General features: G+C 68.8%; 55 protein-coding genes and 1 tRNA gene (1 of these 56 only partly in view). 21 read left to right on the plus strand and 35 right to left on the minus strand.

Translation table 11 applies throughout. From position 1 onward, the window contains the following. Positions 1–28 precede the first annotated feature (28 nt). The 9 genes from ACFV15_RS21015 to ACFV15_RS21055 are packed head-to-tail and all read right to left on the minus strand — an operon-like array spanning position 29 to position 9,475. On the minus strand, positions 29–1,411 hold the full coding sequence (locus ACFV15_RS21015) for an MATE family efflux transporter (protein ID WP_378352174.1): 1,383 nt from the start codon (positions 1,409–1,411) through the stop codon (positions 29–31). Continuing rightward, positions 1,408–2,460, minus strand: a complete 1,053-nt coding sequence (locus tag ACFV15_RS21020; RefSeq protein WP_378352175.1) for a PLP-dependent cysteine synthase family protein — start codon at positions 2,458–2,460, stop codon at positions 1,408–1,410. The genes ACFV15_RS21015 and ACFV15_RS21020 overlap by 4 nt, the downstream gene beginning before the upstream one ends. After that, the gene (locus ACFV15_RS21025; RefSeq protein ID WP_378352176.1) at positions 2,457–3,776 is read right to left on the minus strand and encodes an alanine racemase; all 1,320 of its coding nucleotides are present in this window, start codon (positions 3,774–3,776) and stop codon (positions 2,457–2,459) included. The genes ACFV15_RS21020 and ACFV15_RS21025 overlap by 4 nt, the downstream gene beginning before the upstream one ends. Next, positions 3,773–4,753 carry an ornithine cyclodeaminase gene (locus ACFV15_RS21030; protein WP_378352177.1) on the minus strand — a complete coding sequence of 327 codons (981 nt, stop codon included), beginning with the start codon at positions 4,751–4,753 and terminating at the stop codon, positions 3,773–3,775. Before ACFV15_RS21030 ends, ACFV15_RS21025 begins: the two co-directional genes overlap by 4 nt. Then, entirely contained in the window at positions 4,750–5,322 is a 573-nt protein-coding gene (locus tag ACFV15_RS21035; RefSeq protein ID WP_378352178.1) for an ABC transporter ATP-binding protein, read from the minus strand. The genes ACFV15_RS21030 and ACFV15_RS21035 overlap by 4 nt, the downstream gene beginning before the upstream one ends. Positions 5,323–5,324: 2 nt before the next feature. Further along, positions 5,325–6,089, minus strand: a complete 765-nt coding sequence (locus ACFV15_RS21040; RefSeq protein WP_378352179.1) for an ATP-binding cassette domain-containing protein — start codon at positions 6,087–6,089, stop codon at positions 5,325–5,327. After that, entirely contained in the window at positions 6,086–6,898 is an 813-nt protein-coding gene (locus ACFV15_RS21045) for an ABC transporter permease (protein ID WP_378352180.1), read from the minus strand. Before ACFV15_RS21045 ends, ACFV15_RS21040 begins: the two co-directional genes overlap by 4 nt. After that, positions 6,891–7,871, minus strand: coding sequence for an ABC transporter permease (locus ACFV15_RS21050; RefSeq protein WP_378352181.1), 981 nt, complete (start codon positions 7,869–7,871; stop codon positions 6,891–6,893). The genes ACFV15_RS21045 and ACFV15_RS21050 overlap by 8 nt, the downstream gene beginning before the upstream one ends. Further along, a complete protein-coding gene (locus tag ACFV15_RS21055) occupies positions 7,868–9,475 on the minus strand; it encodes an ABC transporter substrate-binding protein (protein ID WP_378352182.1) in 1,608 nt (535 codons plus the stop codon). Before ACFV15_RS21055 ends, ACFV15_RS21050 begins: the two co-directional genes overlap by 4 nt. A 133-nt stretch (positions 9,476–9,608) precedes the next feature. On the opposite strand from ACFV15_RS21055, the gene ACFV15_RS21060 reads away from it, so the two are divergent. Both ACFV15_RS21060 and ACFV15_RS21065 read left to right on the plus strand, forming a co-directional pair. Further along, on the plus strand, positions 9,609–10,286 hold the full coding sequence (locus tag ACFV15_RS21060; RefSeq protein ID WP_378352183.1) for a class I SAM-dependent methyltransferase: 678 nt from the start codon (positions 9,609–9,611) through the stop codon (positions 10,284–10,286). Next, on the plus strand, positions 10,279–12,486 hold the full coding sequence (locus ACFV15_RS21065; RefSeq protein ID WP_378352184.1) for an NB-ARC domain-containing protein: 2,208 nt from the start codon (positions 10,279–10,281) through the stop codon (positions 12,484–12,486). Before ACFV15_RS21060 ends, ACFV15_RS21065 begins: the two co-directional genes overlap by 8 nt. 22 nt (positions 12,487–12,508) lie before the next feature. Here ACFV15_RS21065 and ACFV15_RS21070 read toward each other — a convergent pair whose 3' ends face one another. Continuing rightward, positions 12,509–13,402: a TIGR03619 family F420-dependent LLM class oxidoreductase gene (locus tag ACFV15_RS21070; protein WP_378352185.1), complete on the minus strand. Its 894-nt coding sequence runs from the start codon at positions 13,400–13,402 to the stop codon at positions 12,509–12,511. 131 nt (positions 13,403–13,533) lie between these two features. Between ACFV15_RS21070 and ACFV15_RS21075 the strand changes: the two genes are divergently transcribed. The 4 genes from ACFV15_RS21075 (at position 13,534) to ACFV15_RS21090 (ending at position 17,037) form a co-directional block, all read left to right on the plus strand. After that, complete coding sequence (locus ACFV15_RS21075) at positions 13,534–13,872, plus strand: TfoX/Sxy family protein (protein ID WP_378352186.1); 339 nt, start codon at positions 13,534–13,536, stop codon at positions 13,870–13,872. A gap of 94 nt (positions 13,873–13,966) precedes the next feature. Beyond that, a complete protein-coding gene (gene sigJ / locus ACFV15_RS21080) occupies positions 13,967–14,911 on the plus strand; it encodes an RNA polymerase sigma factor SigJ (RefSeq protein WP_378352187.1) in 945 nt (314 codons plus the stop codon). An 81-nt stretch (positions 14,912–14,992) separates the two neighbouring features. Then, positions 14,993–16,168 carry an NAD(P)/FAD-dependent oxidoreductase gene (locus ACFV15_RS21085; protein WP_378352188.1) on the plus strand — a complete coding sequence of 392 codons (1,176 nt, stop codon included), beginning with the start codon at positions 14,993–14,995 and terminating at the stop codon, positions 16,166–16,168. Positions 16,169–16,194: 26 nt separating this feature from the next. Further along, entirely contained in the window at positions 16,195–17,037 is an 843-nt protein-coding gene (locus ACFV15_RS21090; protein ID WP_378352189.1) for an NAD(P)H-binding protein, read from the plus strand. Between the two features lie 444 nt (positions 17,038–17,481). On the opposite strand, the gene ACFV15_RS21095 is transcribed toward ACFV15_RS21090, so the two are convergent. The 3 genes from ACFV15_RS21095 to ACFV15_RS21105 all read right to left on the minus strand — a co-directional run bounded on the left by ACFV15_RS21095 (position 17,482) and on the right by ACFV15_RS21105 (position 19,124). Then, positions 17,482–17,554, minus strand: a tRNA-Glu gene (locus ACFV15_RS21095). Positions 17,555–17,583: 29 nt separating this feature from the next. Further along, the gene (locus ACFV15_RS21100) at positions 17,584–18,285 is read right to left on the minus strand and encodes an alpha/beta fold hydrolase (protein WP_378352190.1); all 702 of its coding nucleotides are present in this window, start codon (positions 18,283–18,285) and stop codon (positions 17,584–17,586) included. 5 nt (positions 18,286–18,290) lie between these two features. Further along, on the minus strand, positions 18,291–19,124 hold the full coding sequence (locus ACFV15_RS21105) for a class II aldolase/adducin family protein (RefSeq protein WP_378352191.1): 834 nt from the start codon (positions 19,122–19,124) through the stop codon (positions 18,291–18,293). A 98-nt stretch (positions 19,125–19,222) separates the two neighbouring features. On the opposite strand from ACFV15_RS21105, the gene ACFV15_RS21110 reads away from it, so the two are divergent. Further along, positions 19,223–19,807 carry a TetR/AcrR family transcriptional regulator gene (locus ACFV15_RS21110; protein WP_378352192.1) on the plus strand — a complete coding sequence of 195 codons (585 nt, stop codon included), beginning with the start codon at positions 19,223–19,225 and terminating at the stop codon, positions 19,805–19,807. On the opposite strand, the gene ACFV15_RS21115 is transcribed toward ACFV15_RS21110, so the two are convergent. From ACFV15_RS21115 to ACFV15_RS21125, 3 genes are all read right to left on the minus strand, one after another. Further along, positions 19,801–20,691, minus strand: coding sequence for an RNA polymerase sigma-70 factor (locus ACFV15_RS21115; RefSeq protein ID WP_378352193.1), 891 nt, complete (start codon positions 20,689–20,691; stop codon positions 19,801–19,803). The genes ACFV15_RS21110 and ACFV15_RS21115 overlap by 7 nt on opposite strands. Beyond that, positions 20,688–21,860 (minus strand): NAD(P)/FAD-dependent oxidoreductase, encoded by a 1,173-nt coding sequence (locus ACFV15_RS21120; protein ID WP_378352194.1) that lies wholly within the window; start codon positions 21,858–21,860, stop codon positions 20,688–20,690. The genes ACFV15_RS21115 and ACFV15_RS21120 overlap by 4 nt, the downstream gene beginning before the upstream one ends. Positions 21,861–21,966: 106 nt before the next feature. Then, the gene (locus ACFV15_RS21125; protein WP_378352195.1) at positions 21,967–23,118 is read right to left on the minus strand and encodes a serine hydrolase domain-containing protein; all 1,152 of its coding nucleotides are present in this window, start codon (positions 23,116–23,118) and stop codon (positions 21,967–21,969) included. 170 nt (positions 23,119–23,288) lie between these two features. On the opposite strand from ACFV15_RS21125, the gene ACFV15_RS21130 reads away from it, so the two are divergent. Next, positions 23,289–25,556, plus strand: coding sequence for an ATP-binding protein (locus ACFV15_RS21130; RefSeq protein ID WP_378352196.1), 2,268 nt, complete (start codon positions 23,289–23,291; stop codon positions 25,554–25,556). 528 nt (positions 25,557–26,084) lie between these two features. On the opposite strand, the gene ACFV15_RS21135 is transcribed toward ACFV15_RS21130, so the two are convergent. The 3 genes from ACFV15_RS21135 to ACFV15_RS21145 all read right to left on the minus strand — a co-directional run bounded on the left by ACFV15_RS21135 (position 26,085) and on the right by ACFV15_RS21145 (position 29,169). Further along, positions 26,085–27,140 carry a tetratricopeptide repeat protein gene (locus tag ACFV15_RS21135; RefSeq protein WP_378352197.1) on the minus strand — a complete coding sequence of 352 codons (1,056 nt, stop codon included), beginning with the start codon at positions 27,138–27,140 and terminating at the stop codon, positions 26,085–26,087. Continuing rightward, positions 27,128–28,243 (minus strand): NB-ARC domain-containing protein, encoded by a 1,116-nt coding sequence (locus ACFV15_RS21140; protein ID WP_378352198.1) that lies wholly within the window; start codon positions 28,241–28,243, stop codon positions 27,128–27,130. Before ACFV15_RS21140 ends, ACFV15_RS21135 begins: the two co-directional genes overlap by 13 nt. Before the next feature lie 77 nt (positions 28,244–28,320). Further along, on the minus strand, positions 28,321–29,169 hold the full coding sequence (locus ACFV15_RS21145) for a hypothetical protein (protein WP_378352199.1): 849 nt from the start codon (positions 29,167–29,169) through the stop codon (positions 28,321–28,323). A gap of 276 nt (positions 29,170–29,445) precedes the next feature. On the opposite strand from ACFV15_RS21145, the gene ACFV15_RS21150 reads away from it, so the two are divergent. The 5 genes from ACFV15_RS21150 (at position 29,446) to istB (ending at position 34,471) form a co-directional block, all read left to right on the plus strand. Then, positions 29,446–29,589, plus strand: a complete 144-nt coding sequence (locus ACFV15_RS21150; protein WP_378352200.1) for a hypothetical protein — start codon at positions 29,446–29,448, stop codon at positions 29,587–29,589. Positions 29,590–29,752: 163 nt separating this feature from the next. Continuing rightward, positions 29,753–31,483: a hypothetical protein gene (locus ACFV15_RS21155; protein ID WP_378352201.1), complete on the plus strand. Its 1,731-nt coding sequence runs from the start codon at positions 29,753–29,755 to the stop codon at positions 31,481–31,483. Positions 31,484–31,704: 221 nt separating this feature from the next. Further along, complete coding sequence (locus ACFV15_RS21160) at positions 31,705–32,202, plus strand: hypothetical protein (protein WP_378352202.1); 498 nt, start codon at positions 31,705–31,707, stop codon at positions 32,200–32,202. A gap of 185 nt (positions 32,203–32,387) precedes the next feature. Next, positions 32,388–33,647 carry an IS21 family transposase gene (gene istA, locus ACFV15_RS21165; protein ID WP_378352203.1) on the plus strand — a complete coding sequence of 420 codons (1,260 nt, stop codon included), beginning with the start codon at positions 32,388–32,390 and terminating at the stop codon, positions 33,645–33,647. Beyond that, entirely contained in the window at positions 33,644–34,471 is an 828-nt protein-coding gene (istB, locus tag ACFV15_RS21170) for an IS21-like element helper ATPase IstB (RefSeq protein ID WP_378352204.1), read from the plus strand. Before istA ends, istB begins: the two co-directional genes overlap by 4 nt. A gap of 17 nt (positions 34,472–34,488) precedes the next feature. Here istB and ACFV15_RS21175 read toward each other — a convergent pair whose 3' ends face one another. From ACFV15_RS21175 to ACFV15_RS21245, 15 genes are all read right to left on the minus strand, one after another. Continuing rightward, a complete protein-coding gene (locus tag ACFV15_RS21175; RefSeq protein WP_378352205.1) occupies positions 34,489–35,133 on the minus strand; it encodes a DUF305 domain-containing protein in 645 nt (214 codons plus the stop codon). A 67-nt stretch (positions 35,134–35,200) separates the two neighbouring features. After that, positions 35,201–35,668: a hypothetical protein gene (locus tag ACFV15_RS21180; RefSeq protein WP_378352206.1), complete on the minus strand. Its 468-nt coding sequence runs from the start codon at positions 35,666–35,668 to the stop codon at positions 35,201–35,203. A 128-nt stretch (positions 35,669–35,796) separates the two neighbouring features. Beyond that, positions 35,797–36,891, minus strand: coding sequence for a saccharopine dehydrogenase NADP-binding domain-containing protein (locus ACFV15_RS21185; RefSeq protein WP_378352207.1), 1,095 nt, complete (start codon positions 36,889–36,891; stop codon positions 35,797–35,799). Then, positions 36,888–37,124 (minus strand): hypothetical protein, encoded by a 237-nt coding sequence (locus ACFV15_RS21190; protein WP_378352208.1) that lies wholly within the window; start codon positions 37,122–37,124, stop codon positions 36,888–36,890. Before ACFV15_RS21190 ends, ACFV15_RS21185 begins: the two co-directional genes overlap by 4 nt. Before the next feature lie 7 nt (positions 37,125–37,131). Then, positions 37,132–38,226 (minus strand): cytochrome bc complex cytochrome b subunit, encoded by a 1,095-nt coding sequence (locus ACFV15_RS21195; RefSeq protein WP_378352209.1) that lies wholly within the window; start codon positions 38,224–38,226, stop codon positions 37,132–37,134. Next, entirely contained in the window at positions 38,223–38,771 is a 549-nt protein-coding gene (locus ACFV15_RS21200; protein ID WP_378352210.1) for a hypothetical protein, read from the minus strand. The genes ACFV15_RS21195 and ACFV15_RS21200 overlap by 4 nt, the downstream gene beginning before the upstream one ends. Next, the gene (locus ACFV15_RS21205) at positions 38,768–40,246 is read right to left on the minus strand and encodes an ABC transporter permease (protein ID WP_378352211.1); all 1,479 of its coding nucleotides are present in this window, start codon (positions 40,244–40,246) and stop codon (positions 38,768–38,770) included. Before ACFV15_RS21205 ends, ACFV15_RS21200 begins: the two co-directional genes overlap by 4 nt. Then, complete coding sequence (locus ACFV15_RS21210; protein ID WP_378352212.1) at positions 40,243–40,947, minus strand: ABC transporter ATP-binding protein; 705 nt, start codon at positions 40,945–40,947, stop codon at positions 40,243–40,245. The genes ACFV15_RS21205 and ACFV15_RS21210 overlap by 4 nt, the downstream gene beginning before the upstream one ends. Before the next feature lie 15 nt (positions 40,948–40,962). Next, a complete protein-coding gene (locus ACFV15_RS21215; RefSeq protein WP_378352213.1) occupies positions 40,963–41,364 on the minus strand; it encodes a metal-sensitive transcriptional regulator in 402 nt (133 codons plus the stop codon). Beyond that, positions 41,361–41,792, minus strand: coding sequence for a hypothetical protein (locus ACFV15_RS21220; RefSeq protein WP_378352214.1), 432 nt, complete (start codon positions 41,790–41,792; stop codon positions 41,361–41,363). Before ACFV15_RS21220 ends, ACFV15_RS21215 begins: the two co-directional genes overlap by 4 nt. A gap of 8 nt (positions 41,793–41,800) precedes the next feature. Then, positions 41,801–42,244, minus strand: a complete 444-nt coding sequence (locus ACFV15_RS21225; protein ID WP_378352215.1) for a hypothetical protein — start codon at positions 42,242–42,244, stop codon at positions 41,801–41,803. Then, a complete protein-coding gene (locus ACFV15_RS21230) occupies positions 42,241–42,903 on the minus strand; it encodes a methyltransferase family protein (RefSeq protein ID WP_378352216.1) in 663 nt (220 codons plus the stop codon). Before ACFV15_RS21230 ends, ACFV15_RS21225 begins: the two co-directional genes overlap by 4 nt. Before the next feature lie 36 nt (positions 42,904–42,939). After that, on the minus strand, positions 42,940–43,215 hold the full coding sequence (locus ACFV15_RS21235) for an SHOCT domain-containing protein (protein ID WP_378352238.1): 276 nt from the start codon (positions 43,213–43,215) through the stop codon (positions 42,940–42,942). A gap of 5 nt (positions 43,216–43,220) precedes the next feature. Next, positions 43,221–43,469 (minus strand): hypothetical protein, encoded by a 249-nt coding sequence (locus ACFV15_RS21240; protein WP_378352217.1) that lies wholly within the window; start codon positions 43,467–43,469, stop codon positions 43,221–43,223. Continuing rightward, positions 43,466–43,741: a DUF2892 domain-containing protein gene (locus ACFV15_RS21245; RefSeq protein WP_378352218.1), complete on the minus strand. Its 276-nt coding sequence runs from the start codon at positions 43,739–43,741 to the stop codon at positions 43,466–43,468. The genes ACFV15_RS21240 and ACFV15_RS21245 overlap by 4 nt, the downstream gene beginning before the upstream one ends. A 174-nt stretch (positions 43,742–43,915) precedes the next feature. Between ACFV15_RS21245 and ACFV15_RS21250 the strand changes: the two genes are divergently transcribed. The 8 genes from ACFV15_RS21250 to ACFV15_RS21285 all read left to right on the plus strand — a co-directional run bounded on the left by ACFV15_RS21250 (position 43,916) and on the right by ACFV15_RS21285 (position 55,963). After that, entirely contained in the window at positions 43,916–44,245 is a 330-nt protein-coding gene (locus ACFV15_RS21250; protein WP_378352219.1) for a hypothetical protein, read from the plus strand. Then, entirely contained in the window at positions 44,232–46,772 is a 2,541-nt protein-coding gene (locus ACFV15_RS21255; RefSeq protein ID WP_378352220.1) for a heavy metal translocating P-type ATPase, read from the plus strand. Before ACFV15_RS21250 ends, ACFV15_RS21255 begins: the two co-directional genes overlap by 14 nt. Next, positions 46,769–48,244: a multicopper oxidase family protein gene (locus ACFV15_RS21260; RefSeq protein WP_378352221.1), complete on the plus strand. Its 1,476-nt coding sequence runs from the start codon at positions 46,769–46,771 to the stop codon at positions 48,242–48,244. Before ACFV15_RS21255 ends, ACFV15_RS21260 begins: the two co-directional genes overlap by 4 nt. Positions 48,245–48,263: 19 nt before the next feature. Then, positions 48,264–48,905 carry a class I SAM-dependent methyltransferase gene (locus tag ACFV15_RS21265; RefSeq protein ID WP_378352222.1) on the plus strand — a complete coding sequence of 214 codons (642 nt, stop codon included), beginning with the start codon at positions 48,264–48,266 and terminating at the stop codon, positions 48,903–48,905. A 316-nt stretch (positions 48,906–49,221) separates the two neighbouring features. After that, positions 49,222–49,644, plus strand: a complete 423-nt coding sequence (locus ACFV15_RS21270; RefSeq protein ID WP_378352223.1) for a hypothetical protein — start codon at positions 49,222–49,224, stop codon at positions 49,642–49,644. A 121-nt stretch (positions 49,645–49,765) separates the two neighbouring features. Next, positions 49,766–53,305, plus strand: a complete 3,540-nt coding sequence (locus ACFV15_RS21275) for a DUF4365 domain-containing protein (protein ID WP_378352224.1) — start codon at positions 49,766–49,768, stop codon at positions 53,303–53,305. A gap of 154 nt (positions 53,306–53,459) precedes the next feature. Beyond that, positions 53,460–54,710 (plus strand): hypothetical protein, encoded by a 1,251-nt coding sequence (locus ACFV15_RS21280; RefSeq protein WP_378352225.1) that lies wholly within the window; start codon positions 53,460–53,462, stop codon positions 54,708–54,710. Next, the gene (locus ACFV15_RS21285) at positions 54,710–55,963 is read left to right on the plus strand and encodes a hypothetical protein (protein ID WP_378352226.1); all 1,254 of its coding nucleotides are present in this window, start codon (positions 54,710–54,712) and stop codon (positions 55,961–55,963) included. Before ACFV15_RS21280 ends, ACFV15_RS21285 begins: the two co-directional genes overlap by 1 nt. A gap of 120 nt (positions 55,964–56,083) precedes the next feature. Here ACFV15_RS21285 and ACFV15_RS21290 read toward each other — a convergent pair whose 3' ends face one another. Continuing rightward, positions 56,084–56,752 carry the 3' end of a hypothetical protein gene (locus ACFV15_RS21290; protein WP_378352227.1) on the minus strand. The gene runs 870 nt beyond the window's last position, so only the last 669 of its 1,539 coding nucleotides appear in the window; its start codon lies off the right edge, out of view; the stop codon is at positions 56,084–56,086.

The raw sequence follows: 56,752 nt of genomic DNA on the forward strand, positions 1-56,752 counted from the left end.
AGCGGGTTCGTGAGTGGTATGGCCGGTTCTAACCGGCCATACCACTCACGAGCCCTTTGAAGCGGCGGGCGAGCAAAACGGCGGTCGCTCCGAACCCCAGGCACAGGCCCGTCCACACGCCCGGGCCTCCCCAGCCGAAGACGTAAGCGCAGGCCAGCATTGCCGGGACGCCCACGCCCCAGTAGCCGATGAGCGTGCAGCGCAGGCCGGAGGCGGTGTCGCCGAGGCCGCGCAGCAGGCCGACCAGGATGTTCTGGGTGCCCTTGGAGAACTGCTGCGCGACCGCGAACAGCAGCAGCGTCGACGCCGTCGCCAGCACGACCGTGTCCGTTTCGCCGCGCAGGAACGGCCACAGCATGGCCTGCGGAACCACCACGTAGCCCAAGCTCACCACCGCCATCAAAGACCATGACAGCGTGAACGCCTGCCGGGCGATCACCGGGGCCAGCTCCCTTTCGCCGCGGCCGGAAGCGCGGCTGACCAGGATCGACGAGCCTTGGGACAGGCCGATGTTGCACTGGTAGACGATGTACGCCAACTGGTTCACCACATTCGACGCGGCCAGTGCCGCCGGGCCGAAGGCGCCCATCAGGACCGTCGCGATCGACGTGATCGCGGCCTCCGAGCCGTAGGTGAAACAGATCGGGGTCCCGTGGCGGACGATGTGCTTGACCACCGCCGGGTCCGCGCGCCATGCCGCGAGCGACACCATCGTCCGCAGTTCCGGGTCGCGCCGCACCGTCGACGCGAAGGCCGCCAGCGTGAAGAACTGGACCACCGTTGTGGCCAGCCCGACGCCCGCGACGCCCAGCTGAGGCAGACCGGCCCAGCCGTAGATGAACGCCGCGTTGCACACCGCGTTGACGACAATCGACACCAGTGTCACCACCAGCAGCGAGCCGGGGCGCCGGAGGCCGACCGCGAACTGGCGCAACACGTTGAGCCACACCATCGGGAACAACCCGCCCGCCAGCGCGAACATCATCGCCCGCGCGAGCGACACGATCTCCGGCTGCTGGCCGAGCAACGGCAACGCGAGAGCCAGTCCACAAAGGACCAACGCGCCCGCGAAAGCCGCCAGCGTGGCCACCAGCAGTGCCGACCGGAGCAGTGAGCGGATCTCGTCGCGAGCACGGTCGTCGAGACCGCCCGAGCGGCGTTCGGCCTCGCCCGCCGCGGTGGCCACCAGGTTCCCCACGCCGGTGACCATGCCGACGCACATCGTCCGGATCTGGTTGTACAGCAGGATCGCCAGCCCACCCGCCGCCACCGCGGACACGCCCAGCAGCCCGAGCATCGCCAGGTCGACGCTGGTCAACGCCACCTGCGCGAGCTGGATGCCCGCGATCGGCGCGGCGAGTGCCGTGAGCGCGCGGTAACCGGTGACCGGAGCCGACATGGTCCTGGTCACGCGCTGACCGCCAGCGCCGGAGCGAAAGCGTCGCGCTCGGCGACCCTGACCGACACCGCGTAGGTGGTGAACCAGCGCTCCACCCGGCGGTGTGCCAGCTCGTCGAGCACCCCGCGGGCGCGCAGCCACTCGTCGTCGTAGACGGAGTCCAGGTACTTCTCCCCCGCGTCGTTGCACAGCACCACGACCGTGCTGCCCGCCGGATACGCGAACAGCCGCCGCAGCGCGACGTGGATCGCGCCGCCGGTGGTCCCGCCCACCAGCATGCCGGTCCGGCGCGCGACCACGCGGGCGCCGGCGAACGCGTCGCAGTCGGACACGCGGTGCGCGTCGTCGATCAGCGACCGGTCGACGTTGGTGCCGATCGGGAAACCGGCCGGGCTGCCGGCGCCCGTCTGGTGGTAGACGCCCGCCGGGCCGCCGAAGATGATCGAGCCGACCGGTTCGACGGCCACCGACCGCGTGGACACGCCTGCCTTGCGCAGCCCGCGGACCGTGCCGCACAGCGAGCCGCCGGTGCCGATCGCCGCGACGAGCACGTCGATCGAACCGAGCTGGCGCCGCAGTTCCGCGGCCAGGCCGTGGTACCCGTTGCTGTTGCCGTCGTTGTTGTGCTGATCGGGGTGGAACGCGCCGAGCTCACGCGCGAGCCGCGCCGCGATCTCCCTGCGCTGCACCGAACTCGGGCCGCTGCCGGGTGTGCATTCGGCGAACACCAGTTCCGCGCCCATCGCGGAAAGCATGCGCAGTTTCTCGCGGGCCGCGTGCTGGTCGACCACGGCCGTGAATCGGTACCCGCGCTCCAGCGCGAACAGCGCCAGCCCGCAGCCGGTGTTCCCGGACGTCGGCTCGACGATGTGCCCGCCAGGCCGGAGCCTGCCGTCGCGTTCGGCTTCGATGATCATCTGCCTGGCCATCCGGACCTTGCACGAGCCGGTCGGGTTGAGGTGGTCGAGCTTGAGCAGCAGGCGCGTCCCGGTGCCGGTGCGCGCCAGCTCCAGCAGCGGGGTGTCCCCGATCAGGTCGGAGGCGCGCTGGACGATGGTCATCGGATCTCCTGGATCGGGTAATCGGTGTCGAGCTGCCAGCGGTCACCGTCGGCCACCACCTTGGGTGGCAGCGGCAGCTGGTGGAAGCCGCTTTCGTTCTTGTCCATCTGGTAGCCGGCGGTGTTGGGGTAGACGAGCAGGTCACCGAACCGCGGCGCGGCGGGCAATTCCACCGTGCGCCAGGTGAGGACGTCGTACTCCATGCAGCTGGACCCCGAGACGGCCGTCCGCACCGGCCCGCCGCTCTGCACCGCGCTGACCAGGATCGGGTCCGGCAGGAATTCGCTGCCCTTCCACTGCTCGGACAGGCTCATGCTCAGGCCGGCGACCGTCGTGATGAGGTGCTCGCCGCTCGGTTTCGTGCCCAGCACCGGGAACACCGTGAACCCGGCGCCGTCGACGAGCGCCCTGCCCGGTTCGAGCAGCAGCTCGATCTCGGCTTCGCGTAACCGCGTGGCCAGGCCGTCATGCCGCAGGATCGCGGTGACCATCGAAGCGCCGGTCGGCGCCTGGTGATACGGATACGTCCGCGCCGGATTCCGGCCGCCGTGGAACCACTCATCGCCGCGACCGGCCTCGAACCGCGCCCAATCCGATGCATCCACATAGGACACCGCGATCCCACCGCCGATGCTGATCTTCGTAGCCGGATGCCCGAGCGCACGGGCATCCCGGCACAGCCCGATCAGCCGGACGGCGAGTTCGGCACGCGGAACCGGGTCGTACCCGTCGAGATGGAACGAAAAGCCCCGCACTGTGACACCCAGCTCGGCACACCGGCGCACAGCGGCCGCGAGCGCTTCCTCGGCGAACCCGAAACGGCTCGCCGGAGCCATCGGCGGCCGCACCCGCAGCAGCACCTCGGCCGTCTCGCCGAGTTCACCCGCCAGGCGAGCGAGCCGCTCCAGCTCGTCGGCCGCGTCCACCGCGATCAGGCACCGGTGCCGCAGCGCGAGCCACAGCAGGCCGTCGGGCTTGGCCGCGCCGGTCACCCCGATCGACTCGCCGCGCACGCCGTTCCCCAGCGCGTGCACCAGTTCCGGCACACTCGCGACGTCGACCCCGGCGCCCGGCCCGGTGCATTCCCGCAGCCACGCCGACGCCTTGTTCGCCTTCTTCCCGTAGTAGACGGTGCCCGGCACGCCCTCGGCGGCGAGCGCGTCGACCATCGCGGCCAGGTTCTCCGCGAACGTCGCCGGGTGGATCACGTGGAACGGCCCGCCACCGACCGCGCGCGCGATGTCCCACAGCATGGCCGAACCCCGCAGCTTCGGCGCCCAAGGCCGCTCCAGCGCGGGCAAAGGCGGCGACTTCACGACCACAGCGCCACCTCCTGGCCGCGGCCTGCCGCGATGGCGCGCGCGGCGAGCGCGTGCGCCACCGGGATGTCGGTGATGATCATGCCGCTGCTGAACGCGAACACCCGGTCCTCGTCGCCGCGACGCCCCGCCACGCGACCAGCCAGGATCTCGGGCAGCTCGGCGTCGACGTGGAACACGCCGTCCGGGCCCGCCATCCGCTGCCCGGTCACCTCGACCTGCGCGGCGCTGGTGGCCACCGTGTAGTCGGCCTCGGCGAGCGTGCCTTCCTGGACTCCCTTGCTGGCCACCGAAATCAGCAGCCCGCCCGGCGGCAGCCAGCCGAGCTGGATCTTCGGGTGCGCCGCCCGCCCCGACGCCGCGATCACGATGTCGGACTCGCGGGCCGCGGCCTCGACGTCGGAGACCAGCTCCACCTCGCGCTCCGGGAACTGGTTCGCCAGCGCGGCGATGCTGTCGCGGATACCGTCGGGATGAGTGCCGAACAACCGCAACCGCTCCAGCTTCGGCAACGCGGTGAGCAGGTACGGCAGTGTCCGGATCCCTTGTGCCCCAGTGCCGACCATGAGCGCCGAGCGCGCGCCCGGCGTGGCGCATTCCCGCGCGAGCAGCGCGGTGCTGGCCGGCGTGCGCGTCGCGCCGACACGGTGACAGTCCAGCAACGCGAACGGGGTGCCGGTGGTGTCGTCGTACAGCGTGATGGTCGTGTAGTACTTCTCGGCCGAAGTGCTGCCCTGGCGATAGCTCGTCTTGAAGGCGGCCTGTTCGAGTGAACCGTCGTAGCCGAGCATCGAGTACGTGACCGCGTCCCGCTCCGGGTCGGGGATCGGCACCATGAGCTTGGCCGGGTTCCGCGACTTCCCGGCCGCGAAGGCGAGATAGCCGTCTTCGACCATGGTGATCGCCTCGTGCGGGGTGAGCTCCAGGTTGTGGAGGTCGCCCCTGGTGAGGATGTGCAGAGTGGGCGGTTTCATGACGTGAGCACCTTTCTCGTGGAAGCGATGGCGTCGACCAGCGGGAGGTCATGACTGATGAAGAGCACACCCGCGCCGTCGGCGGCGGCCCGGCGCAGTGTCGCGGCCACCGCGGCGGTGGTGGCCGGGTCGAGCGACGCGGTCATTTCGTCGCACAGCAGGTATTTCGGCTCGCCGACGAGCGCGCGGGCGATGGCGGCGCGCTGGAGCTGACCGTCGGACACCTGCCGCGGGTAGCGGTCGAGCAGGCTGACCGGCAGGTCCGCGCGAGCACACAAGGCTTCCCAGCCGACTTCGCCGTCAGCGCAGACCGCGATGGACCGGCGCAACGTGAGCCGCGGGTCCATCGCCCGCCTCGGCGACTGGAACAGCATCGTCACCGGACCGTCCCGCAGGACCTGGCCGCTCAGTGGCTTGGCCAGTCCGGCGAGCACTCGGGCCAGCGACGTCTTACCGCAGCCGGAAGGACCGACCAGCCCGACGATCTCGCCGGGCCGGATGTCGAGGTCGAAGCCGGTGCACAGGATCGTGCGGCCGTGGCCGACGGTGACGGAACGCGCGGAGAGCATGGTCAGCTTCCGTATCGGTAGTCGTCGGGCAGGCCGACGAGATCGGGCGTGGGGAACGGCAACGGGTGCAGCCCGTTCTCGGGCAGTGCGGCCAGCAGGTCACGCGTGTACGGATTCCCAGGCGCCGCAAGCACTTCGGCGGCCGGCCCGGTCTCGACGATCCGCGACGCGAACATCACCGACAGATCCGCGTCCGCGCCGCGCAACGCCTCGATGTCGTGCGTGGCGACGAGCACGGCACGGTCCACCGCCAGCTTCGCGAGCAGCGAGACGGCGGCACGGGAGCGCTCGCGATCCAGCGCCGAGGTCGGCTCGTCCGCGACGACCACCGCCGGATCGCCCGCGATCGCGGCGGCGATGGCGGCCCGCTGGAGCATCCCGCCGGACAGCTCGTGCGGATACTTCCCGAGCGCGTCCGCCTCCAGCCCGACCAGATCGAGCAGTTCGCGCGGCCCGCGCTCGCCGCGCAGCCAGCGCACCGTCTCGGCCAGCTGCTTGCCGAGCTTGCGCACCGGGGTGAAGCACGTCATCGCCGACTGCGGCACGACTCCGATGGCCCCGGAGACCGTCACGCGCCCGGTGACGCGGGCCGTGGCGGGCAGCATTCCCGTGACGGCCGCACACAAGGTGGACTTCCCCGAGCCGGAGCCGCCGATCACGAAATGCGGCCTGCCTGGCACCGCGACGAGGTCGGCCTCGGTGACCGCGTGCACCTCGCCGCGATCCACCGGGATGCGCACGCTGAGCTTTTCAAGCAGGAGCGTCATGCCGTCACCGCCGCTCGCGAAGCCGAGAAAGAACGTCCGATCACCGAAAGCGCCAGCGTGACGGCCACGATCGCGCCGGCAGGGAACGCCAGCCGCCACCAGTGCCCGAGCAGCAACGCGTCGCCCGCGTCGGCGAGCAAGGTGCCCAGAGACGCTTGGTGCGGCGGCAATCCCACGCCGAGGAAGGACAAAGTGGACTCGTGCCACACCGCGTGCGCGACGAGCAGCACGACCGCCACCCCTGCCTGTCCCAGCGCCACGGGCAGGAAATGCACGCGCGCGATCGTCCACGACGGCACCCCGCGCAGCTTCGCGACCTCGACGTACTCCGCGTGGCGCACGGAGAGCAGTTCCGCACGCACGACACGCGCGATCGAGGTCCAGTGCGTGAGCACGAGCGAGACCACGATGGCCACGAGCGAGCCACGGAACATCGACACGATCAGCAGCGACAGCAGCAGGCTCGGGATCGCGGTCATCGCGTCGGCCACGCGCATCCCGATCCGGTCCCACCAGCCACCGAACGCACCGGCGGCGATACCGACGGCGAGCCCGATGAGCGTGGACACCACGGCGGTGACCGCCGAGATCCCCAGCGACACCCGCATTCCCTTGGCCACCAAGGTGAACAGGTCCCGGCCGGACGAGTCCGTGCCGAACCAATGCTCGAGACCCGGCCCCTGATCGGCGGCCGCGAAGTCGGTGATCGCCTCGTCGACCGGGAACAGGATGGGCACGAAGATCGCGTAAGCCGCCAGTGCCGCGACGACCGCGGCAGCGCACCAGGCGGCCCGGTTCCGCTCAGCCATCGGCTTCGATCCTCGGGTCGACGGCGATGGCGGCGGCGTCCGCGGCCAGATTGCCGAGCAGCACCACGCCGACGGTGAGCACCGTGATGATCGCCAGGAGCGGGAAGTCCATCGCCCGCGCGGAATCCACGGTCGCGTCACCCAGCCCCGGCCACGCGAACACCGTCTCCACCACGGTCGCGCCGATGAGCAGCTCCGGCAGCCTGCCGCCGACCAGCGCGAAGAACGGGGCCGCCGCCATCGGCAGGATGTGCCCGCGCTCGACAACGCCACGCGGCAGGCCGCGCGCACGCGCACCACGCACCGGGTCGCTGCCCGCCACCGCGACGATCGCTTCACGCAAACCCAGGATCAGCCACGGCACCTGCGAAATCCCGAGCACCAGCGCGGGCAGCACGAGATGGCGCGCGGCCGACGCGGCCGTCACCGCGGCACCCGGATCCGTCAGCCCGGAGCCGGGGAACAGCCGGAACGTCACCGCCAGCAGCAGCACCGCGCCGAGCGCGACGATGAACGGCGGCACCGCCTGCAGCAGCACGGCCAGCGCGCTGATCCCCCGGTCGACGAGCCCGCCCGCGCGGAGTCCGGCGATCGCGCCCAGCACCATGGCGACCGTCACCGCGACCAGCGAACCCGCCATTCCCAGCAAGGCCGTCCAGCCCAGCCGGTCGGCGAGCACCTGCGCGACCGGCTCGTGATACGCCCGCGAGTAGCCGAGATCCCCGGTCAGCACGCCGGTGAGCCAGTGCCACCAGGCGGCGATCCAGCTCTGGTCGAGCCCGAGCGTGTGACGCAGCGACTCGCGTCCGGCCTCGGTGAGCCCGTCGCCGACGCCACGCAGATACGCCTCCAGCGGGTCGAACGGGCTCGCCGCGGCGAGCGCGAACGTGACGAGCGAAACCCCCAGCACGAGTGGCACCCCGAAGAGCAGTCGACGAGCGGCGAGCCTGGCTATGCGACGCGTCCGCGTCACGAGCGGGTCCAGCGGGCCAGCGAATACCAAGGACCCCAGGCAACACCGTGCGCGTGCGGTTCGAGAGCGGTCGGGCCGAACTTCCAGCCGTTGTCGCGCACCACGTACACGTGGTTCTCGGAAACGAGTGCCAGCATCGCGGGCGCCGCGTGATAGGCGGCCTGGAAGTCACGGTAGAGCTGCGCGCGCTTGGCGGGGTCGCGCTCGACACGGGCCGCGTCGAGCGCGCGGTCGACGGCCGGGTTCACGTAGTCCGACGCGTTGTCCCACTTCGAGCCGACACCCGGTTTGGCGTAGCGGGAGTGGAACTTCGGGTACAGCTGAGTGTCCACTGTGTACGGCTGACCACCGCCGCCGAGCAGGAACGCTGTCGCGGCCAGGTACTGCGGCGTCATGGTCGACTTCTCGACGGCGACCGGGTTCAGCTCCAGCCCGATCTTCTTGGCGTCGGACACGGTGGCCATGGTGAGGTCGCGGCGCAGGTTCTCGGTCGGGTAATAGGCGACGTCGAACCGCGCGCGCCGGCCGTCGCGTTCACGAACGCCGTCGGCGCCGACACGCCAGCCCGCGTCGTCGAGCACCTTGCGCGCGCGCTCCGCGTCGAAGGTGAAGTCCTGCGCGGGATCGTAGGCGACCCCGAACAGCGGGGTGACCAGCGTCGAGACGGCCGTGCCCTCGCCGCGCAGGATGTCGCGGACCATCGCCGCGCGGTCGACGCCGAGGTTCAGCGCGAGCCGGACGGCCGGATCGCCCGCCACCGGATCGCCGGTGGGCAGGGTGATGCCGAGCCAGTCGTTGGCCTTCGCGGAGATCACGCGGTAGCCGTCCTTCGCGGCGGCGTGCGCGAGCGCGGGCGGCAGCCGGGTTCCGTCGGCGTTGCCCGCGAGCTGGGCGGCGCGGGCCTTGTCGTCGTCCGTGCGCCGCACGACGAAGGTCTTGACCGACGGCTTGGCGCCCCAATACCCGTCGCGCGCGGTGAACACCGCCTGGTCGGGCCGCAGTTCGGTCACCGCGTACGGGCCGGTGCCGATGGGGTGATCGCCGAGGTCGAGCTTGTCGGCCGGGCCGGGCTTCGCGAGCGACTCCGACGGCGCGATGGCCAGGAACAACCGGTGCGGCACATCGCCGTAGGCCCCGGTGAGCGTGAAGTCGACCGTGTCGGGCCCGCTCGCCTTCGCCGACTTGAGGAAGTCGAAGTTCGCCGCGATCGGCGACGCGAACGCGGGGTCGATCACCGCGTTGTAGGTCGCGGCGACGTCTTCGGGGCCGAAGGCGGACCCGTCGGAGAAGGTGACCCCGCCCCGGGTCCGCACCCGCCACTGGGTCAGGTCGCCGCCGACGGGTTCGGGCGGTCCCTCGGCGAGCACGGGCACCGCGTCGGGAATGCGGTCGTCCTGTCCCTCCGCGACGCGATACAGGCTCTCGTAAACCTTCGATTCCCCATTGCCGCCATGGCCGGTGAGCGGATTGAAGTGGCCCAGTTCCTCGGCGTCGATGACGACGAAGCGGTCGGTGACGCCCGAAGCCGACGGCGCGGCACAGGCGGCGAGTACAAGCACGAGCGCGGGCACGAAGGGGCGCAGACGAGGGCAAGAGGTAAGCACCTCGCCACCCTAGCCATAATGATAATCATTTTCGATTAGACTGTGCGCCAGGTCACGCCGGTCAACTGAGACCCGCGCACAGCGCGTACACGACCGGGAACAGGCCGGATGGTGAACGAGTAACCTGGCGGCCGTGGACGACAGGCCGATCACCATGGCACAGCGCACCTTCCGGCAGCATGCCGAGCAGCTGACGACCATGACCAACCGCGACCGCTTCGGCTACATCTTCCGCGCCAACATGTGGGCGGCGGACTCGGTTTCCGGCCCCGGCTCTGAGCTGGAGCAGACCCGCGCGCTGCGCATCGGCCTGCCGCCGCTGCTCGCCCGGTTCGGCGTGCGGTCGCTGCTCGACCTGCCGTGCGGCGACTTCGGCTGGCTGAGCACAGTGGACCTCGGCATCGAGAGTTACCTCGGCGCCGACATCGTCCCCGAACTCGTGGCACGCAACATCGAACGGCACGGCCAGTCGTTCCAGGTGCTCGACCTGCTCACGGACGACCTGCCGCGCGCGGACCTCGTGTTGTGCCGGGATTGCCTGGTGCACCTGAGTTTCCACGACATCGGCCGCGCGATCGCCAACCTCCGCCGCAGTGGCTCGCGTTACCTGCTCACCACGACCTTCACCGAATTGACCACCAACGCCGACATCGTCACCGGCGACTGGCGCGCGCTCAACCTCTGTCGCGCCCCCTTCGATTTCCCGGAACCACTGGCCGTTTTGCACGAGGAGTGCACCGAGGAGGACGGCGCCTTCGCCGACAAGGCCTTGGCACTGTGGGACCTCGATTCACTGGTGCCTCGTGGATAACGCGCCTGCCTTCATGGCGCTGATCAAGCGCTACCGTCTTCGCGCCAACCTGACCCAGGAGGAGCTCGCCGACGAGTCCGGCGTCAGCATCCGCGCGATCAGGGACATCGAGCGCGGCATCGCCAGGAGCCCGCAGCGGCGGACGATCGAGTCGCTCGCCGCCCCGCTGGCGCTGACCGGCGACGAGCTGGCCCAGCTGCGCGACGCGGCGAAGTCGAACCGCGCCCAGCAGGCCGCCACCGGCGTCTACGCCACCTCGGTGATCGGCATGCTGCCCCCTGACATCGACGATCTCACCGGCCGCGAGCGCGACCTCGAGGCGTTGCTCATGCTCGCCGACGAACTGACGGGCAGCCCTCGATGGTCAGGGCACACGGCGGTGCTGACCGGGCCTCCCGGCGCGGGCAAGACGAGTCTCGCGGTACGGGCAGCGCACGAACTCACCGACGTCTTCCCCGACGGCAGGCTGTTCTTGAAGCTGCGCGGGATGTCGGCCCAGCCGAACGACCCGGCCGACGTGCTGCACCTGATCCTGCGTTCGCTGGGCGTCGACGCCGTCACCATCCCGGCCGAGCTGGAACAGCGTGCGAGCCTCTGCCGATCCCTGTTGAAGGACCGCGCGACCGTCCTCGTGCTCGACGACGCGGCAGGCGAAGCGCAGGTGCGCCCGCTCATGGTCGGCGGCCCGCGCTGCCTCACGCTGATCACCAGCCGTCAGCTGCTGGTCGGCCTCGAAGGCGTCAGCAGGTTCAATCTCACCGTCCTCGACCATGACGACGCCCTCGCACTGCTGACGGCCATCATCGGGCGGTCCCGTGTCGCGGCCGAGCACGCGGCGGCACTCGAACTGGTCGAGCTGTGCGGCAGGCTCCCGCTCGCGCTCCGCATCGTGGGCAACCGGCTCGCGAGCCGTACTGGCTGGCCGCTGGCCGGTCTGGTCGACCAGCTCCGCGACACCAGTACCCGGCTGAAGACGCTCACCGCGGGCGACCTCGACATCCGCAGCGTCTTCGAACTGTCCTACCGCCAGCTCACCCCGGCCGCGGCCACGGTGTTCCGAAGACTTTCCCTCGTGCCCGCCGCCGAATTCTCCGCGGGCGCCGCGATGGCACTCGCCGACACCCAGGACGCGACCCCGCTGCTGGAGGAACTCGCCGACGCGAGCCTGCTGCAGACTTCACACCTGGACGGCCGCTACCAGTTCCACGACCTGCTCCGCGTGTTCGCGGCGGAACTACTCGCCCAAGAAGACCCGCCTGAAGCCATAGCGGCGGCAGAACGCCGTCTCACCGGCTGGCTGGTGCGCACGGCGACCGCGGCGGGCCGCTACTTTCTTCCGTCCGGCGACAGCGCGCCCCCGGAGCCGACACCGTGGTTCAGCGATCCCGACGGAGCGCGGCGCTGGGTCGAAGTAGAGGTCAAGAACTGGCTGCCGGCAATGAAAAGCACCGCCGCGCGCGGCGAGCACCGGCCGGTACTCGACCTCGCCGAGGCCATGCACTGGTACCTCGACATCGACGGCACCGCCGGCACCTGGCACGAGGTCTACACACTCGCCGTGCGCTCGGCACTCGCGATCGGCAGCAAGCGCGACGAAGCCGTCCACCGCAACAATCTCTCGTGGATCGTGTGCGTCTTCGGCGACGGGGACGGCGCCGCCCAGCTGGCCCGGCAGGCCTTCGACGCCGCCGTGGCCGCGGGCGACCTGCGTGAACAAGCCTGGTCCAAGCTCTATCTCCGGCGCGCGCAAAACCACGACTCCGGTGAACTGCTCGACGAAGCGGTGCGCCTGTTCGAGGAAGCGGATTACCCGATCGGCGTCCATTGGGCGCGGGCGGAGCGAGCCACCTACCGGCATGAGCAAGGTGATCACGCGGCCGCCGCGGCGGAGTTCGAACGCTGCCTCACACACCTCAGGCAGCGGACCGGCACTCCCATGGACGATTACAGCTACGCCTACGTATTGCTGGATTCGGCACAGAGCCTGGTCGCGCTCGGCTCGCGCGACCAGGCGCTCACCCGGTGCGAAGAGGCACTCGCGCTCTTCCGCCGCCACGGCGTCACCTTGGGCCAGGCCCGCACTCTCCAGGCCATCGCCGGGATCCTCCGGCACCGTGGCGACATCGCGAACGCCGACGCCGCCCAGACCGAGGCACTCACCCTGTTCGAACGAACGGGCGCGGCCCGAAAGTCCACATAGGACAGAGTGCCTCGGCCGTGATTCAGCCCTTGGCCGTCAGTTCGAGCAGCCGCCCGGTCAGGTCGAGGTGTTCGTCCACGCTGCTGGTCAGGTAGGTGAGGTCCACAAAGGTGTGATCCGGTTCGAGCGCCGAGACGATCTTCACCACCGACTCGGCGATGGCCTCCGGCGTCGTTTCAGGAGCGACGTTCACCCGCAGCGCCACACCCAGTGCGCCCGGATCACGCCCGGCCCGCTCGGCGTCGGCACGGAGCTTGGCCAGCGTCCCGGTCACATAGTCCGCGGGGAACTGCTCGGGCACCGACCACACCGGCAGCCAGCCGTCCGCCCGCTCGGCGACCCGGCGCAGCGCCCGCTCCCCGAACCCGGCCAGATGCACCGGCGGCTTGCGCACCGGCTTGAGCGCGACATGGCTTTCCGCGATCGAGTAGCCGACACCCTCGTGCGACACGATGTCCTTGGACCACCAGGTGTCCAGCAGGTCGAGCAGATCGTCCAGCCGCTTGCCGCGCTCGGACATCGGAATGCCGACGGCCTCGTACTCGTCCGGCGACCAGCCGATGCCCAGCCCCGGCAGCAACCGGCCATTGCTGGCCACGTCGATGCTGGTCAACGCCCTGGCGAAAGTGGCAGGCTGGTACTGCGTGGCGTTGATGGTGCTGGACCCGAGAATCGCCGTCTCGGTCACCGCCGCGGCGACGGCCAGCGCGGTGAACGGATCGTGCGCGGTCCAGAATTCCTCGGGCATGGTGTCGTAGCCGGGGTAGGGCACCACAGGCGCGACCGGCGACAGCAGCCGGTCCCCCACCCAGAGCCCGGCCGCCCCGGCCTCCTCGGCCGCACGCGCGTACCGCGCGATCCCGCCCGGCGAGGCCGCGGCCTTGCCGAACACCGGAAGACTGAAACCAATACGCATGGCTGAACCCCCTGAAGCGGCAACGGACCCGTACCGGCCCTGTCACCAGTAGTACCCGCATTTGGTTGCGCGTTCAAGCATCTCCGATCATCGGCTTGAGCCCCTCGCTCCGGCTGGTGGATGATCTGGCGATGTCCTACGACGAAGAGCTGGCGGAGCGGATCCGGGCGCTGGTGGCGAGCGAGCCTGGCATCTTCGAGCAGCGGATGTTCGGCGGCCTGGCGTTCATGGTCAACGGCAACATGTCCGTGGCGGCCAGCGGGAAAGGCGGCCTCCTGGTCCGTGTCCACCCCGACGACGCCGACTCCCTGCTCGGCACGCACGTGGAGCCCATGGTGATGGGTGGCAGGGAAATGCGCGGCTGGCTACGCGTCGACAGCGCGGCCATGGACACCGACGACGAACTGGCCGGCTGGGTCGATCGCGGCGTCGGCTACGCCCGTTCCCTCCCCGTCAAGCGCAAGAAGTGAGCGCGGGCCCGTCTGACTCGCCGCCTCCGCGTCACGACCGGTCGCCTCATCCTGTCGATGTGGAGCTACGGCACGCGATGGTTAACTGGGGACCATGCTGGTGGGCGCGCACGAGGTCGAGGTGTTCGAGGGAGCCAGGCCGCGGCTGGAGGCGATCGCCTACCGCCTGCTGGGGTCGGCCACCGACGCCGAGGACGCCGTACAGGACACGTTCCTGCGCTGGCAGTCCGCCGACCGGGGGCTCATCGAGACGCCTGAGGCGTGGCTGACGAAGGTGCTCACCAACCTCTGCCTCAACCGGCTCACCTCGGCGCGGGCGAGGCGGGAGACCTACGTGGGCCAGTGGCTGCCCGAACCGGTCTTCGCCGGTGACCGGATGCTCGGCCCGGAGGACACCGTCGAGCAGCGTGAGTCGGTCTCGATCGCGATGCTCACGCTCATGGAACGGCTGTCGGCCAAGGAACGCGTGGTGTACGTGCTGCGCGAGGCGTTCGGTCACTCCCACGGCGAGATCGCCGAGTCGCTCGACCTCACCGAGTCCAACTGCCAGCAGATCTACCGGCGCGCCAAGCAGCACCTGGCCGCCGACCGGCGCCGGGTGGCGGTCGACGCGGCCGCCGCACGCAAGATCATCGAGGAATTCCTCGCCGCGGCACTCAGCGGCAGGACCGACTCACTCGTGAAGATGCTGACCGACGACGCGATCAGCGTGGGCGACGGTGGCGGCGTGCTCTTCTCGCTGCCGCGGCCGGTCACCGGTGCGCTGCGGGTGGCGAGGTTCCTGCGCGGGCTGTTCGAACCCAGCGCGGCCAAATGGGAGCTGATCGGCGGCCGTCCGGTCCTGTTCGCCTCGGTCGCCAACGGTGTGCCCGCGCTGGTGTTGGTGGTCGAGGACCGGATCGCGGGCATCGTCTCGCTGGACGTGACCACCGACGGCATCGCCGCCGTTCACGCACAGGTGAATCCCGCCAAGCTCGAACGCGCCGCGCGCCAGTGGGCCACGTCAGGACAGGGGGAACCACTGGTCTTCGAGTGGTGACCTGGATCACTGCTCACCGCTGTCAGGTTTCGCGCCGCTGTCCGGTTCAGGAAGCGACACCAGCCAGACAGGAGCGAGACCATGAAGCACCAGATCGTCGTTCTCGGGGCCGGATACGCCGGCGCCAACGCCGCCGCGCGCCTGGCCAAGCGGCTGCACCCCGCCGGCACCGAGATCACCGTCGTCAACGCAGACAGCGAGTTCGTCGAGCGCGTCCGCATGCACCAGCTCGCGAGCGGCCAGCACCTGAAGCCCCGCACGCTGACCGAGGTCTTCAGGGGCACGGGCGTGCGGGTACGGCAGGCACGGGTCACCGCCGTCGACGCCGAACGCAAGACCGTCGGCATCGACGGCGGTGGCGAGATCGTCTACGACACGCTCGTCTACGCACTCGGCAGCACCGCCGCGGACTGCGGCGTTCCCGGCGTGGCCGAGCACGCCCACGACCTCGCGGGCAAGCAGTCCGCGCTGCGGCTGCGTGACCGCCTGGCCGGTCTCGACGCGGGCGGCACCGTGCTCGTCGTCGGTGGCGGCCTCACCGGTATCGAAACCGCCACCGAGATCGCCGAAGCCCGGCCTGACCTCGAGGTATCACTCGCCGCCCGCGCGGGCCTCGGCGACTGGCTGAGCGAGAAGGCCCGGCTCCACCTGCGCAAGGCTTTCGACCGGCTCGGCATCACCGTGCACGAGCGCACCGACATCGCGGCCGTCGAGCCGACCGGCGCGGTCACCGCCGACGGCCGCGCGATCGCGGCACAGGTGACCGTCTGGACAGCGGGCTTCGCCGTCCATCCCCTCGCGGCGGCCACGACGCTGCGGGTGTCCGAGACAGGGCGGATCGTCGTCGACGACACGATGCGGTCGGTCTCGCATCCCGACGTCTACGCCGTCGGTGACGCCGCGCTCGCACCCGGCGCGAGCGGCGCCCCGCTGCGGATGTCCTGCGCCTCGGGTGTCCCCTCGGCTTACCAGGCCGCCGACGCCATCGCCGCCCGCCTGACCGGAGGCAAGATCCCCGGCAACAAGATCGGCTACACCGCCCAGTGCGTCAGCCTCGGCCGCCGGGACGCGATCGTGCAGTGGGTGACCCCCGACGACCGGCCCAAACCGTCCGCGGTCACCGGAAAGCCCGCCGCACGCCTCAAGGAAATGATCTGCAAGGCCGCCGCTTGGAGCGTTTCCCACCCGACCTCGATGCTCCCGGCCCGCCGCCGTCGCATCAATCTGACCGAAAAGCCCCTCGCGATCACCGTGTGACATCGAGCGAGAAAGGAACGACCATCATGATTCTGCTCACCGGAGCCAACGGCGTCGTGGGACGTCAGGTGCTGAATGTGCTGCGGCGCGACGGCAATGCCGTCACCGCGGTCACTCGAGGACTCGACCGGACCAGTTTTCCCGAAAACGCGAAAGTCGTCACCGGCGACCTCTTTCGTCCACAGTGGATCAAGGCGGCCTTGGAAGGCGTCAAGGCGCTGCAGATCAGCCCGCGCGCCACCGGTCCCGGCCTTCGCGAGCTGCTGAAGCTGGCCGCCGAACAAGGCGTGCGGCGAGTGGTGTTGCTCTCGGCCACCACCGTGGAGTTCCCGGCGGGGGAGGCGCGCTTCGCCGCCCAGTTCAAGCTCGCCGAGGCACTCGTCATGCGCTCAGGTCTGGAGTGGACGGTCCTGCGCCTGGCCGACTTCGCCGCCAACGCGGTGGCATGGGCGCCCCAGATCAAGGCCGGTGACGTGGTGCGCGGCGCGTACGGCCGAGCCGCCACCTCGCCGATCCACGAAGCCGACATCGCCGCGGTCGCCGCACAAGCACTCCTCGGCGGCGCTCACGCGGGGTCCGTGCACACGCTGACCGGTCCGCACTCAGTGGATCAGTACGAGAAGGTGCGGCTCATCGGCGCCGCCATCGACCGGACGCTGTCTTTCCAGGAACTCCCGCCCGAGCAGGTACGGCAGGGCATGCTCGCGCAAGGACTGCCCGAGGAGGTCCCCGCCCGCCTGCTCGGCTCACTGGCCGACTACAGCGATCGCCCCGGCCCCACGACCAGCACCGTGGAAGACCTGCTGGGCAGGCCCGCGCTCACCTTCGCCGACTGGGCACACGACAACGCGGCCGTTTTCAGCCGCTGAAAACCGAAAACACAAATGCCACTGACCAAGATAGTCAGTGGCATTTGTGTGGATGTTGCGCGCACCCCCGACAGGCCAAGAGCGCTCACAGCGGGTCGGGTAGTTAAGGGTCGGGCAGAGTGGTCAAGCCCGTTGCTCAACGGGCGCCGCACGAGTGGTTCAACGTTGCGAACGGGGCGTTCGCAACGCTGAGCGACACATACGCCCCGTTCATTCCGTTCACCCCACCCCACAAAGCAGGCAAATGCGACATCGCGGGGGCGAAATTCGGCCGCTTGAGTCCTTTGTGGACGTTAGATGCGTGCGGCCGGGCCACCGACGACGGCCCGATCGACTTGGGTTGAGTGAGGGAGGCTCTCATCGCCGCCGTGGCGGAGCGGATCACCGAAGTCATGCCTCGAACACAAAAAACGCCTGCTCACTGAGCAGGCGTTTCGGACCGGGTACCCCCGATGGGATTCGAACCCACGCTACCGGCGTGAGAGGCCGGCGTCCTAGGCCGCTAGACGACGGGGGCTCAGGAACTTCCTTGGTGCGGGAGAAAACTTAGCAGAGCAGTTCGCGGATCAGTTCGGCGACCTCCCTTGGGCGCTCGACGTGCAGTGAGTGGCCCGCGTCCTCGATGATCGCCACCCGTGCGCCCGCCGCCCGGTAGCGGGCGGCCGTGGGGGCGCAGGGGTAGATCCGGTCGCGGCCGCCGAGGATCGCCAGCGCCGGGAGGCCGAGGTCACGGAGCTGGACGTCGAGGGGGTGGGCGGCCAGGCGCGCACGGCGGTCGGCCAGTACGACCCGGTACATGCCGGGGTGCATCTCGGACAGGGACGACCGCCATGGGCTGAGCCGATGGAGGAACCCCATCATTGCCGCCGTGGCGGGCAGGAACGCGCCGGGCGGGAACTTGGCGTAGCTGTAATCCGGGGCCTGGCCGAGGATGACCAGGCTGGCGACGCCAGGCCAGCGCCGCGCCAGTGCGAGCGCCACGTCCGCGCCGAAGGAATGGCCGACCACGCAGGCTTCGGTGACCTCCAGCTCGGCCAACGCCCCCGCCACGGCACACGCCTGGGATTCGGCGTCCAGGCCTTGGGCGCCGCCGCCGGTGCGGCCGTGGCCGAGCAGGTCGACGCGGATGACCCGGTGGCCGGGTGCGAGCCCGGCCGCGACCTCGCCGAACCAGTGCAGTGACGAACCGAAACCGTGCAGCAGCACCACCGCGGAACCTTCGGCCTGCCCGTCTTGGCGGACGTGCATTCCGCTCAGTCGAACAGATCGGGGTCGGAGAGCGTGATCTGGTCCCACAGCGGCCGCGCCTGGAACCAGCCTGCCAGCGGGCTGCCGAGCTGGGCGCGGCTTTGGAGTGCGACGTCGCGGTCGATGAGCTTGGGGGTGCCCGCCGCCATGGCCAGCAGCTGAGCCTGGCAGGAGCGCTCCATGGTGATGAACCACCACACCGCTTCCGCGACCGTCTGGCCGACGGTGAGCAGGCCGTGGTTCTGCAGGATGACCGCCTTGTGGGGGCCGAGCGCCTCGCCGATGCGCTTGCCTTCCTCGACATCGCTGACGATGCCGCGGTAATCCGTGTAGAGGCCCTGGTCCTCGAAGAACGCGCACGCGTCCTGGGTGATCGGAGCGAGCGGGATGCCCAGGCTGGAGAAGGCTTTTCCGTACAGCGAGTGCGAATGCGCGGCGGCCAGCGCGTCGGGGCGGGCTTGGTGGACCTGGGCGTGGATGACGAACGCCGCGCGGTTCACGGGACGGTTGCCGTGTTTCACGTTGCCGTCGTGGTCGACCAAAATGAGGTCGGAAGCCTTGATCTGGTTGAAGCTCATGCCGAACGGGTTGACCCAGAACCACTCCGGGTGCTCCGGGTCGCGCACCGTGATGTGCCCGGCGACGCCTTCCGAGAAGCCGAAGCGGCCGAACAGCCGGAAGCCCGCGGCCAGCTGCTCCTTGCGGTACTGCCGCTCGTCTTCGACCGACTCGAAGGTCGGCGGCACCGGCAGCTGGGCGTTCTCGGGCATCGGCCCGATCGCGGACGCCAGGGCGGCGACCATTTCGGCGGGCAAGGTGGACATCTCGGTCGTCGTCATCGCGCGAACCCCACTTACGATTGGTCAGCCAATCCGATTGGTGGTTGTATCCTGAGCCGCGCCGGGAGCGCGTGTCAAGGCCGAGAAGGAGACCCGTCATGCCGAAGGGAACCACCAAGCGCCGCCCCGAGACGCTGGCCCGCCTGCTGGACGCGGCCTTCGAAGGCTTCGCCGAGCTGGGCTTCCACGCCGCGACGATCCCCGAGATCTGCCGCCGCGCCGGCTACACCCATGGCGCCTTCTACTCGAACTTCACCAGCAAGGACGAGCTCTTCTTCGCGTTGTTCGACCGGCACGCGGCGGCCACGCTCGACCGGATCGCCGCGCTCACCGGCGAGCACCTGACGGTCGCCGAATTCGTCGACCGCGTCTCGCGGATCGACGACGACGAGCGCGCCTGGTACCTGGTCACCACCGAGTTCACCCTCTACGCGATCCGCAACCCCGCCGCGGCGAAACGCCTGGCCGAGCACGACGCGAAACTCCGCGCCGAGCTGGTCCAGGTGCTCGAGACGACGCTCGGCCCGAGCGCCAAGGTCGACCTCGACCAGCTCGCCCGCCTGCTAATCGCGATCCGCGAAGGCGCGCTCGCCCAGTCCTACGTCGAGCCCGCCGAACTTCCGCCCGGCACGCTCGAACGGGCCTTCCTCCCCACCATCCTGAAGGCGCTCTTCAGTCAGTAGACGGTGCCCTCGGCGACGGCGCGGAGCTTGTCGGGATTGGCGACGTTGTGGATCGCCACGATGCGGCCGTCTGCGTCGAAGTCGAACGTGACGGTGGCGATCACCCGGTCCGGCCCGCTGAACACGATGCCGGGCGCGCCGTTGATCTCGGCCAGCTCGGCCTTCATGTCGGCGGGCTCGACACCTTGGTACGTGACGCTGCCCATGGCCGCGAACCACGAGGCCACTGTGGACGCTCCGACGACCGGGCGCAGCGCCTGGCGCACCTTGCCGCCGCCGTCCGTCCACAGTGTCACGTCCGGCGACAGCAGTTCCAGCAACGCGTTGACGTCACCGCCGGTCGCGGCGGCGAAGAACCGCCGGGTGGCCTGCTCGCGGCTCGTCCGGTCCGCGGTGAACCGCGGCCGCTGCGCCCGCACGTGCGCGCGGGCGCGGTGCCCGACCTGGCGCACCGCGGCCTCGGAGCGGTCCACCGCCTCGCCGATCTCCGCGTAGCCGAACCCGAAGACCTCCTTCAGCACGAACACCGCGCGTTCGAGCGGGCTGAGCGTCTCCAGCACCACGAGCATGGCCATCGACACCGACTCGGCGTCCACGGCGGCGTCGGAAGCGTCTCCGCCGGTGAGGATGGGCTCCGGCAGCCACGGCCCCGCATAGGTCTCGCGCTGATGCCGGGTGGAGCGCAGCCGTTCCAGCGCGAGGTTGGACACGATCCGCGTCAGGTACGCCTTGGGGTCGAGCACCTGCGACCGGTCGGCCGCCGACCACTTGAGCCACGAGTCCTGCACAACGTCCTCGGCGTCGGCAGCGGTCCCGAGTACGCGGTACGCCACGGAGAACAGCAGGCGCCGGTGCTCGTGGAAGACCTGCTCGTCCGCGCTCATCGCGTGAAACGGCCGCCACGCGGCCAGATCGCGCCCGAGGCTGGCATCTTCTTCATCCGGCCGAAGGCCGGCCACGGTGCGGCTGTCACGGTCTCCTTGTACCTGACGGCGAGTCGCCCGGTCAGGTAAATCCGCCGCGCGCTGTCATCGGGATGGGTGAACTGCACCACAGCGTCGCCCCGGCCCAGGCTCACCGGCGTGTGGTAGTACCCGAACCGGAAATCCTTGGGCCGCTTGCCTTTCAGCACCCGATCGATCGACAGCGCCGCGTGCACCCCGGTCGGCATCCCGCTCTGGCAGGTCCCATGCATGACGCCGTAGCCCTGCCGGATCGCAGCAGCATCCCCGACGGCATAAACGTCAGGATGCGAAACCGACCGCAACGCGCCATCGGTGACGACACGCCCCCGCTCGTCGACGGTCAGCCCGGCGGCAGCGGCCAGTGGCGACACCCGCGTCCCGCTCGTCCACAACACCGCGTCGGCGGCGACGAGTTCCCCGCCTGCCAGCTCGACCGCATCCGGCAGCACCTTCACGACCTCGGCCCCGGCCCGGACCCGAACGCCCAGCCGATCAAGCGCGGCACGCAGGTACGCCTTGGCCTTGGCATTCATGCTCGCGCCCGGCTCCTGCCTGCCCAGCAGCACGACCTCCAGCGCCGGGTACCGCTCAGCGATCTCCGCGGCCGACTCGATCCCGGTAAGCCCACTCCCCGCGACCACCACCGTGCCGCTTTCGAGCCGCTTCAGCCTGCCCGCCAGCGAAAGCGCGTCTTGGCCGCCGCTGAGGCTGTAGGCGTGCTCCTCGGCGCCCGGCACCGCCGACGTGTCCGCCGCGCTCCCCAGCCCGTACACAAGCTTGTCGTAAGCCAGAACGCGGTCATCATCGACACGCACCGTCTTGGCGTCCGCGTCCACCGCGGTGACCCAGCCCCGCACGAACTCGACGCCCGTGCCCGCCAGCATCTCCGGGACGTTTAGCTCGGCGACCTCCTGCCCGGTGGCCGTCATCGGCAGCCGCAGCCGCTCGGTGAACCGTTCTTGCGCGTTGACCAGCGTCACGCGCACGTCATCGCGACGCTTGGTCCTGACCGCGAGCTGAATGGCCGCTCCCAGCCCCGCATACCCCGCACCGAGAACCACAACGTGGGTGCCTGTCTCCGTGGTCATCATGTCGCCTTCCTCATCGGCTTTTCGATGACCACCAGATGGATGTGGCGCGCGCGTTCGTGACATGCGGCCGCTGTGTCGCGCGCCACACCCTTCCTGGCGCGGTCTAAGTCGCCGGAGTGCCGCACAACGCCGAGTCGATCACCTGGTACCGCGTCGGCCCAGCCGGGTTGACGGTCACCATGGCGATGCCGTTGGTCATCAGAGCGGCATGCCTGCCGTCGTCAGTGGCGAAAGTCGCGGACGAGTGACCGGTCTTGAGGTCACCGCCGTGCCCCCACGCGTGCCCGCCGCAGCTCAGGTCGAGCCGAAACAGCCCGAGACCGTAGCCCAGATTGTCCGGCCATCCGGGCATGGACACCGTCGAGCGCATCTGGGTCAGCATCGCCGGTGAAACGAGCCTGCCGTCGGCCAGTGCCTGGTCGAACGTGGCCAGGTCCCGTTCTGTCGAGGCCATGGCGCCGGACGTGGCGTACAGGGTCAGCTCCACTCCCTCGGTGGTTTCGCTCCAGACGAAGAAGGGGCCCACTCGTGCCCCGAGGTAGCCCGGCACGTACGGCTTGGCGAGCGCCCGGTCGCCGCCGCGGGGATAGGCGGTCCGAGCCAGGCCGAGCGGCTGGATGATCCGGGCGGTGATCGCGTCCCCAGCCGCCTTGCCGGTGATCTTCTCGATCAGCAGGCCTGCCACCAGGTAGTTGATATTGGAATACGTCCAGCTGGTGCCCGGCGCGAACAGTGGCCGGTTGCCGGCCAGCGCGGCACGGACCAACTCACGCAGGCTGTAGGTGCCGTCCGGGTTGTCGTCGGGAGCGCCCCACTTGTCGGGGATGCCGCTGGTGTGTTGCAGGATCTGGCGCACGGAGATCTTCGTGCCGTCGTAACCGTTGCCGTCGACCACGCCCGGCAGATACCGCTCGATCGGAGCGTCCAGGTCGACCTTGCCCTCGTCGACCAGCTGCAGCACCACGACCGCGGTGAACGTCTTGGTCTGGCTGCCGATGCGGAACTGGTCATTGGCCCCGATGTCCCGCTTGACCGCTGTGGACGCGGTCCCGCTGTGCAGATCCCATGAGCTGGTGCGGTTGCCCGCGTGGATGGCCGCGCCCGGCCCCATGCTGAGTTGGTAGCCGGTGAGCAGTGCCTGGGTATCGGCGTGATCGTCGGCCGGTGACGCGTGTGCCGGCGCGGCCATCGCCATCGTGGCGGCGACGACAGCCACCGTCAGCCTCGACGTGACCCAGTAGCGGCATACCTTCACGACAAGTTCCCACCTTCCGTGGTCGGCCTCGTCCCCAGCCGCGAGCACCGCACCTGGTCAGGCCCTTCTCGATCCTGGCCGCCGAGTCGGTGGTGAGACAGGACGCCGACTGGCCACATGTGGCTTGATCAGCGCGATAGAGTCCAGTGCCGTTGACGAGGGGGGTGGGCGTGGCCGGCGGGTTCGGCGAGCTGCTGCGACAGCTACGGCGTGCGGCGGGCATGACACAGCAGCATCTGGCCGAGCGCTCCGGCGTGTCCGTTCGCTCCATCAGCGGGTTGGAAGCCGGACAACGGACCAACCCTCGCCTGGACACCGTGTGCGAGCTGGCCGACGCGCTGGGACTGGAGCCGGACCAGCGGCGGGGACTGCTCGCCGCAGCCGGCGGTGACACGACGATGGCAGCGGATCCAGGTCCCCCCGTTCAGCTTCCCGTCCGGTCCGCGATGTTCGTAGGCCGCAGAGACGAACTGACCGCACTGGACAGGACCTTCCGCACCGCCGGGCCGGGCGGGACGGTGGTGGTGTCGGCGATCGGCGGTGGGGGCGGATTCGGCAAGACCTGGCTGGCCGTTCGGTGGGCACACGACAACGCCGCCCGATTCCCCGACGGGCAGTTGTTCGTCGATCTGCGCGGCTACAGCCCCACCGGCAGGCCGATGCCACCCGAAGAAGCGGTGCGCGGGTTCCTCGACGCCCTCGGCGTCCCGCCCGCAGCGATCCCCATCGGCCTACCGGCCCAGACCGCGCTCTACCGGGAGGTGATGGCGGGACGGCGGATGCTGGTGGTGCTGGACAACGCCCGCGACACCGACCAGGTCCTCCCCCTGCTGCCCGGCGGGGACACCCACGCGGTGATCGTCACCAGCCGCGACCGGCTCGCCGGCCTGATCACCGGCCACGGCGCCACAGCACTGCCGCTGGACGCGCTGGACGACACCGACGCCTGGCAGCTTGTGGCCCGGCGCCTCGGACCAGACCGGCTACTCGCCGAGCCCGACGCGGTCACCGAGCTACTGGCCCGCTGCGCCGGTTTGCCGCTGGCGCTGGCCGTGACCGCCGCTCGCGCCGCCCTGCAGCCCGACGTTCCGCTGGCCGAGCTGGCCGGCGAGCTGCGCGACCGCGGGGCCCGCCTCGGGGCGTTGGACACCGGCGACCCCGCTGCCAGCGTGCGCGCCGCCCTGTCCTGGACCCACGACGCGCTCACCCCCGATCAGGCCGAGGTGTTCGCGTTGCTGGGGCTGGCCCCCGGACCCGACATCAGCCTGTCGGCGGCCGCCTGCGTCGCGAACCTGTCCGATGAGCAGGCCGGCGAGGTGTTGCGAGCGCTGGAACGAGTGTCGCTCATCCAGCGGTACGCGCCCGGGCGCTACCGCATGCATGACCTGGTCAAGCTCTTCGCCGCCGACCAAGCCCGCCGCGATCTGCCCGCGCCGGTCCAGGAGGCGGCGCTTCGCCGGCTGGTCGACTTCTACCTGCACACCGCCTTCACCGGCGGCCGGCTGCTCGACCCCCACCGCCAGCCGATCGAGCTCGGTGTCCCCGCGTCCGGGTGCCACCCTCACCCGCTGCCCGACCGCGCGGCAGCCCTCGAATGGTTCGGCGCCGAGCACCCCAATCTGCTCGCCACGCAACGACTCGCCGCCGAGCGCCACTGGCACCGGCAGGCGTGGCAGCTCGCTTGGGGGTTCAACGACTTCCTCTGGCAACAGGGGCACAGCCGCGACTTTCTCGCCGCGTGGTCAGCCGCGCTGGCCTCGGCCGACCATCTCGCCGACCCCGTCGCGCGCAGTCTCGCCCACCGAGGCCTGGGCCGGGTCCACTCGCTGCTCGGCCAACACGATGAAGGACTGAACCACCTGCGCCGTGCCTTGGCCGTGGCCCAGCAGGCCAACGACCCGCACGGCCAGGGCCATGCCCACCGGTACCTCGCATGGGTCTGTGACCGGCAGGGGAACTACCAGCAGTCGCTACGGCACGAATCCGCCGCACTGGAGCTGTTCCGGACACTCGACCTGCCCGCCTGGCAAGGCGACGTGCTGAACATGATGGGCTGGAGTGCGGCATTGAGCGGCGACCACGATCAGGCCCGCGAGCACTGCGAAGCCGCGCTGGACCTGCTCCAACGCCACCACTTCCCCCTCGGCGTCGTAGCCACCCTGGACAGTCTGGGCTACATCGCCCGCCACACCGGCCACCACGCCGACGCCTTGGACTACTACCAGCGGGCCCACAGCCTGTGTCGCGACCTGGGCCACACCAACTTCGAGGCCGAGATCCTCGACGGGCTGGCCCACGCACACCTCGCGCTCGGCAATCACGAGCAAGCCCGATTGGTCTGGCGGCAAGCTCTGCTGATGTTCCAAGCCCAGCACCGTGCCACCGACGCCGACCGCGTCAGCCGACGCCTGGCCACCCTTCATGCTCGGAACAGGTGATGGCTGAGCCGCTGCTCGTCCAAAAAGGACATTTGGCGGCGGATCTCCGCGGGCACCTGATCCACCAAGCACAGCGCACGACCACATGCCACGAATCGATGGAAAGATCCGCAAACCCATCTCACCAATCACTGCACCAGGCAAAAGCCATTCCCCACAAAAGCAGAAAGGGAAATCCATTGGCGAACCTAAAAAACCCACCAACCCGAAAACTCAGGGGGTCCGGGGGACGGAGTCCCCGGGCGGGGGGGCTCGGCCCCCACATAAGCACATAACAATCGACCCTTGTCTGCGCACTTCGCAGACAAGGGTCGATCGATTCGCGTACCCCCGACGCGGTACCACCAACATCCACTCGTAGCGACAACCCCCGTGACCTGGTGATATCGACCATCGTGGATGTTGATCGCCGACGCAGGAGGAACACCCGAACCATCAGGAACCGACAGCCGTTCCCGCCGACTGACTCGAACCGGTAACCCTCCGGACTGTTTATCCGGTAACACCTCTAATAGGCAGCGTCGTGGTTCAGGTGTGGTCGAGGTCGTTGAGTTGGTGTTGGACGCGCTCGGCGTCGGCGTCGCGGCCTTGTTCCCGGTACAGCTCCAGCGCCTCCCGCCACACCGTGCGGGCCTGTTCGTACTGGCCGAGCGCGGCGTGGGAATGGCCCACGCTGTCGAGGTTGTCCGCGACCGTGTAGGCGTCGCCGAGGGTGCGGTTCAGGGTGAGGGCGTGGTGGTAGTGGTCGAGGGCCTGGTGGTGGTCGCCAGTGTGGTGGGCGATGTAGCCCAGGCTGTCCAGGGTGGACGCCTCACCATCTGGATCGTCGTTGTGGTGGGCCAGAGTGAGAGCGGCCTGGCAGTGCTCGCGGGCGGTGTCGAACCGGCCCAGGCGCGCGGCGTACCAGCCCACCTGGTTGAGCGCGTCGGCTTCCTGCACCGGCTGGTCGAGGGCACGGTAGAAGTCGAGGGCGTAGTGGGCGTGCTTCAGGGCCTGCCGGTCGTCCCCTCGTCGTTCCCAGGCGAGCGCGAGTGCCCGGTGGGTGTGGGCCTGGTCGGTGGGGTCGTGGTGGCGCAGGGCCAGGTCCAGGGCCCGCTCCAGGTGGGTGGTGGCCTGTTCGTGCAGGCCCAGCCGGGAGCAGGCATTGCCGAGGTGCCGGTGGGTGCGGCTGCGGGTGGCGGGGTCGGGGAGGTGGTTGGCGGCGTGCAGTGCGGCCTGCCACGTGGTGACCGCGTCGTGCCGGTGTCCCCGTCGGAAGTGGAAGGTGGTCAGGTTCCAGGCCAGGTGCCAGACGGTGTGGTGGTGGCCGAGGGCAGCGGCGGTGCGCTGGGTGGCCAGCAGGGTGGCGTGCTCGGCGTCCATCCAGGCCAGGGCCGCGGCGGTGTCGGGCAGCGGGTGCGGGTGCACCCCGGGCGCGGGCGACTCGGGCCGCACGAGCGCGCGGTGGGGGTCCAGGAGGCGGGCGGCGGCGTGGGCGGTGTGCAGGTGGAAGTCCCCTACCCGGGTCAGGGCCGCTTCCCGCATTTCCTCGGGCAGGGTGGTGTGGGCGGTGTCGGTGGCGTAGCGGCGGATCAGGTCGTGCATGGAGTAGCGGCCGCCCGGCCGCCGTTCCAGCAGGGAGGCGTCCTGCGGGCGAGGCGGTCGGGCAGGCCGATGAGGGCGGCAGTGGCGGGTGGGGTGGTGTCGGGACCGGGGGCGATGCCCAGCAGCGCGAACACGGTGCGCTGGGTGTCGGTGAGGTAGCGCAGGGACCAGGACAGCACGCTGGGCAGGCTGGCTGCCGGGTCGGTGTCGTGGTCGAGCGCCTCCAGGCCAAGGTCGCGCAGTTCGGCGGCGGCCTCAGCCAGCGCGACGCCGGGGCGGGTGCCGGCGGTGCGGGCGGTGATCGACAACGCCAGCGGGTGGCCCCCGCACAGCCCGATCAGCTCGTCGACTGCTTCGGGTTCGGCGGCGACGCGGTCGGTGCCCAGGCGGGCGGCCAGCAGGCCGCGGGCCTCCTCGGGAGACAGGACGTCTAGGGGCAGGTGGCGGGCGCCGTGCCGGTCGATCAGCGAGGCCAGCCGGTGCCGGCCGGTGACCAGCACTGTGCAGGACGGCGAGCCGGGCAGCAGCGGTGCGACCTGGTCGCTGGTGGCGGCGTTGTCCAGCACGATGAGCATCCGCCGCCCGGCCACCAGGCTGCGGTAGAGCGTTACTTGGGCGTCGAGGTCGGTAGGGATGCGGTCCGGGTCGACGCCCAGGGCGTCGAGGAATCCGCGCACCGCCGTCGCCGGCTGCACCGGTTCGCCCGCCGGGCTGAAGCCGTGCAGGTCGACGAACAGCTGCCCGTCGGGAAACCGCTCCAGATGCTGGTATGCCCAGGCCAGGGCGAGCCAGGTCTTGCCGATGCCCCCGGCTCCGCCGATCGCCGAGACCAGCACCGTCGTCCCCGCACCTGCCGGGCCGGTGGTCGGTTCCCGCGTGTCGGTGCCTGGTCCCTGCGGTGCGGCGGGGTGGGTAAGGGCGCGGTCCAGGCGGGCCAGTTCCGCGGTCCGGCCGGTGAACAGTCCCGGTGCGGCGGGCAGCTGCCGCGGGATGGCCGGCGCGGGTCGCGGTGGTGGCGGGTGCAGGTTCAGGTTGCCGTGCACCACACCGACGGCGGCACCGTGATCGGTGGCGACCAGGTCACCGTGGATGCTCGTGGTCACCGCGGTGCCGTCGTCCGGGGTGGTGCTGGGGTGGGGCTGGTCGGGCGCCGACGTGGTGTGCCCGTGGTCCGCGTCGGCTAGCGGGGGTGGTGCGGTTGCTGTGCAGGAGGCGGTGGTGTGCCGATGGTGAGGTGGTCGCCGGTGGCCGCGCCGATGGTGATGCCGGGTCCGGAGCCGTGCACGTCGCCGGCGATGTGCACCCCGCGTGGTCCGGGATCACCGTGCCGAGTGTGTGTTTCGGGGCCGGCGGCAGGGCCGGTCGCCGCATGGCTGGCTGACGCGGTCTGCGGTGCCGGGGTGTCCGGCGGGCGTGGGGTGAGGACGCTGGAGTCGGGAGGGTAGGGGTGATCGGGCAGGGCGATCCAGGCCAGGTCCTGGAACTCTTTCGCCATTGCCTGGATGGGTCGGAAGGTGGCCGGGTCGAGGGTGGCGCAGTGCCGCACGACATCGTCGAAGACCAGCCGGGACACGATCATGGCCAGCACACCGGGTGAGTTCGCCAGCGCGTCCTTGAGCGGGGCGGTGTCCAGCAGCCGGAACGCGTCGGTGAGGGCGGTGGAGGTGGCGCCCTGTGGGTCGAGGGCGACCTCGCCTGCGTGTACGGCCAGGCGCAACCGAACTCGGGCCGAGTCGTGGCTGGTGTGGTTGTGCCCGCGCACCGCCCGCGCCAACGCCTCGGGAAGCACCTCCACCAGCGGCGCCTTCGGGTACTCGGGTGGGACGAGCAGGAACAGGCCGTCGCCACGGTCCTCATGATGGCAGTCCTCCCACGACACCCCGGCCGCCGCCAACGCCTCAGCGACGACCACGTACAGGCCCGCGCGGGTGTCGAGTTGGTGGTGCAGGGTCCGGCCGGGAGCGCTGAAGCGCTCGACGTCAACCAGGATCATCGTGCGGTGGACCGCGTGCCGACCCGTATCCGCCATGCTGACCCTCCGAGGGCAGAACCGCGCGTGGTGCGCCACTGAACCACGTTCTACCAACCGCTACGGGTGTGTTCCGCGTCATTTGACGCACCGGTCGCTCGTTCAGCCGTACGAGTCCACCCGACCGGTGGACATGCCACCGCTACGGTCCCGCTGTCCGTGGCAGTCGTGGGTCACCTAATGGGCTCGCCGGGAGTGCCGCCAGGTGCGCGCAGGGGTCGGTAGCCCTGGCGTGCGTACTCCTGCTCGACGGGGAACTCGTAGGTGCCGTAGGGGTTGACGTGTTCCATAGAGCTAGACCTGATCGTCAGCCTCTACGAGCAGGGCAGCACCGCACGCGCGGTCGGCGAGCAGTTCGGCCTGACCGACCGCAGCGTGCGGCGGCTCGCCCACGAGCGCGGCGTCCGCAAGAACAACTAGCCAAGACCGAGCCGTGGACTATCCACTCTGATTTGGGGCTTTTCGTGAAGGCTGGGCCGGAGTGTTTCGCCTTGAGGAGACAATTCCGGCCCGGAGTTGTATAGGGACCTGGGCCTGCGTGTCGTACTTCCTGGTAGCCGGAGCGCGGGTTCATTCTTGTTCGATGAGTATGCCGATGGTCCCGGGTTACACGAGCGAGCCTCAGCGGGGCACCCTCGCGGACCTATGGCAACGGCCTGCCGGTGACTATCCGGACGAGCTGTGGCCTGAGGCCGATCTGCGGACCGTCACAGCGAACCCGGTGGAGTGGCTTGTTGTCGAAGAGCACTTCTTCACCGATGACAAGCACGGCGGCAGAGGGTGCGTGCTGATCGACACCGAGCAGGCCGCTACCGCGCTGGAAGACACCAGGTGGCTTGGCCGCGATCTCGGGAAGTTCGGCGTATGGAACAGCGGACGGATCGACAACGGACTCACCGCAACTGAGCGTGGCGTTGACGTTGAGTTCTTCGTCCACGCTCGCCAGCCAGCCGGAGCAGCCGCACCCGTAATCGAAATCAGCCACCCCTTCTTGTGGTATTGGGACGCGGTCCCGACCACTTCGGGGTGGAAGTACCTCAACGAAGCCGGACGGGATCAAGACCTCGTTCGTTGGGAGATCACCGGCGACAGTTGGCGGGTTGAGGTACGCGCGTTGGAGTTTCGACACTTCCTGGCCACCTACCAGCGTCATGCTCTCATCCAACTCGACTGGGTCCCCAAGCGTGACAGCGAGGAATTCGACCGTGTTGACGGCGAGTTCCACAACGAGTGGGCACACGTGGACTTCCACGTTCTCCATGACATGTCGATGATCAATCGACCGGCGTTCTCGCGAACCCTGGGCCAGTATCTCGTGACAGGCTTGAGGAACTCGCGCACCCCACGTTGGGAAGAACGCGAGAACGAGGTTGAGCATCCCAGCTTTATCTACGGGATTGATCCTGCGAGCGGCGAGCCGCTAACGCACATTTGCGACCCTGACCAGCTCGGAACGTACTTCGACAAGGACGGAACACGCCTGCATTATCTCACGCCAGTCTACTTTAAGCGTGAAGTGCTTCAGCCGTACGCGGCCGAGCCGTCGAGATACCGTATTTCGAACTCGCGACTGTCGTGCCTGAGCCTGTGGGGTGTGGAGATCTCGTTCAACAGCACCGGTCTTGTCGAGGTCTACTTGGGCGACATCGGGCAAAAGCTTCCCGCTGATGAGTGGGGTCACTGGCGAACATACAACGTGCCGCCCGAGGGAAAAATGGACGAAGGCCGGTTCCGCCGCGATTTCCTCAATCAATGGGCAGGCTCAAACGACCCCGTGCACGACTTGAGAAAAGCCCGCAAAGAAGCCATGGCCGCATCCCAGGCGCTACTCGGAAAACCTCTCCGGAAAGAACTCAACACAGAAACTCAAGCAGAGTTCGACTCTCTGATCGGACCGCTCACCGACGACCCCGCCGCACTAGGCGCACCCCTACTTCTGTTGACAAAGGTTCTCGCCGACGGCATAGAACCAGCCCCCTTGAAGGCATACCTCACAGACTATGAACCCGGCGAAAGATCACTCAGCCTCCTGCGACGATTCACCCAAGAACTCGGCGGCACCACAGACATAACAGCCATCATGCGAGAACTGCAAAGCTTCCGATCCAAAGGAGGCATCGCCCACCTCGCCGGCTCCAGCGCCAAAAAAGCCCGAGCCGAACTAGAAATCGAAGAACTAACCAACCTGCAAGCCTTTGAATCCATCACAACGCGCATCACCTCATGCCTGAATGAACTCACCACACTCATAACCCAAAAACTAGAACAAGGGGCTGTGAACCGCCCCGGGTTTGATGGAGACTCCATCGTGTAAGTGAGGATGGAGTTATGGCCCGGTCCCAAGCGACTGAGCCGTTCAACACGATTAACACCCTCGCACACCAACACGCCCCGGCGACGATCCCCACCCCACGGTCCGTGCCCCGCGAGCCACACCCACCAAGTAGCTGCATCGCCACAGGTCAACACGCCAACAAGGGCGCAACCCCTACGGGTCACGCCCCTGCGGACTGTGGTTCGAATAACTACCGTTATGTGGACCTTGGGGGAACTTACTACAACACAAAACCCCAGGTAGAAGCCCTGGAGACCCTGCTCCAGAAGCTCCCCGACCCGTTTACGCCCGCTCCGCCGCCCGCAAACCGGCCGAAACCAGGTCGTGCACGGCAACTCGACGCCGACCAGGTCAAGGACCTCATCGCCGGCTACCAGGCCGGGGCAACGGTGTACGAGCTGGGTACCCGGTTCGGCATCGAACGGCGGACGGTCAGCAACATCCTCAAACGGCACGATGTGCCGATGCGCCGCCGCGGCCTCTCACTCGAGCAGGTCGACGACGCCATCCACCTGTACAACCTCGGCTGGTCACTCGCGCGAGTCGGCGAACACCTGGGCGTCGATCACACCACCGTGCTGACCAAACTCCGAGAACGCGGCGTCCCCACCCGAGACACCCACGGACGACCACGAGCAGGAACACGATCACGCCGCCACGGGCAGGTTGCGGAGAACCCGCAAGAGCATGTGTCCTGATCTCGAGGTCAACCGGATAGCGGCGGGCTGGAGATCCCGCAGCGGCAAGGATCCCCAGCCCCGATTGCGCAGCCGTTGGTCAGCTCTGGCCGAGCATTCCGTTCATCTCGGTGATCTTGTCGGCGCTTCGTGAAGACTGACCCCCAGGCGATCTCTGAAAATTGACCCCCTCCGATGCTGGGAGGGTGCTGAACGTGGAGGACTGGGCTGAGATCCGCCGTCTGCATCGTGCGGAGGGCGTGCCCATCAAGGAGATCGCCCGGCGGCTGGGCATTGCTCGTAACACCGTGCGGGCGGCGTTGAACTCGGATCGGCCGCCGAAGTACGAGCGAGCCGCTCGAGGCTCGGTGGTGGACGCGTTCGAGCCGCAGATCCGGGCGTTGCTGGCCGAGTGGCCGAAGATGCCCGCGCCGGTGGTCGCGCAGAAGATCAGCTGGCCGTACTCGATTTCACCGTTGAAGAAGCGGCTGGCGGCGATCCGGCCGGAGTATGTCGGCGTCGACCCGGTCGACCGAGTGGTCTATGAGCCGGGCCAGATCACCCAATGCGACCTGTGGTTCCCAGAACCGAGGATCCCGGTCGCACCAGGACAGGAGCGTGTGTTGCCGGTATTGGTGATGACCTTGGGGTTCTCGCGGTTCCTGACCGCCACGATGATTCCCTCCCGGCAGGCCGGGGACATCTTGACGGGCATGTGGCAGCTGATCCGCGAGATCGGCCGGGTGAGCAAGACCTTGGTCTGGGATCGCGAGTCCGCGATCGGCGGAACCGGGCGGCTCAGCGCACCGGCGGCGGCGTTCGCGGGGACGCTGGCGACGAAGATCTTGCTGGCGCCGCCTCGGGATCCGGAGTTCAAGGGCATGGTCGAGCGCAACAACGGGTTCCTGGAGACCTCGTTCTTGCCTGGCCGGATTTTCACCTCGCCGGCGGACTTCAACGCGCAGCTCGGCGAGTGGTTGACGCTGGCCAACGCTCGCACGGTCCGTGCGTTGCAGGGCCGGCCGGTGGATCTGCTGGAGACCGATTATCTGTCGATGCTTCCGCTGCCGCCGGTGGCCCCGCCGATCGGGCTGAGCAACCGCATCAGGCTCGGCCGGGACTATTACGTCCGCGTCGACACGGTCGACTACTCGGTTGATCCGCGGGTGATCGGCAGGTTCGTCGACGTCACCGCCGACACGCGGGTGGTGACGGTGTTGTGCAACGGCGAGGTCGTCGCCCAGCACGAGCGGTCGTGGGCCAAACACGGCGTGATCACCGATCCCGCCCACCAAGGTGTCGCGGCGACCTTGCGTAAATCCTATGCCGCGCAACGGAAACAACGTGCGACAGCGGACCGTCAGCACACCGACGGGCACGTCGTCGCGTTGCGGGCCCTGCCGGACTACGACGCCCTCTTCGGTGTCGATTTCACTGCTCCTGCAACGAAAGCGAGTAACACGTGAGCACCACCAGCACGACGAAACCCCTTGCGGCGGGAACGCCACCGCAGGACGGTTTGCCATCGATGATCTCCTATCTGACCCGGGTCCTGAAAACTCCGACGATCGCCACGTTCTGGGAGCAGCTGGCCGAGCAAGCACGCGACGAGAATTGGTCGCACGAGGAGTATCTAGCCGCGCTGCTGCAACGTCAGGTCGCCGATCGCGAGTCCAAGGGCACCGTAATGCGGATCCGCACCGCGCACTTCCCCGCGGTCAAAACGTTGGAGGAGTTCAACTTAGACCATCTGCCGTCGCTGCGGCGAGATCTGTTGGCGCACTTGGCAACGAGCACATTTGTCGCGAAATCAGAGAACGTCATCCTGCTCGGTCCGCCCGGGATTGGCAAGACGCACCTGGCGATCGGCCTGGGCGTCAAAGCGACCCAGGCGGGCCACTCGGTGCTGTTCGACACCGCCAGCAACTGGATCGCCCGCCTGGCCGCCGCACACCAGGCCAACCGCCTGGAAGCCGAGTTGAAGAAGATCCGCCGCTACAAGCTGATCATCATCGACGAAGTCGGCTACATCCCGTTCGACCAGGACGCGGCGAACCTGTTCTTCCAACTCGTCGCGTCGCGCTACGAGCAGGGCTCGATCATGGTGACGTCGAACCTGCCCTTCGGACGCTGGGGCGAGACGTTCTCCGACGATGTTGTCGCCGCGGCCATGATCGACCGGCTTGTTCACCACGCCGAGGTGCTCACACTGACCGGCGACTCCTACCGGACCCGCCAACGCCGCAACCTGCTGGCCCAAGACCAGCAAAACCGCCTCGGTCAAGACTGACCTCAAACCCCGGGGGGTCAATTTTCCGGGAACCTGTGAGGGTCAAATTTGAAGAAGCGTTGACAGATCTCGGCCTGTTGGCCGTCGATGATCTTCTGGGCCAGGCTCTTGGCGTCAGCGTTGCTGCCTTGTGTGAGTTCGGTCTTGGCCATGTCGATGGCGCCCTGGTGGTGCTGGACCATCATCTGCAGCCACATCCGATCGAACTCGGCGCCCTTCATGCCCTGCAGCTTGGTCATGTCGGCGTCGCTCATCATGCCGGGCATCGAGTTGCTACTGCCCATGCCGGGCATCGATTGGCCGCTGGTCATGCCCGGCATGTTCATGCCGGTCGCAGCACCCCAGGTGCTCAGCCAGCCGGTCATCTGCTGGATCTCGGGGTCCTGGGCCTTCTGGATGCGACCGGCCAGGTCGGTCACCATGGCGTTGGTAGTCCTGCTGGACACGAGCTTGGCCATGTCCACGGCCTGCTGGTGATGCGGGATCATCTGCTGGGCGAACGTCGCATCGGCCTGGTTGTGGGCGCTCTGCGCGGCGGGGGCGTTCGCGGTGGAGCTCATGCTGCTCATGTCGGGGCTGCTGGTGGTTCCGCTGCAGCCGGCGAGTACGGCGCCGAGGGTCAGGACGGCCAGTGCCGTCCCGACCAGGGTCTTCCTGGTCATAGTCTTGTCAGTCCTTTGCAAGCTGTTGACGAGTCGGTTCGGGACGTGCGCGTACGCACGGTCCCTGTCACAGCCGCAGGACACAGAGCGAGGACAACAGATCTCGAACGAGCCAGGCGCGCGGTGGTCCGCGGCCGGCACTGGCCACGGCGGAGTTCGGAGCGCGCCGACCGATTGCGGTACGTGCTCGCCGCATCAGCAGCCATCCGAGTACCAGCCCGGCGAGGGTGACCAGCACGGCCAGGCACAGGTGCAGCAGGTCGTGACCGTGCCCGGAGGAGCCGGAATGGTTCGCTGCGGCATCGTGGTCGGGACAGCACGCCGAGTCCATCTCGGCCGTCACCTGATCAACCATCGCCCGCGCGGCTGATCCGGCAGGTCCCGGTGCCTCCGCGAAGGCGCTGACCATGCCCGATGGTGCGCTGTGTGTGTCTGCCGGGTGGACGGTGATCAGGCTGTGCATGCCGATCACGGCGAACGCCAGCACGGACAGCAGCATCCACCGCGAAGCTGCCGCACGCGCCGGAACAACCATGCCTTCACGGTAAGACCAGCGTCGTGCGCCTGCCGCGAGGGGGTGCTTGCTGGCGGTCGGCACACCCAGAGCAACGGCTCGCACAGCCGTCCGATTCAGCCCAGCCCTCTCGCAGCCCGGCTGCCGGGCTATCGGGCCGGCACCGGATCGGACATCGCGACCTGCAGGCCCGCTGCGGCGAGCCGGGTGAAGAACCGTGCCGGGGTGATGACCTGTTCGGGCATCCAGGCTCCCGGCTGGGAGATCTCGCCGTCGTCCAGCGAGCGCACTAGGGCGGCCGTGCTGGTCGCGGTCGCGTGCGCCTGACCCAGACCGGTCAATGTCGCGTGTGCGGTGCGGTCGTTGTGGGTCACGTCGACCCGCACCGCGTACAGCGCGTCCGGTCGTCCGGCGCAGTCCCGGCGTATCCGGCCGAGCACCGCACGAACAGGTGGCGTCGCCACGAGGTGAGTGGCTCGCGTGGTGACCAGCAGCGCCAGCAGCCGACTTATCCGGGCAGGAGTGATGGCCAGTCTGGTCTCTACGGTCCGGGCGCCGAGGGTGCGCGGATAGAGCACCTGATCGGAGAACGGGAACAGGTAGGCGCGGCGAGCATCCACCGGCGGCGGGAAGTCGACGATCCGGGGTGCGGTGAACGCCCGCATCCGGCGGTCGGTTCCGTCGACGTGGGTGTCGAAGGACATCGTCAGTTCCTGCAGCATGTAGTCGAACGAGCCTGGTCCCATCACGTCGTCGGCGCTGAGCAGCAACGCCGTTTCGATGCTGGTCGCGCCGCCGATCTTGTCTGCCAGGGCGCGCACCATCACGTTCGAGATGCCCGGCGCGATTCCCGCTCCCAGCAGAATCCGGGCGCCGGATTCGGTGGCCGCGGCGTGGATGCGTTCGTAGGCGGCGCCTCGCCCGAGTTCGGTCAGGTGCGGGGCGATGTCGGTGTAGGCCAGGCCGCGCTTGACGGCGGCTCGCAGTAGACCTCGTTCGGGCTGGTCGATGCAGTTGACCGCGATCGAGACGTTCTCCAGGGCGGCGTCGATCGTCGCGGGCTGCGTGATGTCGATCCGACGTCCCCGCACGCCGTGCCCGATCTCGGCCGCGCGGGCATCCGCTCGTTCCTGGTTTCGGCCCGCCACGACGACTCCGTCCGGGAAGTCCGTGGCCAGATCGGCCGCGATCCGGCTGCCGACCACCCCGTAGCCACCGACGATGAGAATCGACCCGGTTGTCATGCTGATCGCCTCCGGCGTTGCCGAGTTGTACGGACGCGACCGGGCTGTCCTGTGGTGAGGTATCGCAGCACCCGGACCAGCAGCAGGGCGCTGACGATCAGCAGCACCGCGCTGGCCGCGACCTGAACGTCCGCGCCGATCCCGGCCGAGCGGGCGAGGCCGTCGGCGAGCGTGCCGAGGGCGAGGACGGTGAGCGCGGTGAGGATGAGAAGGCTGCGATGGGCGCGGGTCATGGTGTCCTCACATTCCGGTGAGGTGCTGGCCGGGGGTGGTGACGGCTTCCAGTACGGTCAGCACGATCAAGGTGATGAGCACGAGCGCTCCGACGCCCATCGCGATGGGACGTTGTTTCCAGTGGCGGCGCGGGTTGCGGTCGATGAACGGCAGCGCGACGAGCAGCGCGAACAGCACTACGGCACCCCAGAGGATGCCGGACAGACCGACCCAGTTCTCCAGCGTGAACATCCACCAGTACATCCACGGCGGCCTGGTGACCTCGATCCCCTCGACCGGGGTGGGGCCGACGCCGGGCGGGAACACCGCCGCGAGCACCCCGAGGATGCCGAGCAAGAGCAGGCCGAGCGCGGCGATGCGGCGCAGGTGGTGGGTGAACGGCTCGGCCGGTTCGCCGGTTTCGGTGCGGTTGGCCGGGTTCGGGGAGATCTTGTGGCGTTTGATCAGCAGGGCGTGCAGGAACAGCAGGACGACGATCAGGCCGGGGATGATCGACACGTGGGCGACGTAGAGGCGGACCAGGATCGGCACTCCGGAGGAGAATCCGGTGCCGAACCAGAAGCCGAGCCCGCCGAGCAGCTTGCCCAGTTCCAGGTTGTGGCTGAGGGCTTCGAAGCCTTCCTGGTCCCACTTGAGCACGGTGCCGGTGAACAGCCCGCCGATGATCAGCGCGAACATGGCCACGCCGATGAGCCAGTTGCCTTCGCGGGGTCGTTTGTAGGAGCCGGTGAAGTAGATCCGCAGCAGGTGCAGGATCGCCAGCACGTACATCGCTTCCGCGGCCCAGTAGTGCACACCCCTGATCCAGCGTCCTAAGTAGACACTGTTGACGATGGCGCGGACGGACTCGTTGGCCGCGGCGGGATCAGGATTGTAGAACTGGCCGAGCACGATCCCGGTGACGATGAGGATGACCAGCGCGACCGCGGTCAGTCCGCCCAGGCTGTAGCTGATGGTGTTGGCGTGGGCGGGCACCGGGTACTGGATCGCGCGGATTCCCAGACGCTCGTCGACGGCGTCCGTGGCGCGGCGGTAGCGGCTCCGCTCATCGGGACCTGGGGCCTCGGCCGGGACCGGTGGGGTGTCGGTGGTGTGACTCATGACGGGTTCACCTCACTGGTGTCCGGGCCGGGATGGGGTAGGTGGCGCGGGCGCAGCCGCAGCGACAGCACGACGCCGCCGAGGCCGACGACGACGGAGATCGCGAGCATGATCCAGTCGCCGCCGTTGAGCGCGCCGCGACCGGCCAGCTCGTCGATCGCGGCGACGGTGCCGGTGTCCGCGCCCGTCACGGGGGCGGGCTGTCCGATCGGGACCGGTTCGGCCACGCCGGTGTGCACGCGGGCACCGATGGATTGCTCCAGCAAGCTGCGGGCCTGGTGCAGATCACCCCCGTCCGCGGCCTGTTTGGCTTGCTGCACCGACGGGATCTGAACGTTCGACGGGTCTTTGGCGCCGATCGCGTCGTTGATCTTGTCGCTGATCGCGTCCATGTCGTCCGGGGTGTTGACGATCAGGGCGATGGCCTGGCGGACCAGGTCGTAGGCGCGGTCGGTGCCTTCGTCGCCGTGCGCCCAGGCTTGGGCGGGGACGAAGGCGAGCAGGAGCACGGTCAGGACCGCACTGAGGGCCAGTCGGGATTTCATGCGGGCCTCCGGGAGGATGTGCGGCGGAACAACAGGGTCGCGAGGACGCCGAGGACGACCAGCCAGCCGAGGCCCAGCAGGAGAGGGCCGGTCGTGTCGAAGTGGCCGGTGAGGCCGCCGTCGAGCAGCACCCGGTAGGCGCCGTAGCCGGGCAGTGCCTGTGCCCAGGCCGGGGGTTCGGCGCGCAGCATGGGGCTTTGGCCGATGCCGAGGTCGAGGAACGGCACGAGGAAGGCGATGAACACGCCGCTCACGCGCCCGAAGACCGGGCCGAGGCAGACGCCGAGCAGCGCGTAGGTGGCGGCCAGCAGGAGGTTGGCGGCGATGAACACGCCCCACTGGCGGGCGTCGAACACCATCGCGGTCACTGCGAGCGAGGCGGCGGTGGTGAGCAGGACGGCGGCGGCGATCACGCCGAGGCGGGCGGCCAGCAGAGCGGGCACGCGGAAGCCTGCCAGGGCCAGGCGCTGGTCGCCGGTGCGGGCGTCGAGCACGACGAACAGCCCGGCGAGCGCGGCCAGGGAGGTGATCGCGATCGGGGTCATCGTGCCGGCATGCACGTTCGGCAGCCAGAACGTCGGCGTGACCGTGCGCCCGTCCTCCACCAGCGACAGCGAAGTCGTCTGGCCGGGAGTGATCACTTTGGACAGCCAGATGAAGATCACCGGCACGACGACGAGCAGTGCCCACAGCACCGGGTTGCGCCGGTAGTCCCGCAATCCCATGCGCAGGCCGGTGACGAGCTGCCCAGCGTGGTGGCGGGTGCGGTGTGCGACGCGGGTGGTCGTGGTGACGACCAGCACGGCGAGGACGAGTGCGCCGAGTGTCCAGGCCAGGGCCCAGCCGAGGTCGCCGAGCCGGCCGCCGTGGCGGGAAGGCAGGTCGACCATCCACAGGGTGACGAAGTGGGTGGGCAGCCAGCGCGTCGCGATCCGGTCGGGCGAGCCGAGGGCGGGGCCGAAGAAGACGTCGAGGATCCAGGCGAACAGGATCAGCACGGTGCCGTTGACCGGGCTGCGCACCAGGGCTCCCGCAAGCGCGCCGATGGCGAGGTAGATGACGGCGAACATGGCGGTGCCGGCGACCACGCGGCCGGGTTCGTCGATGCCGGTGCGGGCGGCCAACGCGAGCAGTGCTGCCGTCGCCGCGATGGCGGCGAGGCCGAGTCCGGTTAGCAGGCGGGCCGTGACCAGCCGTGCGGTGGGGAGGCCGGCCAGGACGAGGCGGCGGTCGGCGGCGCGGGCCGCGCGGGTCTGGAAGTACATGGCGATGCCGGCCAGGAATCCGGCGGCCCAGCCCGCGGTGGCGGTCTCGACGGACGGGCCGGTGCCGCCGAGCAGCTTCGCGGCGTCGGCCATCGGTCCGGCGGCCACGACGACGAACACGACCGGTACCAGGATGAGCACGAGGAGGTTGACCGGGTTGCGCCAGTAGTCGGCGAAGAAACGCCGTGCGAACACCGCGGTGTCGGTCATCTCGGCACCGCCTTGCCGTCGCGCAGGTGGACGATGCGGTCGAAGCGTTCCTCGTCGGCGACGAAGTGACTGATGATCAGCACCGTGCGGCCGGAGTCGCGGCGCTGGGCGACCAGCTGCCAGAACTTGAGGTAGGTGTCCCAGTCGAACCCGGCGTAGGGCTCGTCCAGCAGCAGCACCTCCGGGTCGGCCAGCAGCGCGAGGCCGAGGTTGAGTTTCGCGAGGGTGCCGCCGGAGAGCTGGTCGGCGCGAGTGGTCGCGTAGCGCTCGAACCCGAGTGCGGCATACAGTTCGCGGCGCGAGCGGGCCACGGCGTCGGGGGTCATGCGGTAGGCGCGGCCGAACAGGTCGAAGTGCTCGTCGCAGGTCAATCGCTCGTACACGATCGGTTCCTGTGGGCAGTAGCCCAACTGTCCTGTGTGGACGATGGTGCCCGCGTCGGGCGTGAGCGCGCCGACGAGGATCTTCATCAGGGTGGATTTGCCGGAGCCGTTTTCCCCGACCAGGCCCACCACCTCGCCGGGGGCTAGGGTGAGGTCGGTGCCGCGCAGCACCTGCTGCTGATGTCGGGCCGGCCAGATCCCACGCCGGTATGTCTTCTCTATCCCGGAGGCGATCAGGACCGGCTCACCGGCAGTACCAGGTGCTTGAGTGGTCTTGGCACTGGTCTGGATCGACCCTACGGGGGTGGCTGAGCTCATCGGGTCCACCTGGTTTCACATGGCTGGTCGGGGTTTCTCGGTGACCGTGCGCCGGTGGTCGCCGACGGGGCGAGTTGCCGGTTGTCCGGCCGGGAGCGCGCCGCTGCGGGGTGAGGACACGTTCGCGAGGAGGCCCGCGAGGTAGGCGGCGTCTTCGGCCGCCGCGGGCGCGGGCAGGTCGCCGGTGCTTACTGCGCCTAGGGCGTCGGTGAGGTGGCAGGCCAGGATGTGCTGCCCGATTGCGCGCAAGGCTCCCTGTACGGCGGCGAGCTGGATCAGGACGTCCTCGCAGGAACGGTCCTCGCCGAGCATGCGGTCGATCGCGAGGACTTGCCCGGCTGCCTGGCGCACTCGTCGACGCAACGGTGAGAGCTCTCGCTCGCGCGTGGGCTGCGTGTCGGGGGATGTCGTGGTCATGGCGCGGTCCAGGTTCCGATGGCGTCCTGTGGAAGGCCGGTGATGCGCAGTTCGACACCGGCGCCGCTGGGGACGGTGGTGGTGAAGCGGAGCGTGCCGTCGCGGTGGTGCCCGCCCGGTCCCGGCCCGCTCCAGGTGCCGCCCTGGATTGTCTGGTCGTTGACGCGCAGTTGGGACGCCGTGGCGGGGTCGAGGTCCAGGGCTCCGCTGTGGGTGGTGAACTCGACGCGGAATGCCGCGCCGGTGGTGTCCAGGGTCAGCGGGGTCATGCGGACCTCGACTGCCCCGGCCTGCACCGTGCGCGGCTCCAGCCCCGGCGTGGTGCTGGTTCGGGTGACGGCCCACCACGTCGCGGCTGCGGCGACGAGCAGGACCGCCAGCGTGAGCAGGATGATGGTGCGGCGGCGTTGGGGGGTCAAGATGCTCATGGTGACCGTCAGCCTTCCGTCGGCGTGGGCACGGGGGTGTGGCGCAGCCGCCGGGCGGCCAGCAGCACGCCGACCGCGTTGATCGCGATACCGGCGATCATGATCGGGACGCGGTAGTCGGTGAGGAACACCGCCAGCCCGGACAGCCCGACGATCGGGGCGAGATCGGCGACGTGGTGGGCGCAGCAGGCGATCATGCCCACGGTGGAGGCGCCGGCCCCAGTGCCGGCCGCCGCCTTCATCCCCGCGTGCAGGCGCTGACGGCGACGCAGCTCGACGAACAACCCGACCTGAGTGCCGAACCCGGCCAGGATCAGCGCCAGCCACGGCGCGTCGGACACGGCCTGCTGACCGAGGTGGTCGATCCCGCCGAAGCCACCGACGACCAACGCGTAGAACGCTGCCAGGCAGGCGGCGGCGATCAGGCCGGCGCGCACGCTACGAGTGGTCATGGCTGCCTCCGCGATGAGCCGGCAGCTGTGCGGTGCGAGCCCAGCCGGGGCAGGAACGCCGGAGTCCGGGCGGCGTAAGCCGTCCACTGCTCGCCGAACCGCTTCGCCACTTCGCGCTCCTCGCTGCGCGCGAGCCGGGCGTAGACCACGACCAGGATCGGGAACATGATCAGCGTGGGAATCGTGGGCCACTGCAGCAAGAACCCGATCATCACCAGCAGGAACCCGTCGTACTGCGGGTGGCGGACCCGCGCGTACGGGCCGGCGGTGGCCAGCCGGTTCTCGCGGGCCGCGTCGTGCAGGTGCCGCCACGCGACCGCGATCAGCCAGAACCCACCGCCGATCGCGACATAGCTGGCCAGGTGGAACGGGCTCAGATGCGGATCACCGGTCCAGCCGATCAGGTCGTTCCACAGGTGCCCGCCCGCGTGGGTATCGCGCAGCAGCGGGAACCGCGAGCCCAGCCACGAGCCGAGCAGATAGATCGTCAGCGGGATCCCGTACATCTCGGTGAACAGCGCCACCAGGAACGCCGTGAACACGCCCATCGCGCGCCAATCCCGCTTGGTGCGCGGATGGAAGAAACTGACCGCGAAGAACGCGAACAGCACCGTGTTCAAGATGACCAGCGGCCATAAACCGTACGCGGCATCAGCCATGACACTGTCCTTTCCGGACGCTCAGCGGCGGGTCGTTCAGGAACCGCTTGCCGACTGGGGGCTACCGCGCAGGGTGGCCAGCCGGCTCCGGTATTCCTGCTCGTCGATCTCCCCGCGCGCGAACCGCTCGGCCAGCACCTGCTCAGGTGTGGGACGCGGCGCGCCAAGGCCCTCGGGGCGCTGCGAGGAACGAGCCAGGTAGCGGACCAGGGCGACGACGCCGAAGATCACCAGACCCCAGAACAACACCATGCCGACGGTCATGAGGACGTAGCCCCAGCCGCTCATTCCGTTGCCATACCAGAACATCATCGTGATCACATCCGGTTGTCGTTGTCTCCCATGCCGCGCATCATCAGCGCCATCATCACCGTGCAAACCACGGCAGCGACCAGGAAGCCGCTGTTCACCACGCCGGTGGCGACCAAGACGATCGCGATGACGAGCATCGGGATGCAGCAGGCGATCATCAGCCAGCCATGTCCCTTGTTCCCCTGGGGTTTGTCCGGCTGGGACGGCTGGTGTGGGTCGTGGATCCGGTTTCCGGGGTCACGGGATGTGGTCATCGGGGCCTCCTCAGCGAGGGCGGCACGAAGCCGAGTTTCTGGTACAGCGGGCAGTGTCCGAGCGCGCCGGTGACCAGCAGGTCGGCTCCGGCCAGCATGAGCAGCACCAACAGCACGATCGCGACCACCGACGTGGTGCCCGTCAGCAACACGGCACCGGCGATGATCGCGGCCAGACCGAGCAGAATCCGGCCGGCCCGCTCGGTGCGGGTGATGTTGACCGTGCGCCAGCGGGGAACGACCGGCTGGTTGCGCGGCGGGGACTCGTGCATGTCACACCTCCTGCGTATGCGTGTCTTGCACCCATCACGGTCACCCTCTCTCCCGGCTGCGAGTAGGGACCTCTGGCCTCCTGTGGGGTGCCCGAGGTCCCTACCTGGGGTGGGTATGCGCGCGAAGAGTGGACAGCGCCACCAGACGTGGACCTGAGCGGATTGGGGAAAGAGGTGAGCGCGGTGATGGCGGCATACGGACAGGTCACCACCGGCTACTGGCCCGCAGTCGTGATCGGGATGGTGCTACTGGTGATCCTGATCGCGACGACGAGCGTCACGGTGAGACGCGCACGCCGCCGGCGTCGTGCCACATCGGCAGCACCGGCGGCCCCGCCCACCACGGCGACGTCAGACGCGGATGCTCCGTACCCGCGGTGCCGGGCATTGATCGCCGAGGCTCTCATCGTCCGCGAGCGCGTGTCCGGCCAGATCGACGCGGCCACCTATCAGGCACGCATGAAAGATGTCGCTTCCGGAGGAGTCGACCATGTCGAGCATTGACCTCGTCGTCGTGGTGGCCGCGGTCGTGGCCATCGCCGGACTGGGGTGGTATTTCTTCGCCCCGCGGCGCGCCCGCACCGCCGCCGTCAGTGGTGGGGTGCAGCGGCTCCAGGTCACCGTCCGGGGCGGATACAGCCCGAACGTCGTGCAGGTCCGTCAGGGCGTTCCGGTGGAGATCGAGTTCGATCGGCAGGAGAGCGGAGACTGTACCTCCCGCGTCGTCTTCCCCGACCTGCACGTCTCCGCCGCGCTGCCCGCGCACCAGCACACGACCGTCCGGTTCACTCCGAGGGAGGCGGGGTCGTTCGGGTTCGCCTGCGGCATGAACATGATCCACGGCACCCTCGTCGTCACCGCCAACGGTCACAGCGCTCCACCGGACGAGCAAGACCACGCCGCGCCTCCGGGGGCCACGGAGGCTGTGTCCGAGTCGGCGGCGGAGGTCGAAGCCGCCCAGGCTGAGGAACGGCGTGCCGAGATCACCGATCTGACGCGCCGCGTGGTGACCGGCGCGGTGCTGACCGCTCCGGTGCTGTTCGCGGTGATGGCCCAGTCGTTGTTCGGCGCGGGCTGGGTGCCCGGTGTGTTGCTGAACCACTGGCTGCAGCTCGCGTTGATCACGCCGGTGATGGTCTACGCGGGATGGCCGATCCACCGCACCGGCTGGCTGGCCCTGGCACACCGCAGTGCCGACATGAACAGTTTGATCACGCTGGGCACGGTCGCCGCGTACGGCTACAGCCTGCTCGTCACGCTCGCCCCGCAGCTGCTGCCCGCCGAGGTCCGGGAGGTGTACTTCGAAGCCGTCGGCGTGATCCTCACCCTGATCATGCTGGGCAGGCTGCTGGAAGCCCGCGCCAAGGCCGGCACCGGCGAAGCCATCCGCGCCCTGCTCGGCCTGCAGGCCCGCACCGCCCGCGTGCTGCGCGACGGTGTCGAAGCCGAGATCCCGATCGACGAGGTCGTGGTCGGTGACGAGATTCTCATCCGGCCCGGCGAGAAGATCCCGGTCGACGCCACCGTCCTGTCCGGACAGTCCGCGGTGGACGAATCGATGGTGACTGGCGAACCCATGCCCGTCACCAAGCACGCTGGGGACACCGTCATCGGCGCCACCGTCAACACCACCGGCTCCCTGCGTGTCCGTGCGGCGAAGATCGGCGCGGACACCATGCTGGCGCAGATCATCAAGATGGTCCAGACAGCCCAAGCCTCCAAGGCCCCGATTCAGCGGCTCGCCGACGCCGCCTCGGCCTACTTCGTCCCCGTGGTCATCGCGGTCGCGATCGCCACCTTCGCCGTCTGGTTCGTGACCGGCCCGACGCCGGCGGTGACGCAGGCGCTGGTGTCCGCGGTGGCCGTGCTGATCATCGCCTGCCCCTGCGCGCTCGGCCTGGCCACCCCGCTGTCGATCATGGTCGGTACCGGCAAGGGTGCCCGCGCCGGGATCCTGATCCGTTCGGCCGAAGCGCTGGAGACCGCGCACAAGCTCGACACGATCGTGCTGGACAAGACCGGCACCATCACCGCGGGCAAGCCGGCCCTGACCGATGTCCATGCGGTCGGCGGGTTCGGCGAAGACGAGTTGCTGACGCTGGTCGCCGCCGCCGAGTCCGACAGTGAGCATCCGCTGGCTACCGCGATCGTGGCCGGCGCCCGCGACCGTGGCCACGCCGTCCCCGCAGTCGAGGACTTCACCTCGGTCACCGGCAAGGGCGTCCGCGCCACCGTCGTCGGCCGCGCCGTCCTGGTCGGCACGGCCACGCTGCTGGGCGAAGCGGGTGTCGACACGAGCGCGCTCGGTCCGATCAGCGACCGGCTGTCCGCCGAGGGGAAGACGCCGATCCTGGCCGCGGTCGACGGCGAAGCGGCCGGGGTGCTCGCGGTCGCGGACACGGTCAAGGACGACTCCGTCGCCGCGATCGCCGCGCTGCGGAAACTCGGCCTCGACGTCGTCATGCTCACTGGCGACAACGCCCGCACCGCCTCGGCCATCGCCCGCCAGGTCGGTGTGACCCGCGTCCTCGCCGAGGTGCTGCCCGAGCACAAGGCCGGCGAGATCCGCCGTCTGCAGGCCGAAGGCCGCCGGGTCGGGATGGTCGGCGACGGCATCAACGACGCCCCCGCGCTCGCCCAGGCCGACGTCGGGCTGGCGATCGGCACCGGCACCGACGTGGCCATCGAGGCCGCCGACATCACGCTCATCTCCGGCTCGCTGGCCGGCGTGGTCACCGCGATCCGGCTGTCGCGGGCGACGATGCGCAACATCCGGCAGAACCTGTTCTTCGCGCTGGTTTACAACGCCGTCGGCATCCCGGTCGCCGCCGGGGTGCTGTTCCCGCTGCTCGGGTTGCGGCTTTCGCCGATGATCGCCGCCGCCGCGATGGCCCTGTCCTCGCTGTCGGTGGTCGGCAACGCCAACCGCCTGCGCCGCCACCACGTCGAACCACTCCCGCCGGCCGAAGCACCGGCAACCGAACCGCAGGTGGAAACCGGCGCCGCCCAACTCGAAGCGGCGGCCCGGTGAACGTGATCAGCCGCCGCAGCATCCTCCGCGCCGGACTCCTGGCCGCCGGCGCAGGAGTGCTGTCCGCATGCACGTCCAGCCCCGGCAGCGCGAACCTGGTACTGCCCACCGACCCGCGCATCGCCGATGCCGAAGCCCGGCGGCACGCCACCGGCCAGACCCGCACCTACCGATTGACCGCGCAGGCCGGACGAGTCGACCTCGGCGGTCCCCAGGTCACCACCTGGACTTACGACGGCACCCTGCCCGGTAAGGAAATCCGTGTCCGCGCGGGCGACACCGTCCACGCGGAACTGACCAACCGCCTGCCCGCCAGCACCAGCATCCACTGGCACGGGCTCGCCCTGCGCAACGACATGGACGGCGCCCCCGACCTCACCCAGCAAGCGATCGCTTCCGGCGCCACGTTCACCTACCAGTTCGTCGCCGGGAACCCCGGCACCCACTGGTTCCACCCGCACTCGGGCACCCAGCTCGACCGCGGTCTCTACGTGCCGCTGATCGTCGAAGACCCGGCCGAACCCGGCGACTACGACCAGGACTGGGTGATCGTGCTCGACGACTGGATCGACGGCACCGGCCGGACCCCCGACGATGTCCTGGCCACGCTCCGGCGCGGCATGGGATCCATGGGCGGCATGATGGGCTCGATGTCCGGCATGGGCGGCACCAGCCCGCTGCTCGGCGGCGACGCCGGAGATCTGCGCTACCCCTACTACCTGATCAACGGCCGCATCCCGGCAGCGCCGGCCACCTTCACCGCCCGCCCCGGACAACGCGCCCGCATCCGCATCATCAACGCCGGCTCCGACACCGCGTTCCGGGTCGCGCTCGGCGGCCACCGCCTGCGGGTAACCCACACCGACGGCTACCCGGTCCAGCCGGTCGAGACCGACAACCTGTTGATCGCCATGGGCGAGCGCTACGACGTCGTCACCACCCTCGGCGACGGCGTGTTCCCGCTCGTCGCGCTGGCCGAAGGCAAGGACGCCACCGCGCTCGCCCTAGTCCGCACCGGGGCCGGAACCCCGCCGCCTGCCACGATCCGGCTCATCGAACTTGACCGCGACCGCGTCGGCTACGACCGCCTCACGTCGGCGCCGGACGTGCGGCTACCCGTCAGGACCCCGGATGTCACACACACCTTGGATCTCACCGGCGGCATGATGAACTACGACTGGGGCATCAACGGTGCGCCGCTCGACATGAACCAGCGCCTGCTCGTCCAGCAAGGCCAGCGGGTCCGCATCGTCTTCCGCAACGGCACCATGATGTGGCACCCCATGCACATCCACGGCCACACCTTCCAGCTCGGCGAAACCGGCCCCCGTAAGGACACGGTCGCCGTCCTGCCCGGCCAGACCGTCAGCTGCGACCTGGACACGACCAACCCCGGCCAGTGGATGATCCACTGCCACAACACCTACCACGCCGAAACCGGCATGGCGACCATCCTCGGCTACCAAGCTTGACGCCAGGAGGACGACACCGATGACCGACCTCTCCCCGTTCCAGCACCCGCGCTTCGCCCGCATGTACGAGCGAACCAGCGCCGAATCCGAACAACGCGGCACCGCCGAACACCGCGACCACGCGCTCGCCGGACTCACCGGCCGAGTCATCGAGATCGGCGCCGGCAACGGCCTGAACTTCGGCCACTACCCCGGCACCGTCACCGAAGTCGTGGCCGTCGAGCCCGAGGACCGGCTGCGAGCCCTCGCCGAACGCGCCGCCAAGACCGCCCCGGTGCCGGTGCAGGTGGCCCCCGGACACGCGGAAGGCCTACCTGCCGAGGACAACAGCTTCGACGCCGCCGTTGCTTCACTCGTCCTTTGCTCGGTCGCCGACGTCAACGCGGCGCTCGCCGAGATCCGGCGCGTACTACGACCCGGCGGCGAACTGCGATTCTTCGAACACGTCCGCTCCGCCAACCGGCTCCTCGGGCTCCTCCAGGACGCCATCACCCCACTGTGGACCCGCGCCGCCGGCGGCTGCCACCCCAACCGCGACCTCGCCGCCGCCATCCGAGCCGCAGGCTTCCACATCGAACACCTCGAGCACATCCACTACGCCCCACTGCGGTTCATCCCACCCCACGCACACATCCTCGGCCGAGCCACAACACCAGACTGACGAACGTCGGTGTTCAGGCAAACGACCTCAACGACCGGCGGCCGAGGTCCGATCGTGCGAGCGCTGCTTGGACTCGCCGACGCGCTCGACCACCGCCCCATGGCGGTGAACCGGCGCTTCGCGCAGACGCTCAACGCGGTAGCCGTCTCGTTTGACGCGCGCAGCCCAGACGAACACCGACGAGCCTGGCACAGGGGATGCACACCTTGGGGGAACAGGCGAGAAATTGGCGAAAAAGCCAGTACCAGATGAACCCTCAGCAAGCCGCTGACCTGCGGTTTTGCGGCGTCCAGGGGGTTCATCTGGAGCTTCCTCTGTGGACCTTGGGGGAAGGTACTACAACACAAAACCCCAGATAGAAGTCCTGGAGAACCTGCTCCGTAAGCTACCCGACCCCACCAAACCGGCAGTTCCGCCCATCGAGCGCCCCAAACCCCGACGGGCACGCCAGCTCGACGCCGACCAGGTCCAAGAACTCATCGCCGGGTACCAGGCCGGAGCAACGGTGTACGAGCTCGGCGACCGGTTCGGCATCGAACGGCGGCCGGTCAGCAACATCCTCAAACGACACGACGTGCCGATGCACCGCCGTGGACTCTCCCCCGAGCAGGTCGACGACGCCATCCACCTCTACAGTCTCGGCTGGACGCTCGCCCGAGTCGGCGAACACCTGGGAGTCGACCACACCACCGCCAAACTTCGCGAACGCGGCATCCCCACTCGCGACACCCACGGATGACCGCGGGCCTGAAACCGATCGGCCTGTCGGCGCGGACAGCGCGGTAGGAAGGTCGGGGCTTTCACGTAGCCTTCCGCGATGGGTTTCTTGGGAGTCGCGCAAGTCGGACGGCGGTGTTGACATGACCGACAGCTCGGACACCGAACAGCTGGGCCTTGCCCTGACAAGCATCGCGTTCACCAAGTGGGGATGGGTATTTCGCAACCAGCCCATCCGCGACTACGGCATCGACGCGCACGTGGAGCCGAAGACCGGCGACGTGCCGTCGGGGCGCCTGGTGGCCCTACAGATCAAGACCGGCCAGTCCTACTTCGAGCCCACCGCAGATGGGTGGCGGTATCGCGCGAAGGGCAACGAGCGGCACCTGCACTACTGGTTGGGGCACACCCTCCCCGTCTTGATCATCCTTTGTGATCCCGAGACAGAGACCCTGTACTGGCAGCACGTGACCGCGGAGCGGATCAACTACACCCCGAACGACTGGACGATCGTCATTCCGCGCAATCAGACGATCACCCCAGACGCGAAAGACGCGATCACCGCCATCGCCTACGCGGCGATGGGCGCAACCGAAGACCCGCTGGACGAGACGATGCCCCTTCTACCGCCGTCGGCGGCGGACGCCATTCGTCGCGTCGCGGCCAGTGAGCCACGCGGAGCGTTGCGGCTGGCCGTCGCCTTGGCTCGCGGACGCCGTGAACCGCGATTGGCGGTCGAGACGGTCCTGGCCAGCAGGCCGAGCTGGTTGGAACGCGGAGGTGGCCAGTACGAAGCGGTCCTGGGTGCGTACGCGGTGGAGCACGGCCACCCCGACCTGGCGGCTCGAGCATTCACACTGGCTGCTGAGCAGGTCAACACGGGCGCAGGGCGGCTGTACGCCCTGGCCGCCGTGTTCACCGCTGGTACCGGAGACCTGCCGAAGGCGGCCGAGCTATTGGAGCACGCTGAGGCGGCCGGTGGGCCGCCCGTGCTCCTAGCGGCCGTCCGCTGGCATGTGCGGCAGTTGGACGAGGCTGGCCAGGTCCCAGCTCCAGACGCCCTCCAGGCTGCCTCACCTCACGAGCTGGCCAGCGAGCCGATGTGCCTGCTGATCCTCTGCGAGGACGCTGGCAACCGCCGCGACGTCAGCGGAGTCGTTTCGTACTCAGAGCAGGCCCTGGCGGCTGGCCCGGACAACAGCGGCCTGCAATTGCGGATGGCCGAGGCGCTGCTGTGGCGCGTGACGGACGGCTCGGCAGCTGTACCGGCGGAGGACCTGCGCCGCGTCGAGGACCTGGCCACTGCTGCCTGGCAGCAACGCCGCCGCTGGTCTGGCCCCAGCGCAGACGCGCTGACGGTGCTGTTGCGCAAGCACCTACTCGCCAGCGCATATACAACCATGATCAACCTCGCCACGCCGTCCCCGCACGGACAAGCCAGCGAGCACGAAGCACGCGAGGGCAATGTCGCCTATCTCGGCACCCTCGCGGCCCTCGCCCTGGGACAACGCGACAAGGCGACCGAGTTCGTCGACCGGGTCGACGGGACGCCGATCGCCGCCGGCCTACGCGCGCTGGTCGCCGATCCCGAACTTCCGCAGGATGAACAGGTACGGCTGTGGCGGGAGGCCCTGCCGGTCATCGATCAGCAGGACTTGCGCTTGCGCGGCCTCTACTGCCTTGCGGCGCTGGGTGCCTGGCCATTTCCCGAGCTCGACCAGGCCCGCGAATCCGGGGTCATCGATCCGACCACAGCCGACCTCTTGGCAGCCCGCAGCGAGGCCGCCCGCGGCAACGTACCGGCCGCCGTGATGCGGCTGCGCCGACATGTCGCGACGTCAGCCGGCGCGGTGGAGTTGCTGGTCGAGGTGTTGGAGAACGACGGCCAGTATGACCAAGCGCTGCAGGAGTGTGCGCGGGGAATCGCACGTTTCGGCGAGGTCGTGTTGGACGCGATGCGGCTCAACCTGCTGCTGCGCAGCGATCAACATGACGCCGCCACGGACTCGGCCGTCCAACTCCTGTCCCGCACCGATCTTCCGGCCGAGCGGCGGATGGCCCTGCGCCGCGGGCTGATCGGGTTCTACACGATGCGCGCGGACTGGGTGAACGTCGAAACGCACAGCCGAGCGGCACTCGGCGAGCACCCAGGACAGGCCGATCTTCAGTGGTCGCTGATCGGCGCCACCGTCAACCAAGGTCGCCTCGACGATGCCTGGACACGGTTCCAGCAGCTCAACCCACCGATCATCCACCGCGGCGCGCTGGGCGCGTGGATGGGGATGCACGGAAAGTTCGGGTTCACCGAGGCCGACATCACCACCGCCTTGGACAGCCTGACCCGTTGGCCCGACGATCCCGAGGTCGGCGCGCAAATCCTGACGACACTGATGCACGCGGGCGGTCGACGCACGCCAGATGGCCGTCCGGTTCTGCCCGATCTCGACGAGGCCGGTCAGCAAAGGTTCCAGGACGCTCTCCGAGACTACGTCACCCGATATCCCGACGGTCCAATCCGCGAGATCAACATCGACGGGCTGAACTTCGCCGAGATGATGCGCGCCCAGTTGGCGCCGCGCACCGAGCAGGATCGGCTGCTGGTCTGCCTGGTCAGGCAGGCACGGCTGCCCCTGGGACTGCTGGCCGCGTCCCGCGGCCGGCCGTACGCCCAGGCGCTCATCCAACGTGCCTGCGGGCCGATTGTGGCGATGACCGTGGACCCGGTTCGATTCGACCGGGAGATCGCCGCCGCGAGGACTGCACTCAACCAGTCGGTCGTGGTGGAGACCAGCGCGTTGACCACCGCCACGTTGCTTCCTGGCCGATGGCCTGCGTTGCGGGCCGTGTTCGCCGAAGTCGTGGTGCCCCGCAACGTCCTACAGGACATCCAAGTCAGCGGTGCCGAACTACGCCGCGATCCCGACAGCCTGAGCTGGATCGGATTCGACCCAGACCAGGACGCTCTGACCCTGACCGAGGCTTCCCAAGACCAGACCAGCGAGTGCATCAGCCGGATCACTGACATCGACGCCGCCGCCCGAGATCTTGTCGCTGTGGACACACCGACCCGAGAAGTCTTCCCCGATCGAGGCGGTCTGGGCGATCGCGAGGTCTGGGTTAGCCCGCTGGAAACGGCCGCACAGACAGGAAAAGCACTGTGGAGCGACGATGTCGTTGTCCGCGAACTCGCCGCAGGGCAGGGTATACCTGCATTCAGCACCCTTGCCTTGATTCACGTGCTGATCGAGGACGAACTGATCGAGGACACGCTTCGCGGCGACGTGCAGACGTTGGCCCGCGCCCATGTCGTCGACCTGACCCTGACCGCCGATGAACTCTTCGCCATCGCCCGCGACGAGAACTGGTCGCTCGGCGCCGCGGCTACCTACGTGCAGCGCGGCGGCTTCTGGTCCCACTACGACAGCGCACTCACCGACTGCCTGCCCATTTTCGAGAACGTCCACGCACACGAACCCGACCTGCTTGTCGCATGGCTGGTCAGCGTGTGCATGGGTGTCGCCGACCACGTGGCGAACGATGCGTTAGACCACGCCCTTGGCCTGGTCGCCGAGACCATCGCCGACCATCTGGCCGTCGATGCACCAACTCGAGACGTACTGCACGACGCCGCCATCACCGCAGCTGAAACCATTCGACGGCAGCGGAGCGAGCGTGATCAATAGCCGCGTAGCGGCCCGCGGCACCGGCGGCCGACTGGTTCGGCTCTTGCCGCTGGACGCGGCCGACCTTCAGTGATGCAGGGCCAGGGCCTGCAAAAGCGTAGCTGTCCGTTACGCTCGTGGGTCCAGCCTTCACGGATCACGTCCAGGGGGATTCTTGATCAGCGACGCTCAGCTCATCCTGGGTTTTTCTCGGCACCTGACCGCTTACTCTGTGTCGGCTGTGCACGCCGAACTGGAAACGTTGCGGTTTGCCGGGCAGGTCTACGAGATGGCGTGGCGGCTGCGTAACGCCCAAGTTTCGTCAGCCGAGCGAGTGCGAGCCATCGGCATCGAAGCCAAGATCGGACCGTTGGATCTTGACCGGTATGTGCTGCCTACGATGGAACAGCTGGGCTGGGTGCAGTGCGACCGGCAACCCGACGGGGGCCTGGTCAGCGTGTCGGCCTTCGTCCCGCCGAACGCCGAGCTGTTGGGTGCGACGGATCGACTGCTGGGCATGCTGCTTGCCACGCCGACACAGCGCGCCGCGCTGGAGATCATGCGGGCGACCTCCATCCAGCCGCTGGAGCGCCAGGCGGCTCTGCACGCAGGCTCTGGGCACGGGGACGAGGCTGCCGAGCGGGCACTGAGCTGCTTGATCACCGTCAACCTCGTGCGCGAGGTACAGAGCGAAGACGGCCGCGTGGCGGTCTTCAACCCGAACATCTGGGTCGGTGACGCCGAGATGGTGAAGGCCGCGCTCCGTACTGAGGACGCGCGCGTGCAGCGGGAGGTCGGTGCGCTGATCGAGGAGGTCATGGCCTCGCCCGGCATCCCGGAAGAGCACGTCAAGAGCACAGAGCAGCGGTGGATCGACTTCGCCGTCAGCGCCGGGCTGGTCGAGCGGTCCCAGGTCGTCGCCACCAGCGACAAAAAACTACTCTTCACGCCACACCTGCATCGAGACCCGTTCGGTACCGACCCCCGCGACCCGTCCGGCCACATTCGCCAGCTCGTCGGCAGCATGATCTACGCAGCAACGTTCGCGTCCTGGAAGCTCAACAGCCCTGGCGCGTTCCTAAATGTCCTCATCCGCGACGGCGAAGCCGGCAATCACGAGCGCATCGCGGAGGACTACGCGATGCTCGAGACCGCAGGAACCATCGAAGTCGTCGGCGATGGCCGCCATGCCCGGATGCGCCTGCTGCAGGCCGACGTCGCAGAGCAAGCACTCAAGATCCTCGACGCGCGCGGCAACACCACCGGCGGCGAGAACACCACCTTTGCCGGGATCGGCGAGCAACGCTCGTACAACCACCTGGAACGCGAGCGCGCCCAGGTCGCCAACTCAGTTGTATTGGACGACGCCGACTCGCGGCGGTTCATGTCAGCATTGCGCGACACGACGGCCCGGAGGAACTTCTAGTGGCGGCCACCCAGACCAACCGCAGCCGCCCCGAGGACCCAGGTGCGGACCTGGAACGGCGGGTGGGACGCCTCGAGTTCGCCGAGGGCGCCCTAGCTCGCCTGCGGGTCCCGCTGCGGGTAGCCGCCGACCGGGGTCGCGAAATCCTGACCGACCTCGACGTGCTCGCGGTCGACATCGACGGTCGGCTGCGGGCGAGCCTGTCGGTGTTGGAATGCAAGACCACCAAGGGACAGTCAGGCGAACCGGACCGGCTGTTGTGGCTGTCCGGGCTACAGCGCCTCACCGGCACCCAGCGGGCCGTCCTCGTCCGCCAAACCATCACCCGCCGCGGCCGGGCCATCGCACAGGCACTGGATCTGCAGATCATGGACATGCAGACCCTCGCCTCCAGGGAGCAGGGCCACGCCTGGGTACCCGAACGATTCGCCCACATCCAGGGCCCTGGCTGTGAACAAGCGGAACGGCGCACCGACACCCAGCTCAAGGGACTCAACCACATCCCCGGCGGCCTGGTGGCGTTTCTTCGTGCCGATAGCCTGCTAGCCGACTCGCCCGAAATTCTTAACGCGCTGGTCGCGCTGAACTCCGCCACACGCCAGGGCGTCGTCCCGAATCCGACCGGGCTGATCCTCGCCAGCCACGCCCTAATCGCGCTACTGCTGGCCGCCATCCGCGACGCCTCCCGACTAGACGTCGTACCCGCCGGCGACCTGCAGGAACGGGTCGCCCGCGCGGTCACACTCGGCGATCCCGACAACAGCCAGATCCTGGCAATCCTCAGCCAGGCAGACGAACTCGTCCAACACCAAGTTCGGCGCATCCACGACAGCTACACCAAGGTCGGCGCTACCCGGCAGGACATCGCCGTCACCAGCCTGAAATCCATTGTCGCCGAACCACCCGCTTGGCTTGACCGCTACATCGACCTGGTCACCAAGCTGCGCGCCAACCCCGCGATCGCGCGGGACCTCGTCCAGACCGCCGAACTGGCCTGCTTCGACGCACGCTGCGGCGACCACGCCTATGCCGAGGCGGCCTTCGACCATCTGTACACCCCCGAACACCGATACCTCTTGGTAACGGCCATAAAGGTGCTGCGCGACATCGTCGGCAACCAGCTCGCCGACTCAGTGGGGGAATTCGACGACCTGGACTTCAGCCGGGCCGCACCGACCATCCCCGACCGGTCCGCCGTGCAAGCTGAGCACGCCACCCCCAAGCTCGCTCACGAGGTGCGGCCCGCCGAGTAGCGCCGTACCGGCAAACGGTGCTCGGGTTGGCCTCAACGGGACTGGAGTTTCTGCCGAAACCGCGTGCGGCTTCGCGGCCGTTGCGAGCGTCAACTGCTTCTCCCGCTTAGGCTGTCCTTCTCAGCGATCGCCCGGCGTCTCCCGATCGCGGCGTGCCCACGTGGCCGAGCTAGATGGCCACCGCCACGAGACTGTCGCCGCGGCGACAAAACCATTTCTGCACGCGGCTTGAAGCTGGAGCATATGATCACACTCAGCGTATAGTTGCTCGTCTGCCTTTTGGACACCACACATTAGACCGTAGACGGCGAAAATCCGACCGTACTTCTCTGCAGCCTCTATCCATTCGCCGTCGAGTGTTACTTGCGCGCGGGCCCAGACTCCGCCGTGATCCCATAACTCCAGGCCCGTCGCCGTCTGCCGGACAGACCAAGTCGGCAACCTCGGGACATGCGCTGTTGCGTTTGGTGAATAACGCCCGAAGCCCGCCAGCACAATGTTCTCAATCTGGAGTTCTTGGGTCTGCCCTGTGCTGCGGGAGGCTACCCCGACGACCGTTGGCGGCTCGAACACCGCCACAGGGAGCGAGCCACCACCCAGCTCGTGCGGAGTGGTGACGTGCAGCTGCACCGCTGTCTCCACTTCTTCCATGACGGCGCGTATCTTCTTTTCGTTCATCACAACAACATGCGGAATCGGTGTTGCCGTGTCCGGTGTTGCGTCGTTAGCTTCCTCAGGCAGTCGGATTTCGTCGATACGCAGCCGCTGGCCCCCAAGAGTCACATAAAA

Origin of the sequence: Amycolatopsis sp. NPDC059657 (assembly GCF_042734395.1) — a bacterium.
Taxonomy (GTDB): Bacteria; Actinomycetota; Actinomycetes; order Mycobacteriales; family Pseudonocardiaceae; genus Amycolatopsis.

What these genes read in the sequence shown, in the direction of transcription:
- ACFV15_RS21115 (WP_378352193.1), bottom strand. Translation starts at nt 20,691, where the DNA reads ATGAGCGCGGACGAGCAGGTCTTCCACGAGCACCGGCGCCTGCTGTTC.
- ACFV15_RS21120 (WP_378352194.1), bottom strand. Translation starts at nt 21,860, where the DNA reads ATGACCACGGAGACAGGCACCCACGTTGTGGTTCTCGGTGCGGGGTAT.
- ACFV15_RS21110 (WP_378352192.1), top strand. Translation starts at nt 19,223, where the DNA reads ATGCCGAAGGGAACCACCAAGCGCCGCCCCGAGACGCTGGCCCGCCTG.
- ACFV15_RS21215 (WP_378352213.1), bottom strand. Translation starts at nt 41,364, where the DNA reads ATGACCACGACATCCCCCGACACGCAGCCCACGCGCGAGCGAGAGCTC.
- ACFV15_RS21245 (WP_378352218.1), bottom strand. Translation starts at nt 43,741, where the DNA reads ATGCACGAGTCCCCGCCGCGCAACCAGCCGGTCGTTCCCCGCTGGCGC.
- ACFV15_RS21275 (WP_378352224.1), top strand. Translation starts at nt 49,766, where the DNA reads ATGACCGACAGCTCGGACACCGAACAGCTGGGCCTTGCCCTGACAAGC.
- ACFV15_RS21200 (WP_378352210.1), bottom strand. Translation starts at nt 38,771, where the DNA reads ATGAAATCCCGACTGGCCCTCAGTGCGGTCCTGACCGTGCTCCTGCTC.
- ACFV15_RS21195 (WP_378352209.1), bottom strand. Translation starts at nt 38,226, where the DNA reads ATGAGTCACACCACCGACACCCCACCGGTCCCGGCCGAGGCCCCAGGT.
- ACFV15_RS21175 (WP_378352205.1), bottom strand. Translation starts at nt 35,133, where the DNA reads ATGACCAGGAAGACCCTGGTCGGGACGGCACTGGCCGTCCTGACCCTC.
- ACFV15_RS21090 (WP_378352189.1), top strand. Translation starts at nt 16,195, where the DNA reads ATGATTCTGCTCACCGGAGCCAACGGCGTCGTGGGACGTCAGGTGCTG.
- sigJ (WP_378352187.1), top strand. Translation starts at nt 13,967, where the DNA reads ATGCTGGTGGGCGCGCACGAGGTCGAGGTGTTCGAGGGAGCCAGGCCG.
- ACFV15_RS21205 (WP_378352211.1), bottom strand. Translation starts at nt 40,246, where the DNA reads ATGACCGACACCGCGGTGTTCGCACGGCGTTTCTTCGCCGACTACTGG.
- ACFV15_RS21155 (WP_378352201.1), top strand. Translation starts at nt 29,753, where the DNA reads ATGAGTATGCCGATGGTCCCGGGTTACACGAGCGAGCCTCAGCGGGGC.
- ACFV15_RS21105 (WP_378352191.1), bottom strand. Translation starts at nt 19,124, where the DNA reads ATGACGACGACCGAGATGTCCACCTTGCCCGCCGAAATGGTCGCCGCC.
- ACFV15_RS21235 (WP_378352238.1), bottom strand. Translation starts at nt 43,215, where the DNA reads ATGATGTTCTGGTATGGCAACGGAATGAGCGGCTGGGGCTACGTCCTC.
- ACFV15_RS21035 (WP_378352178.1), bottom strand. Translation starts at nt 5,322, where the DNA reads ATGCTCTCCGCGCGTTCCGTCACCGTCGGCCACGGCCGCACGATCCTG.
- ACFV15_RS21020 (WP_378352175.1), bottom strand. Translation starts at nt 2,460, where the DNA reads ATGACCATCGTCCAGCGCGCCTCCGACCTGATCGGGGACACCCCGCTG.
- ACFV15_RS21075 (WP_378352186.1), top strand. Translation starts at nt 13,534, where the DNA reads ATGTCCTACGACGAAGAGCTGGCGGAGCGGATCCGGGCGCTGGTGGCG.
- ACFV15_RS21040 (WP_378352179.1), bottom strand. Translation starts at nt 6,089, where the DNA reads ATGACGCTCCTGCTTGAAAAGCTCAGCGTGCGCATCCCGGTGGATCGC.
- ACFV15_RS21265 (WP_378352222.1), top strand. Translation starts at nt 48,264, where the DNA reads ATGACCGACCTCTCCCCGTTCCAGCACCCGCGCTTCGCCCGCATGTAC.
- ACFV15_RS21180 (WP_378352206.1), bottom strand. Translation starts at nt 35,668, where the DNA reads ATGGTTGTTCCGGCGCGTGCGGCAGCTTCGCGGTGGATGCTGCTGTCC.
- ACFV15_RS21230 (WP_378352216.1), bottom strand. Translation starts at nt 42,903, where the DNA reads ATGGCTGATGCCGCGTACGGTTTATGGCCGCTGGTCATCTTGAACACG.
- ACFV15_RS21100 (WP_378352190.1), bottom strand. Translation starts at nt 18,285, where the DNA reads ATGCACGTCCGCCAAGACGGGCAGGCCGAAGGTTCCGCGGTGGTGCTG.
- ACFV15_RS21070 (WP_378352185.1), bottom strand. Translation starts at nt 13,402, where the DNA reads ATGCGTATTGGTTTCAGTCTTCCGGTGTTCGGCAAGGCCGCGGCCTCG.
- ACFV15_RS21085 (WP_378352188.1), top strand. Translation starts at nt 14,993, where the DNA reads ATGAAGCACCAGATCGTCGTTCTCGGGGCCGGATACGCCGGCGCCAAC.
- ACFV15_RS21135 (WP_378352197.1), bottom strand. Translation starts at nt 27,140, where the DNA reads ATGCACGACCTGATCCGCCGCTACGCCACCGACACCGCCCACACCACC.
- ACFV15_RS21225 (WP_378352215.1), bottom strand. Translation starts at nt 42,244, where the DNA reads ATGACCACTCGTAGCGTGCGCGCCGGCCTGATCGCCGCCGCCTGCCTG.
- ACFV15_RS21045 (WP_378352180.1), bottom strand. Translation starts at nt 6,898, where the DNA reads ATGGCTGAGCGGAACCGGGCCGCCTGGTGCGCTGCCGCGGTCGTCGCG.
- ACFV15_RS21145 (WP_378352199.1), bottom strand. Translation starts at nt 29,169, where the DNA reads ATGGCGGATACGGGTCGGCACGCGGTCCACCGCACGATGATCCTGGTT.
- ACFV15_RS21185 (WP_378352207.1), bottom strand. Translation starts at nt 36,891, where the DNA reads ATGACAACCGGGTCGATTCTCATCGTCGGTGGCTACGGGGTGGTCGGC.
- ACFV15_RS21220 (WP_378352214.1), bottom strand. Translation starts at nt 41,792, where the DNA reads ATGAGCATCTTGACCCCCCAACGCCGCCGCACCATCATCCTGCTCACG.
- ACFV15_RS21030 (WP_378352177.1), bottom strand. Translation starts at nt 4,753, where the DNA reads ATGAAACCGCCCACTCTGCACATCCTCACCAGGGGCGACCTCCACAAC.
- ACFV15_RS21190 (WP_378352208.1), bottom strand. Translation starts at nt 37,124, where the DNA reads ATGACCCGCGCCCATCGCAGCCTTCTCATCCTCACCGCGCTCACCGTC.
- ACFV15_RS21240 (WP_378352217.1), bottom strand. Translation starts at nt 43,469, where the DNA reads ATGACCACATCCCGTGACCCCGGAAACCGGATCCACGACCCACACCAG.
- ACFV15_RS21210 (WP_378352212.1), bottom strand. Translation starts at nt 40,947, where the DNA reads ATGAGCTCAGCCACCCCCGTAGGGTCGATCCAGACCAGTGCCAAGACC.
- ACFV15_RS21255 (WP_378352220.1), top strand. Translation starts at nt 44,232, where the DNA reads ATGTCGAGCATTGACCTCGTCGTCGTGGTGGCCGCGGTCGTGGCCATC.